The sequence below is a fragment of the Bradyrhizobium ivorense genome (assembly GCF_900696085.1).
Classification (GTDB): domain Bacteria; phylum Pseudomonadota; class Alphaproteobacteria; order Rhizobiales; family Xanthobacteraceae; genus Bradyrhizobium; species Bradyrhizobium ivorense.
The window spans coordinates 172,897-229,282 of record NZ_CAADFC020000028.1 but is presented as its reverse complement, the minus strand read 5'-3'; the positions used below and the strand labels follow the sequence as shown (position 1 = coordinate 229,282).

At 64.8% G+C, this 56,386-nt stretch carries 54 protein-coding genes (1 of these 54 cut by a window edge); 28 read left to right on the top strand and 26 right to left on the bottom strand.

What is annotated here, in order from left to right; all coding sequences use genetic code 11:
* Positions 1–144: 144 nt before the first annotated feature.
* From CI41S_RS32210 to CI41S_RS32195, 4 genes are all read left to right on the top strand, one after another.
* Entirely contained in the window at positions 145–390 is a 246-nt protein-coding gene (locus CI41S_RS32210) for a hypothetical protein (RefSeq protein ID WP_244626751.1), read from the top strand.
* 265 nt (positions 391–655) lie between these two features.
* A complete protein-coding gene (locus CI41S_RS32205) occupies positions 656–2,320 on the top strand; it encodes a methanol/ethanol family PQQ-dependent dehydrogenase (protein ID WP_139863554.1) in 1,665 nt (554 codons plus the stop codon).
* 70 nt (positions 2,321–2,390) lie between these two features.
* Complete coding sequence (locus tag CI41S_RS32200) at positions 2,391–2,684, top strand: c-type cytochrome (RefSeq protein WP_371815128.1); 294 nt, start codon at positions 2,391–2,393, stop codon at positions 2,682–2,684.
* A complete protein-coding gene (locus tag CI41S_RS32195; RefSeq protein WP_139863128.1) occupies positions 2,681–3,610 on the top strand; it encodes a substrate-binding periplasmic protein in 930 nt (309 codons plus the stop codon). Before CI41S_RS32200 ends, CI41S_RS32195 begins: the two co-directional genes overlap by 4 nt.
* Positions 3,611–3,761: 151 nt before the next feature.
* On the opposite strand, the gene CI41S_RS32190 is transcribed toward CI41S_RS32195, so the two are convergent.
* The 11 genes from CI41S_RS32190 to CI41S_RS32140 form a co-directional block, all read right to left on the bottom strand.
* A complete protein-coding gene (locus tag CI41S_RS32190; RefSeq protein WP_139863127.1) occupies positions 3,762–4,670 on the bottom strand; it encodes a flagellin in 909 nt (302 codons plus the stop codon).
* A gap of 17 nt (positions 4,671–4,687) precedes the next feature.
* Positions 4,688–6,451, bottom strand: a complete 1,764-nt coding sequence (flgK, locus tag CI41S_RS32185) for a flagellar hook-associated protein FlgK (protein ID WP_139863126.1) — start codon at positions 6,449–6,451, stop codon at positions 4,688–4,690.
* A gap of 34 nt (positions 6,452–6,485) precedes the next feature.
* Positions 6,486–6,941, bottom strand: coding sequence for a flagellar protein FlgN (locus CI41S_RS32180; RefSeq protein ID WP_139863125.1), 456 nt, complete (start codon positions 6,939–6,941; stop codon positions 6,486–6,488).
* Positions 6,942–6,960: 19 nt separating this feature from the next.
* On the bottom strand, positions 6,961–7,221 hold the full coding sequence (locus CI41S_RS32175; RefSeq protein ID WP_139863124.1) for a hypothetical protein: 261 nt from the start codon (positions 7,219–7,221) through the stop codon (positions 6,961–6,963).
* Between the two features lie 2 nt (positions 7,222–7,223).
* Positions 7,224–8,486: a flagellar hook protein FlgE gene (flgE, locus tag CI41S_RS32170; RefSeq protein ID WP_139863123.1), complete on the bottom strand. Its 1,263-nt coding sequence runs from the start codon at positions 8,484–8,486 to the stop codon at positions 7,224–7,226.
* A gap of 19 nt (positions 8,487–8,505) precedes the next feature.
* Positions 8,506–9,168 (bottom strand): flagellar hook assembly protein FlgD, encoded by a 663-nt coding sequence (locus tag CI41S_RS32165; RefSeq protein ID WP_139863122.1) that lies wholly within the window; start codon positions 9,166–9,168, stop codon positions 8,506–8,508.
* A 215-nt stretch (positions 9,169–9,383) separates the two neighbouring features.
* Positions 9,384–9,872, bottom strand: a complete 489-nt coding sequence (locus tag CI41S_RS45420) for a hypothetical protein (RefSeq protein WP_430650052.1) — start codon at positions 9,870–9,872, stop codon at positions 9,384–9,386.
* Positions 9,873–9,975: 103 nt separating this feature from the next.
* Positions 9,976–10,410 (bottom strand): flagellar export chaperone FliS, encoded by a 435-nt coding sequence (locus tag CI41S_RS32155; RefSeq protein WP_139863121.1) that lies wholly within the window; start codon positions 10,408–10,410, stop codon positions 9,976–9,978.
* A complete protein-coding gene (fliD, locus tag CI41S_RS32150; RefSeq protein ID WP_139863120.1) occupies positions 10,410–12,113 on the bottom strand; it encodes a flagellar filament capping protein FliD in 1,704 nt (567 codons plus the stop codon). Before fliD ends, CI41S_RS32155 begins: the two co-directional genes overlap by 1 nt.
* Positions 12,114–12,179: 66 nt before the next feature.
* Entirely contained in the window at positions 12,180–13,004 is an 825-nt protein-coding gene (locus CI41S_RS32145) for a flagellin (RefSeq protein WP_139863119.1), read from the bottom strand.
* 140 nt (positions 13,005–13,144) lie between these two features.
* On the bottom strand, positions 13,145–13,846 hold the full coding sequence (locus tag CI41S_RS32140) for an RNA polymerase sigma factor (protein ID WP_139863118.1): 702 nt from the start codon (positions 13,844–13,846) through the stop codon (positions 13,145–13,147).
* 669 nt (positions 13,847–14,515) lie between these two features.
* Between CI41S_RS32140 and CI41S_RS32135 the strand changes: the two genes are divergently transcribed.
* The 3 genes from CI41S_RS32135 to CI41S_RS32125 all read left to right on the top strand — a co-directional run bounded on the left by CI41S_RS32135 (position 14,516) and on the right by CI41S_RS32125 (position 19,023).
* Positions 14,516–16,840: a hypothetical protein gene (locus CI41S_RS32135; RefSeq protein WP_347339277.1), complete on the top strand. Its 2,325-nt coding sequence runs from the start codon at positions 14,516–14,518 to the stop codon at positions 16,838–16,840.
* 77 nt (positions 16,841–16,917) lie between these two features.
* Positions 16,918–18,276: a hypothetical protein gene (locus tag CI41S_RS32130; protein WP_139863116.1), complete on the top strand. Its 1,359-nt coding sequence runs from the start codon at positions 16,918–16,920 to the stop codon at positions 18,274–18,276.
* Positions 18,277–18,300: 24 nt separating this feature from the next.
* Complete coding sequence (locus CI41S_RS32125) at positions 18,301–19,023, top strand: formyltransferase family protein (protein ID WP_139863553.1); 723 nt, start codon at positions 18,301–18,303, stop codon at positions 19,021–19,023.
* A gap of 201 nt (positions 19,024–19,224) precedes the next feature.
* On the opposite strand, the gene bioB is transcribed toward CI41S_RS32125, so the two are convergent.
* The 3 genes from bioB to CI41S_RS32110 all read right to left on the bottom strand — a co-directional run bounded on the left by bioB (position 19,225) and on the right by CI41S_RS32110 (position 21,077).
* Entirely contained in the window at positions 19,225–20,274 is a 1,050-nt protein-coding gene (gene bioB, locus CI41S_RS32120; RefSeq protein WP_139863115.1) for a biotin synthase BioB, read from the bottom strand.
* Positions 20,275–20,485: 211 nt separating this feature from the next.
* A complete protein-coding gene (locus CI41S_RS32115) occupies positions 20,486–20,776 on the bottom strand; it encodes a hypothetical protein (protein ID WP_139863114.1) in 291 nt (96 codons plus the stop codon).
* Positions 20,777–20,825: 49 nt separating this feature from the next.
* Positions 20,826–21,077, bottom strand: a complete 252-nt coding sequence (locus CI41S_RS32110) for a hypothetical protein (protein ID WP_139863113.1) — start codon at positions 21,075–21,077, stop codon at positions 20,826–20,828.
* Between the two features lie 65 nt (positions 21,078–21,142).
* Between CI41S_RS32110 and CI41S_RS32105 the strand changes: the two genes are divergently transcribed.
* A complete protein-coding gene (locus CI41S_RS32105; protein ID WP_139863112.1) occupies positions 21,143–21,373 on the top strand; it encodes a hypothetical protein in 231 nt (76 codons plus the stop codon).
* Here the strand turns inward: CI41S_RS32105 and CI41S_RS32100 are convergent.
* The 3 genes from CI41S_RS32100 to rpoH all read right to left on the bottom strand — a co-directional run bounded on the left by CI41S_RS32100 (position 21,370) and on the right by rpoH (position 26,925).
* Positions 21,370–22,635: an efflux RND transporter periplasmic adaptor subunit gene (locus CI41S_RS32100; RefSeq protein WP_139863111.1), complete on the bottom strand. Its 1,266-nt coding sequence runs from the start codon at positions 22,633–22,635 to the stop codon at positions 21,370–21,372. The two genes, CI41S_RS32105 and CI41S_RS32100, sit on opposite strands and share 4 nt — an antisense overlap.
* Positions 22,632–25,814 (bottom strand): efflux RND transporter permease subunit, encoded by a 3,183-nt coding sequence (locus tag CI41S_RS32095; protein ID WP_139863110.1) that lies wholly within the window; start codon positions 25,812–25,814, stop codon positions 22,632–22,634. Before CI41S_RS32095 ends, CI41S_RS32100 begins: the two co-directional genes overlap by 4 nt.
* A 214-nt stretch (positions 25,815–26,028) precedes the next feature.
* Entirely contained in the window at positions 26,029–26,925 is an 897-nt protein-coding gene (rpoH, locus tag CI41S_RS32090; protein WP_172628271.1) for an RNA polymerase sigma factor RpoH, read from the bottom strand.
* Between the two features lie 347 nt (positions 26,926–27,272).
* Between rpoH and CI41S_RS45220 the strand changes: the two genes are divergently transcribed.
* Positions 27,273–27,902: a helix-turn-helix domain-containing protein gene (locus tag CI41S_RS45220; RefSeq protein WP_172628270.1), complete on the top strand. Its 630-nt coding sequence runs from the start codon at positions 27,273–27,275 to the stop codon at positions 27,900–27,902.
* A 30-nt stretch (positions 27,903–27,932) separates the two neighbouring features.
* Here CI41S_RS45220 and CI41S_RS32080 read toward each other — a convergent pair whose 3' ends face one another.
* Positions 27,933–30,254: an FdhF/YdeP family oxidoreductase gene (locus tag CI41S_RS32080; RefSeq protein WP_139863108.1), complete on the bottom strand. Its 2,322-nt coding sequence runs from the start codon at positions 30,252–30,254 to the stop codon at positions 27,933–27,935.
* Between the two features lie 220 nt (positions 30,255–30,474).
* Between CI41S_RS32080 and CI41S_RS32075 the strand changes: the two genes are divergently transcribed.
* Positions 30,475–31,722 carry a cupin domain-containing protein gene (locus tag CI41S_RS32075; RefSeq protein ID WP_139863107.1) on the top strand — a complete coding sequence of 416 codons (1,248 nt, stop codon included), beginning with the start codon at positions 30,475–30,477 and terminating at the stop codon, positions 31,720–31,722.
* A gap of 71 nt (positions 31,723–31,793) precedes the next feature.
* On the opposite strand, the gene CI41S_RS32070 is transcribed toward CI41S_RS32075, so the two are convergent.
* Positions 31,794–32,702, bottom strand: a complete 909-nt coding sequence (locus tag CI41S_RS32070; protein ID WP_139863106.1) for a LysR substrate-binding domain-containing protein — start codon at positions 32,700–32,702, stop codon at positions 31,794–31,796.
* Positions 32,703–33,120: 418 nt separating this feature from the next.
* On the opposite strand from CI41S_RS32070, the gene CI41S_RS32065 reads away from it, so the two are divergent.
* The 3 genes from CI41S_RS32065 to CI41S_RS45080 all read left to right on the top strand — a co-directional run bounded on the left by CI41S_RS32065 (position 33,121) and on the right by CI41S_RS45080 (position 36,823).
* A complete protein-coding gene (locus CI41S_RS32065) occupies positions 33,121–34,584 on the top strand; it encodes a catalase (protein WP_139863105.1) in 1,464 nt (487 codons plus the stop codon).
* A gap of 367 nt (positions 34,585–34,951) precedes the next feature.
* Positions 34,952–36,505, top strand: coding sequence for a winged helix-turn-helix domain-containing tetratricopeptide repeat protein (locus tag CI41S_RS32060; protein ID WP_139863104.1), 1,554 nt, complete (start codon positions 34,952–34,954; stop codon positions 36,503–36,505).
* 189 nt (positions 36,506–36,694) lie between these two features.
* Positions 36,695–36,823: a hypothetical protein gene (locus CI41S_RS45080; RefSeq protein WP_283813150.1), complete on the top strand. Its 129-nt coding sequence runs from the start codon at positions 36,695–36,697 to the stop codon at positions 36,821–36,823.
* Positions 36,824–37,052: 229 nt separating this feature from the next.
* On the opposite strand, the gene CI41S_RS32055 is transcribed toward CI41S_RS45080, so the two are convergent.
* From CI41S_RS32055 to CI41S_RS32040, 4 genes are all read right to left on the bottom strand, one after another.
* Entirely contained in the window at positions 37,053–37,550 is a 498-nt protein-coding gene (locus CI41S_RS32055) for a hypothetical protein (RefSeq protein WP_139863103.1), read from the bottom strand.
* 270 nt (positions 37,551–37,820) lie between these two features.
* Complete coding sequence (locus tag CI41S_RS32050; RefSeq protein WP_139863102.1) at positions 37,821–38,174, bottom strand: hypothetical protein; 354 nt, start codon at positions 38,172–38,174, stop codon at positions 37,821–37,823.
* A 184-nt stretch (positions 38,175–38,358) separates the two neighbouring features.
* Positions 38,359–39,726, bottom strand: a complete 1,368-nt coding sequence (locus CI41S_RS32045) for a sensor histidine kinase (RefSeq protein WP_139863101.1) — start codon at positions 39,724–39,726, stop codon at positions 38,359–38,361.
* Positions 39,727–39,782: 56 nt separating this feature from the next.
* On the bottom strand, positions 39,783–40,463 hold the full coding sequence (locus tag CI41S_RS32040) for a response regulator transcription factor (protein WP_139863100.1): 681 nt from the start codon (positions 40,461–40,463) through the stop codon (positions 39,783–39,785).
* Positions 40,464–41,145: 682 nt separating this feature from the next.
* On the opposite strand from CI41S_RS32040, the gene CI41S_RS32035 reads away from it, so the two are divergent.
* Entirely contained in the window at positions 41,146–41,394 is a 249-nt protein-coding gene (locus CI41S_RS32035) for a hypothetical protein (protein WP_139863099.1), read from the top strand.
* A gap of 202 nt (positions 41,395–41,596) precedes the next feature.
* On the opposite strand, the gene CI41S_RS43815 is transcribed toward CI41S_RS32035, so the two are convergent.
* Entirely contained in the window at positions 41,597–41,734 is a 138-nt protein-coding gene (locus CI41S_RS43815; protein WP_172628268.1) for a hypothetical protein, read from the bottom strand.
* Between the two features lies 1 nt (position 41,735).
* Here CI41S_RS43815 and CI41S_RS43810 point away from each other — a divergent pair, with 1 nt between their 5' ends.
* Together CI41S_RS43810 and CI41S_RS32020 are read left to right on the top strand one after the other, a co-directional pair.
* On the top strand, positions 41,736–42,179 hold the full coding sequence (locus CI41S_RS43810) for a hypothetical protein (protein WP_172628267.1): 444 nt from the start codon (positions 41,736–41,738) through the stop codon (positions 42,177–42,179).
* 239 nt (positions 42,180–42,418) lie between these two features.
* Positions 42,419–42,619 (top strand): hypothetical protein, encoded by a 201-nt coding sequence (locus CI41S_RS32020; protein WP_139863096.1) that lies wholly within the window; start codon positions 42,419–42,421, stop codon positions 42,617–42,619.
* A gap of 247 nt (positions 42,620–42,866) precedes the next feature.
* On the opposite strand, the gene CI41S_RS32015 is transcribed toward CI41S_RS32020, so the two are convergent.
* Positions 42,867–43,514, bottom strand: a complete 648-nt coding sequence (locus CI41S_RS32015; protein WP_139863095.1) for a hypothetical protein — start codon at positions 43,512–43,514, stop codon at positions 42,867–42,869.
* Positions 43,515–43,579: 65 nt separating this feature from the next.
* Between CI41S_RS32015 and CI41S_RS32010 the strand changes: the two genes are divergently transcribed.
* The 6 genes from CI41S_RS32010 to CI41S_RS31985 all read left to right on the top strand — a co-directional run bounded on the left by CI41S_RS32010 (position 43,580) and on the right by CI41S_RS31985 (position 50,599).
* Positions 43,580–44,758 carry an efflux RND transporter periplasmic adaptor subunit gene (locus CI41S_RS32010; protein WP_139863094.1) on the top strand — a complete coding sequence of 393 codons (1,179 nt, stop codon included), beginning with the start codon at positions 43,580–43,582 and terminating at the stop codon, positions 44,756–44,758.
* On the top strand, positions 44,755–47,862 hold the full coding sequence (locus CI41S_RS32005) for an efflux RND transporter permease subunit (protein WP_139863093.1): 3,108 nt from the start codon (positions 44,755–44,757) through the stop codon (positions 47,860–47,862). The genes CI41S_RS32010 and CI41S_RS32005 overlap by 4 nt, the downstream gene beginning before the upstream one ends.
* A 199-nt stretch (positions 47,863–48,061) precedes the next feature.
* Complete coding sequence (locus CI41S_RS32000; protein ID WP_139485511.1) at positions 48,062–48,277, top strand: hypothetical protein; 216 nt, start codon at positions 48,062–48,064, stop codon at positions 48,275–48,277.
* Positions 48,255–48,983 (top strand): ABC transporter ATP-binding protein, encoded by a 729-nt coding sequence (locus CI41S_RS31995; RefSeq protein WP_139863092.1) that lies wholly within the window; start codon positions 48,255–48,257, stop codon positions 48,981–48,983. Before CI41S_RS32000 ends, CI41S_RS31995 begins: the two co-directional genes overlap by 23 nt.
* Positions 48,973–49,797, top strand: a complete 825-nt coding sequence (locus CI41S_RS31990; RefSeq protein ID WP_139863091.1) for an ABC transporter permease — start codon at positions 48,973–48,975, stop codon at positions 49,795–49,797. Before CI41S_RS31995 ends, CI41S_RS31990 begins: the two co-directional genes overlap by 11 nt.
* A gap of 187 nt (positions 49,798–49,984) precedes the next feature.
* Positions 49,985–50,599, top strand: coding sequence for a hypothetical protein (locus CI41S_RS31985; RefSeq protein WP_139863090.1), 615 nt, complete (start codon positions 49,985–49,987; stop codon positions 50,597–50,599).
* Between the two features lie 68 nt (positions 50,600–50,667).
* On the opposite strand, the gene CI41S_RS31980 is transcribed toward CI41S_RS31985, so the two are convergent.
* Positions 50,668–51,696, bottom strand: coding sequence for a LacI family DNA-binding transcriptional regulator (locus CI41S_RS31980; protein WP_139863089.1), 1,029 nt, complete (start codon positions 51,694–51,696; stop codon positions 50,668–50,670).
* A gap of 131 nt (positions 51,697–51,827) precedes the next feature.
* Here CI41S_RS31980 and CI41S_RS31975 point away from each other — a divergent pair, with 131 nt between their 5' ends.
* The 6 genes from CI41S_RS31975 to CI41S_RS31950 form a co-directional block, all read left to right on the top strand.
* Entirely contained in the window at positions 51,828–52,730 is a 903-nt protein-coding gene (locus CI41S_RS31975; protein ID WP_139863088.1) for a dioxygenase family protein, read from the top strand.
* 8 nt (positions 52,731–52,738) lie between these two features.
* Positions 52,739–53,494: an SDR family NAD(P)-dependent oxidoreductase gene (locus CI41S_RS31970; protein ID WP_139863087.1), complete on the top strand. Its 756-nt coding sequence runs from the start codon at positions 52,739–52,741 to the stop codon at positions 53,492–53,494.
* 111 nt (positions 53,495–53,605) lie between these two features.
* A complete protein-coding gene (locus CI41S_RS31965) occupies positions 53,606–54,511 on the top strand; it encodes a beta-keto acid cleavage family enzyme (RefSeq protein WP_139863086.1) in 906 nt (301 codons plus the stop codon).
* Between the two features lie 18 nt (positions 54,512–54,529).
* Positions 54,530–55,543 (top strand): quinone oxidoreductase family protein, encoded by a 1,014-nt coding sequence (locus CI41S_RS31960; RefSeq protein WP_139863551.1) that lies wholly within the window; start codon positions 54,530–54,532, stop codon positions 55,541–55,543.
* 2 nt (positions 55,544–55,545) lie between these two features.
* On the top strand, positions 55,546–55,905 hold the full coding sequence (locus tag CI41S_RS31955) for a cupin domain-containing protein (RefSeq protein WP_139863085.1): 360 nt from the start codon (positions 55,546–55,548) through the stop codon (positions 55,903–55,905).
* Positions 55,906–55,927: 22 nt separating this feature from the next.
* Positions 55,928–56,386 carry the start of a dicarboxylate/amino acid:cation symporter gene (locus CI41S_RS31950; RefSeq protein WP_139863084.1) on the top strand. It continues 900 nt past the right edge of the window, so the window shows 459 of its 1,359 coding nt (coding positions 1–459); it begins with the start codon at positions 55,928–55,930; its stop codon lies off the right edge, out of view.

The window sequence follows — 56,386 nt, the reverse complement described above, 5'->3', positions numbered from 1 at the left end:
GGCAACCATAACAGTTTCCGCGCGACCCAGCACGGATTGTGCAGCTTTGCTGCCCTGTCGGAATTCGGGTGGAAAGCGATCGATGGCGCGGTCGTCTCTGGCGACCGTTCGACTGCATTGCACCATGAACAAGCGAGGCCAATCATGCGCGGTATCACCACGTTCGCTCTGGGCAGCCTGCTTGCGCTGTCTCTGCTCCCGCCGGCATCGGCCCAGAGCAGAGCCCCTGCCCCATCTGCCAATGCGGCCCGGCAAGACACGCTCACCGGCAAGGAGCGGCTCGGCCACAAATGGAGCGACGAGCAGCGCATCGACAATTGCAACGTGCCGTCGGACAAGCGCGGTGCAAAGCCGCGTCCGAGCGCCTGTCGACGCACGCCGTCGAGTTAACCGATTGGTTCAAGTCGCACGCGCTCGCTGCACAACACCAACAGCAACTTGCGGCGTAGCGTGTAAACGCAACCTCGCGACGGACGGCTGTTCATCGGCGTTGGCATGCCAACCGGACTCGTGCGCATGATGAAAAATCCAGCATCCGCAGCATAAGCCTTCGCGCGTGCTACTTTCGTATTGACGCGTTTTGGTTTCGGGCCGAAAGTTGCATCTGCAACGTCAGGAAATAGGCGTGCAGAAGAAGGTTCATTGGGAGGAGCTGATGAAACGCATTGCGCTGGCCGCAAGCCTCGTAATTCTTGCATCCTACGGTGCAAGCGCCCAGACCAACGAACAGTTGGTCAAGGGTGCGACTGATACATCCAATGTTCTCAATTATGGCATGGGTTACAATCTTCAGCGCTTCTCGACGCTGAATCAGATCAACAAGGACACGATCAAGAATCTGGTCCCGGTCTGGAATTACAGCCTGAACGACGACCGCAGCGAGGAATCGCAACCGCTGGTCTACCAGGGCGTCATCTACGTCACCACGCACAGCGCCACGATCGCGATCGACGCCAAGACCGGCAAGCAGATCTGGAAGACCAAGGTCGAGTATCCCGCCGAGACGGCGCGAATCGTATGCTGCGGCATCATCAACCGCGGCGCCGCGCTGTATGACGGCAAGGTGTTCCGCACCACGCTCGACGCCAATGTGATCGCGCTCGATGCCAAGACCGGCAAGGAGCTCTGGCGCCAGAAGGCCGCGGACATCAAGGAAGGCTATTCGATGACGGTGGCCCCGCTGGTCGCCGACGGTGTGGTCATCACCGGCATCTCGGGCGCCGAGTTCGGCACCCGCGGCTTTATCGACGGCTGGGACGCTGCAACCGGCAAGAAGCTGTGGCGCACCTACTCGATCCCGACCCCGGACGAGCCCGGCGGCGACACCTGGAAGGGCGACACCTGGAAGCTGGGTGGCGGCTCGACCTGGATCACCGGCTCCTACGATCCGGAGCTGAACACGGTGTATTGGGGCATCGGCAATCCCGGACCGTTCAATTCCGCGGTGCGCCCGGGCGACAACCTCTACACCTGCTCGGTGCTGGCGCTCGACCCGAAGACCGGCAAGATCAAGTGGCACTACCAGTTCTCGCCGAACAATCCGTTCGACTATGACTCGGTGGCCGAGATGGTGCTTGCCGACATGAACGTCGAGGGCAAGCCGACCAAGGTGCTGATGGATGCCAACCGCAACGGCTTCTTCTACGTGCTCGACCGCACCAACGGAAAGCTGCTCGCGGCCAATCCCTATGTGAAGGTCAACTGGGCCACCGGCATCGACATGAAGACCGGCCGCCCGATCGAGACCGACATCAGCAAGGATGCGCGCGACGGCAAGAAGGTCGTGGTCTATCCGTCGATCCTCGGCGGCAAGAACTGGCAGCCGATGGCGTTCAATCCGCAGACCAACCTTGCCTATGCGAACACGCTCGCATTCGGCGGCCGCTACAAGACCGAGCCCGTCACCTTCAAGCAGGGCGAGTGGTATCTCGGCATGGACCTGACCGATCTCTGGGAGTGGGGTGACGGCCCGCGCGGTCACCTCAAGGCGATCGATCCGATGACCGGCAAGGCGAAGTGGGAAGCGCCCTCCGACATTCCGCGCTTCTCCGGCGTGCTGTCGACTGCGGGCGGCGTCGTGTTCACCGGTGCGTTGACCGGCGAGTTCGAAGCCTTCGACGCCGACACCGGCAAGAAGCTCTGGCAGTTCCAGACCGGCTCGGGCATCGAGGGCCAGCCGGTGACCTGGCAGCAGGACGGCGTGCAATACGTCGCCATCACCTCCGGCTACGGCGGCGTGTATTCGCTGTTCTCCGGCGACGAGCGGCTGGCCACGGTCCCGCCGGGCGGCTCGCTGTGGGTCTTCGCGGTCAAGAACTGAGCGCGGAGCAGACGTGACTGAACGAGCAACTCTGTTGACGGCGGCGATCCTCGCCGCCGTCGCGGCAGCCTTGATCACCCAGATCCCGGCCGCCGCACAGCAATCCGCCGCGAACGATCCCCAGGGTACGGCCGACCAGGGCAAGGTCACCTACGCCAAGAACTGCTCGCACTGCCATGGTCCGAACATGGTGAACTCCGGCACCATCACGCCGGACTTGCGGACATTTCCCGACGACAAGACGCGCTTCGTCAGCACCGTGAAGCAGGGCAAGAACGGCAAGATGCCGCCCTGGGGCGATATCCTGAGCGAACAGGAGATCGCCGACGTGTGGGCCTTCGTGGTGAGCCGGAGGAAGCCATGAGGGCTTTGCTCGCGGGCGCGATCACCGCAATGCTTCTTGCAGCGGCGACGATGTCCGCGCGGGCCGCCGACGAGCCGCTCAAGGTCTGTCTCGACGAGGACGTGCCACCGCTGTCGGCGCATCATCGCGGCAAGCCCGATTCCGGCTTCGATGTGGTGCTGGCGCAGACCATCGCCGATCGGCTGGGACGGCCGCTCAAGATCCAGTGGTTCGAGAGCAAGCTCGACGAGGATTCGAGCCCGGCGCTCGAGGCCAACGCGCTGCTGTCGGACGGCCGCTGCGCACTGGTCGGCGGCTATGCCCTCACCAAGGACTCGCTGGTGGTGCCGGGCGTCAAGACGGCAAAACTGCCGGATTTCGACGGCGCCACCCGCGACGATCGCCGCCGGCGGATCCCGGTCGGCGTGCTGATGCCGAGTCAGCCCTACATCTATTCGCCGATGACCATCGTGCTCGGCCCCAAGGCCAAAGACCGCAAGATCACCGATATCGGCGACCTGGCCGGCCTGCGCCTCGCGATCGAAAGCGGCACGCTGGGCGATGCCATTCTCATGACCTACGAGAAGGGCAAGCTGATCGACGACATCACCCATCTGGTGCCCGGCCGCAGCGACCTGCTCGGCGAGCTCGAGCGCGATGCGTTCGACGCGACGTTGCTTGACCTGCGCCGGTTCGATGCCCATCGCGCCGCGCATCCCGACACCAAGATCACCGCATCCGGCTACTACTATCCGATCGGCGCCAATCGCGGCTACGTCGCCCTCGAGACCGACGAGGCGCTGCTCGACGCCGTCAACAAGGTGCTGTCGGATCTGCAGTCGACCGGCAAGCTCGCGGAGCTCGGCCGCGCTTCCGGCCTGACCTATCTCCCGCCGCGCGAGCCCGCCATTCTCGGCGATGTCTGGCTGAAGATCTTGAACCGGTAGGGCTTCCCCGTCATTGCGAGCCAACGGGTCGCGCGAACGCGCGCCCGATGACAGGCTCCGCGAAGCAATCCATGCCTCCGCAAGCGGAAACATGGATTGCTTCGTCGCTGTCGCTCCTCGCAATGACGGGAGAGAGCCGCGCAGCCCCTAGCTATCTCAGATAACTCGCCAGGTTCAGGCTCTGGATCTTGGAGATCGCCGAGTACGACGCCGTCAGCTGCGCCTGGTAGGTCGACAGCTGCGCCGTCACGGCGGCGACGTCGACGCTGGTGAGGTCGGTGGACAGGGTCTGCGCAAAGTTCTGGTAGTCGCTCTGGCTGGCGCTCACTGCCTCGATCTGCGACGCCGTGGTCGAGAGCTTTGCCTGCACCGTGGAGGTCGCATCCAGCGCATCGCTGGCCAGATCAAGCGCCTGCGAGACGTCGCTCGCCGACAGCGATGGCGAGTTGCCGACGAATTTCAACAGCCGCATCACCTGCTCGAACGCCGAACTGTCGGCCGTGACGCCGTACGCGACCGACTGGCTGTCCGAGACGCGCACCGAGGCGATCTCGCTGTCGCCTTGGTAGTAGCTGGTGTCCGCCGTGGTCAGCGAACCCGCGCCGCTGGCAAAGCTGGTGAGATCGACCGGCGCCGTGTCGGTGCGGGCGCCGCTGAAGACGTATTCGCCGTCATATTGCGTGTTGAGCAGTCCCTGCATCTGCGCCAGCGCCTGCTGGGCGTAGTTCACCACCGACGCCGTCGCCGTGCTGCTGCCGGTGGTGGCGGCGCTGAGCTGGGTGCGCAGCTGGGTGACGATGTCGGTCATCGAGCCGACCGCGGAATACATCACCTGCACCTTGCTGTCGGCAAGCTTGGCCGCATCGATATAGGACTGCGACCGCGTCACCGAGACCTGCAGGTTGATGACGCGCCCGGCACTGGAGCCGTAGCCGCCGAAATCCTCCGCCTTCAGCCCGGAGGATTCCTGCACCTGCTCATTGGCCATCACCGCCTGGGTGCGCAGCGCGCTCGCGATCATCTGGTCCGACTGCGCAAAGGTGGCGACACGCATCATCATGACAACGGCCTCACGGCTCAGCTCGCCTGCATCGCGGTCATCAACGACGAGAACATGGTGTTGATGACCTGGATCAGCTGCGACGCGGCGGCGTATTTGTTCTGCAGCGTGCTCAGATTCGCGGTTTCCTCGTCGATATTGACGCCGGACTGCGATGACAGCGAGTTCGCGTAGGTCGATTGCGCGGTCTGCTTGGCGGTGTAGGTCGCCGAGGCCTGGGTCGCCTTGCCGGCGACGTTGGCGACGATCGCGGCGGCATAATCGGTGAACGAGCCGGTGGTGGCGCCGAGCCCGCCGGCCATCGCAAAGCTGGTCGAGCCCGTCAGCGTGCTCAGCAGGGTGTTGACCACCGTGGACGAACCCGGCGACAGCACCTGGCTCCCGGTCGTCAACGTCGACGAGGCATCAAGCGTCGCGGTCGGCAGCCCCGTCGTGCCGCTGAGGATGTCGCTGCGCACCGCAATGTCCGATGCGCCGGTCCCCGTCACCAGGTCGTTGAGGCCGAAATAATCCGAAAAGCCTTCGCCGGCGCTGCCGACCGCGCTGGTCATCTGGTTGATCGCGACGCCGTTGCCGGAGCCGGTCGCGCTGATCGACAAATGGCCGTTGGCATCGATCGAGGCCGACAGGCCGGAGATGCCGTTGATCGCGGTGACGAGATCGCCCACCGTCGCATAGGACGACAGGTCGATATCCCCGTACGACACCAGGTTGCCGCTCTTGTCCGCCACCGCAATGCGCACCGTGCCGGTGGCCGACAGCGGCGTCGCGCTGCTCACGCTGGCGGTGCCGGTGAGGCTCGCCGGCGCGGGCACCGACGTGCCCTGGTTCGAGACGGCGTTGACGCTCGAAGCAAGCTGCCGGGCGAGCTCATCGAGCTGGGACTGCGCCGCCGGCAGCGTCTGGTCGCGCAGCGTGATCAAGGCGCTGACCTTGCCGGAGGTGATCTGCGAGGTGATGTCGACGCCGTTGACGGTGATGCCGCTGAAGCCGCCGGCGCTGTAGGTGGTCGATGCCGTGACGTTGGCCGCCGCGGTATAGCTCAGCGGATGCGCGGTGCTGTCGACCAGCGCCTGTCCCGAGCCGGTATAGACCTGCAGATCGCCGTTCGATGCGGTGAAATAGCCGACATTCATCATCGAGGCGAGGTCCTGCAGCGCGCTGTTGCGCTGATCCTCGAGATCGGCGGTCGACTGCCCGGCGGCGGCCTCCTGCTTGATCTGGGCGTTGAGGTCGGAGATCTGCTGCAGGTCCGAATTGATGTCGCCGACCGACGAGGCGATGTCCTGGTCGGCATTGGCGCGCAGCTTCTGAATGCCGTCCGAGGTCTGCTGCAATTGCGTCGTCACCGCATCGAGCGCGCTGATCGCGTTCGACTGCAGCGAGGCGCTGCTCGGCGTGCTGGCGAGCGACGACAGCGCGCTTTCCAGCGCCGCTACGGCGTTGGCCAGCGAGGTCCCGGTCGTCGATGAATCGGCGCTGGCGGTGCTGCCGTAGAGCTGCGCCAGTTCGGTCAGGTAGCCGTTAGCGGTATCGGCGGCGCCGAGATCGGAATCGGCTGCGACCAGCGACTTCAGCAGCAGCTTGTCGACCGTGCTGGTGATCCCCGAGATAGTGACCCCGGTACCGACGCCCCCGGTGACGCTGCTGGCCTGATTGGCGGTCTTCTGGGTGTAGCCCTTGGTATCGGCGTTGGCGATATTCCCCGAGGCCACGCTGATCTGGACGCTCGTGGCCGAGAGCCCGCTAAACGCAATGCTTTGCGCGACACTGAGCGACACCGCTGGCTCCCTCCAACTCCCCTGCCCGGCGCGATCAGGCGCGGACGTTGGTGCCGTAGGAGGCCGCCGAGGTAACGCGGCGGCCCGCGGCGCCATAAGGCGAGACGCTCGCGATCTGCTCGCGGATCGCCTGCATGATCGCCTCGATGCGGCGGTTGCTGGCCTCGATCGCCGCGCGCAGCCGCATCACGTTCTCGTCCATCGCCGCGCGCAGCCGCAGGATCCGCTCCATCAGCTGCTCGCGCAGCAGGCGGTCCTGGACCTGGAGATTGGCGGTCTTGCCGACCGCCTCGGCCACGCACTGCTCGAACAGATTGGCGAGCCGGTTCTTCTCGTCGACCTGCTTCAAGCGCGAGGCCGGCAAGCCCTTGGCGAGCTCGACATTCTCCTCGTTCACAATCACGATCAGATGGTCGATCAGCGCGATCAGCGACCTTGCGCGCTCGTCGTTGCCTGCGGGATTGGTCTTGATGGTGCCTGCCGGTGTCATGGTGTCGCTCCCGTTCCTGCTAGTGTCCGCGACGCAGGCCGCGCAGCGATTGTGCGCCGCGCCCATAGGCGGTGATGGCCGTGGCCCGGACCGTCGCCCGGTTGATCTCCTGGTCCAGCCGCGCGCATTCGCGCATCAGCCGGTCCCGCAATGTGCCGATATCGTCGAGCAGCGCGCAGAGCTGCGCCCGATCGCCGGCGTCGACCGCGCGGGCCCGCGCGGTCAGCCGCCGCAACTTCCGTAGCAACACGTCGCCATCGCTTGCGTTTGCGCGCGTCATGATCACCTCATCGCCGAGATCAGCGTGTCGAACATCTTGTTGACGGTGGTGATCACCTGCGAGGCCGCCGAGTAGGCCTGCTGCGCCGAGATCATGTTGGAGAATTGGCCGCTGGTATCGGTCGTGCTGGATTCCAGCTCGCTGCCGTAGATGGTGCCGGCGCCGTTGCTGCCCGAGGTCTGCAGCGTGGCGTTGCCGGAATCCACGGCCGCCGAATAGATGCCGTCGCTCGAGGCGCGCAATCCGTTCGGGTCGCTGAAGGTCGCGACCGCGATCTTGTAGATCGCAATCGTCTGGCCGTTGGAATAGGTGGCGTCGACCACGCCGTTCTTGCCGATCGAGATGCTGCTCAGCTTGCCGTAGGCCAGGCCGTCCGACGTGATGCCGGTGAGGTTGACCGACGGCGTGGTCTCGCCCGAGGCGTACTGCGTCAGCCCCTCGGTCTTGCCGGCGGTGCCGAGATTGAGCGTGATGCTGCTGTCGGCGGCGCCGTCGGTCCAGCCGGTCACCGAGAGCGTCGGCGGGCTCGGCGTGGTCGAGGCGAGCGAGCCGTCGCTGTTGAAGGTGATCGCGACGGTGCCGCTCGACGTTCCCGTCGTGGTGCTCGCATCGGAGGCGAGCGTCGGATTGGCGAAGCTCGCGCTCCAGGCATTGGCGCCGGTCTTGGTCCAGGTGACCTGGATCGAGTTCGCGGTGCCGAGCGAATCGTAGACCGTCATCGACGAGGTGAAGGTGTCGCCGGTCGCCGCATCCGACGGCAAATTGGCGGCGATCGTCGTCTTGGTGGTGGCGCTGCCGCTGGTGGCGGCGACCTGGGTGTTGATCGGCTGCAGGCTGCCGGCCGAGGCGTTGCCGACGATGTTGCCGTCCGCATCGGTGCGCCAGCCCTCGAGATAGTAGCCGTTGTTGGTGAGATAGCCGGCGTTGTCGGTGGTGAAGGCGCCGTTGCGGGTGTAATAGGTGGCGCCGCCCGCCGTCGCATCGGTCACGGTGAAGAAGCCGGAGCCCTGGATCGCGACGTCGGTCGCGTTGGTGGTGGCGGACAACAATCCTTGCTGGGTGATGTTGGCGCGACCGGCCACCGTGACGCCGCCGGAGGTGTAGGACTGCGCGCTCGAGGCGGTCACCAGATCGTTGAACATCGCCGACGTGGTCTTGTAGCCGGTGGTGTCGGCATTGGCGATGTTGTCGGAGATCATCGAGAGCGACTGGCTCTGCGCGTTGAGCGCGGAGATCGCCGAGGAAAGTGCACCGGTCAAACTCATGCTAAAACCCCGCAGGCAATCAGGACGTGACGCCGATAATGTTGGCGGCGCTGACGGACACACCGTTGACCAGCAGCGAGGGCGTCGAGCTCGAGGCATCGATCCCGGTCACCATTCCGGTGATCGTGGTGTAGTTGAGCAAGGAGTTGCCGGCGGCGTCGGTCGCGGTCACCTGGACGGTGTACTGGCCGCCGTCCTTGAGCTGGGTGCCGTCGGAGGTCTGGCCGTTCCAGGTAAAGCTGTTCGAGCCGGCGTTGCCGGTTCCGGTGCCGGTCCACACCGTGTTGCCGGAAGAATCCTGGATCGAGATCGCGACGTTGGAGGCGGCCGAGGACAGCGAATAGCCGAACGTCGCCGAGCCGTTGCTCAGCTGCGCCGTGCTGGTCTTGGCCTCGACGGTGTGGCCGATATAGTTCACCGAATTGAGCGTCACGAGGCTCGAAAACGAGCTCGCCAGCGACGTCATGCTGGAGTTGATCGACTGCTGCTCGGTGAAGTTGGCGTAGGAGGTGAGCTGGTTGATGAAGTCGGTGGTGCTGGTCGCGTTCAGCGGATCCTGGTTCTGCAACTCGCTGACCAGCAGGTTGAGGAAATCGGTCGAGCTGATCCCCATCGACGCGCTCGACGACGAGGTCGCGGCGGCGGAGGATGCAGCAGCTGATGTGGCCGAGGAAACGGTCATGACAAGGCTCTCTTCGCCGCGGCATGCGCGACGGAACGCGTTTGAACATCGGTGGTCGTGAAGCTCGTTCGCAGATGAAACGGCTGACACGCCGATTTCAGGCGCGGATTCGTGGGTGCGGAATCAATTGATTAATCGGCAGAATTTGCCGCGTCGGCGCACAACGCATGTGCGCCGGTCATCAGTGTTCGAAATGCAGCGAGAACGCTTTGCGGCTAGAGCAGCAGGCCGATCGACGAGCCCGTCCGGTCAAGCATGGATGCCGGCGGCGCCAGCGCGGGCAACAGGCAGAGCGCCAGCAGCAGCGCAGGCAGCACCTTGCCCGGCTGCACGGCTTCGTCCGGTGTTGCATCGGCCGGCTGGTCCTCGGATGCGGCTGGTTCCCTGGGCAATGTCGCGGCCGCAGTGACGATGCGGTCGACAAGACCCTTGGGCGCGCGCACCGCGGGCGCGGCGAGCGCACGGCGCACCGCGCTCGCCTCCTCATAGAGCGTGCGCACCTCGGCCGAGGATGCGAGCAATTGCTCCGCGGCCAGCCGCTGATCGTCAGGCCAGCGGGACAGGTCCTCCCCCAGCCGGTCGATCAGATCCTCGAATGTCGCAACGTCCATCGCGCGCGCAAATCCAGCCTCGTCGCCAAGGCTGTCATAAAGCATTCGCGGGACGGCGGAAATCAATTTCCGCCGCTGCGGCATCAGGCCCAAGATGTGCCTGGGGGGCGGGCGTTTTCCGTATCGGAACGACGGCCCGGCACCCTGCCCGCTCCGCTGCGCGTGCTTGATCGGTTGATTCGCGATGCCGTTCGGCTCAGCGGCCGGCGACTGATTCGGCGGCCCTCGCCTTGTCTTTGGCTTTGCCGGCGGTTGCCTCGACGAACTTCCAGGCGTCGCGCAGTTCCGTAAGGCTGGCGATGATGCGGCGAAAATTCTCCTTCGCCTGCGGCCGGCCGTAGGAGCGCAGGCACGCCATGATCAGCGCGTTGTAGGTCCGGTACAGCCGGTCCGCCACCGCGCCGCCGCGCGCAAAATCGAGATTGTGGCTCAGCCCGCGCAGGATCGCGGTCGCGCGCGTCAGATAGGAGTGGCCCTCCTCGAAGCGCTTCGCCTCATGCGCCTCATGCGCCTTCTGCAGCAGGGTGATGGCGCCGTCGCACAGCATCACCACCGCTTTCAGCGGCGGCACCGCCACCGCGGCGGATCGATAGGCGTTGTTGGCGAGATAGGCAGTCGCGTTCTGTGTCATTAGCTGCTCGATGCTGCGTCCAGGAGGGCTTTCAGATAGCCCAGCGTGTTGTTGGCGCTTTCGATCGCCGCCTGATAGTTGGCGAATTGAACCTGCAGCTGCGCCTTGAAGGTCGCTGCATTGCTCTGGATGTCGTTGACCTGGCTCTGCAGGTCGGTGTCGCGCGACTGCAGGTTGGAGATCAGCGTCTGCAGCTGGCCGCTGCTTCCGGAGCTGGTATTCGCGAGCTGGTAGAGCTGGCTCGCCAGGCCCGAGGTCGACGTCACCGTGATCGACTGCGAGGTCGAGCCGGTGTAGCTGAACGCCATTCCGGCGTAGATCGTGCCGGCGTTGCCGATGATGGTGTTGCCAACCACGGAAAAGCCGGAACTGTCGCCGCCGATCGAGGCGCCGGTCAGCGTGCCGCTGGAATCGACCGTCACGTCGAGTGTGAACGATTGCGGCGAGGTGCCGGTGTTGATGACGCTGAGCTGGCTCGTCGAGGTGGTGGTTTGCGCCGACAGCAGCTTGGTGACGCCGGCAAGGTTCTGCGTCAGCACCGTCGACAGCGTCCCGGTGTCGAGCTCGAGCTCGTTGTTCTCGTTGAAGGACAGGCCGAGGTCGGCCATCGTCATGCCGCCCACCGAGCCGCTGAGCACCTGCTGCATCTGGGTCATGATGTCGCGCATCGTGCTGTCGCCGAACAGCACCGCGCTCGACGACGCGGTGCCGTCGGAGTTCTGCGCCGACTGCGCGATCACCTGATCGCGGAACGCATTGTAGTTGGTGACGAAGGTCTGCAGCGCCGAGGTGATCTGGCTGGTGTCGGTGCCGATGGTGACGTTCAGCGTGGTGCCGCTCGGCGTCGGCTGCAGCAGGTCGAAGGTGACGCCGGACAGCACGTCGGAAATGTCGTTGGTGTTGCGGGTGAGCGCGATGCCGTCGAGGGTGAATTTTGCGGGCTGCGAGGTCTGCAGCACGTTGCTGAACGCCCCAGACGAGTCGGTGACGCCGAGCTTGTTCAGGATATCGTCGCCCGAGGTCGACGAATAGCTGATGTCGGCGGCATCCTGCGTCCCGGTCAACACCAGCTGATACGATCCGCTCGACACCTGGACGATCGATGCCTCGACATTGGTGCTCGAGGTCTGGGCGTTGATGGCATCGACGATGTCCTGCATCGACATGCCGCTGGTGACCGTGACCGCCGTGCTGCTGCCGCCGGAAAGCCCCAGCGAGAAGGTTCCGGAATAGCCGAGATCGGCGGTGGAGCTCGACTGCGCGGTGCCGATCAGCTTCTGCGCGGTCGCGAGCTGGGTGATCTGGAGCGTATGGTTTCCGGTCGCCGAGCCGTTGTTGACGCTCATGTTGAGCGCCGAGGAGGCGCTGACGTCGCCGGTCGAGGAGATCGTGGCAGCGCGGGTCGCGAACGCGTTGGTCGCCAGCGAATTGATGATCGACGACGACAGCGACGACAGCCCGCTCGCCAACGTCGAAAGCTCGGTCTGCAGGGTCTGGTAGGCCGAGATCTTGGCCTCGTTCGCGGTGATGGTCGTGCTGATCGAGGTGGCCGCCGCCAGCTTGGCGTTGACTTCGGCCTCGATCAGCGCGTCCCAGTCGATGCTGGTCGAGTTGGTGGTGCCTGTCGTGGTCACCGTGCTGGCCGAGCTCGACGATGTCGTGCTGGTGCCTGTCGTGCTCGAGGTCGCGCTGCTTACCGTCATGTCAACACGCTTGCCGCGATGGGAATCGGGCCGCCAATCATGCCGGCCCGATCGCTGTTCTACGGATTAGCCGAGCAGCTTGAGCAGGTACTGCGGCATTTGGTTCGCGGCGGTTTCCGCCGACACCGCGGCCTGGGTCTTCACCTCGGCCGAGGACAGCGTCGCCTGCTCGGCGGCGATATCGACGTCCTTGATCGCCGAGTTGGCCGACTGCAGGTTCTGGGTCTGGGTCGAGATCGAGTCGGCGCTGAAGTTGAAGCGCGATTCCTGGGCGCCGATCTCGGCGCGCGCCGACGACACCGTGTCGATCGCAGAATCGAGCGCCGTCAGCGCGGCGGTGGCGTTGGCCAGGGTGTCGACGCCAAGCGACGTCACGCCGAGCGAGGACGCGGTCAGGCTGGACAGCGTGATCGTGATGGTGTCGGCCGCGGTCGAGCCGACCAGCACCGAGACGCCGGAGGAGAACACGCTGGAGCCATCGAGCAGGCTCTGGCTGCTGTAGCGGGTGCCGCTGGCGATCGAGTCGATTTCGCCCTTGAGCTGGGTGAATTCCGAGTTGATGTAGCCGCGGCTGGAATCGCTGACGGTGCCGGACGCCGATTCAGACGCCAGCGACTTCATGCGGGCCAGGATGTCGGAGATGTTGGAGGCGCCGCCGTCGGCGGTCTGCAGGATCGAGGTCGCCTGCGCGGCGTTGGTCGCGGCCTGCTGCAGCGTGGTGATGTCGGAGGAAATCCGGGTCGAGATCGCAAGACCCGCGGCGTCGTCGGATGCCGAGGTGATGCGCGAGCCGCTCGACAGCTTCGACAGCGCGCTGGTCTCCTGCTGCGAGTTGATGTTGAGATAGCGCACCGCGGAGTTCGCGGCGGTGTTGGTGGTGATTGCGGGCATGAGTAGCTCCTGTGCTGATGGGCATGGCATGCCGCATCGAGAAGAAGTGAGATGACGCGGATCCAGCCCCCGTCCGCCCGATCAAACGGGACGGCCGGCAGAGATCAGGCGCAGAATCGTCAGAAGCCGGAATTTTATGGTTAGCAGTCGGTAAACGCGCTGCGCAGGTCGCGCTCGTGCCGCCTGAGCATCTCGCGCAATTGTTGCCGCCCACGCTTGAGCAGCGACTCCACAGCGGCCACGGTGGTGTCCATCACGTCGGCGATCTCGCCGTTGCTCATGTTCTCATGATAGGAGAGGATCACCGCGACGCGCTGCTGCTCGGGCAGTTTCTGCATCGCGCCCTCCAAAAGATTGCCGATCTCGTTGCGCTCGATCACCGCACTGGCATCGAGCTGGCTGTCGGCAACTTCGGGTACGACGTCGACATTCTCGGTGCGCGGCTTGCGGCGCAGGTCGATGCAGCGGTTGCTGACGACGCGATAGAGCCAGGTCGAGAACTTGGCGCGGCCGTGCTGCCAACGCCCGCGATGCGTCCACACCTTGAGCATCGTGTCCTGCACCACGTCTTCGGCGTCCGCGGCGTTGCCGACGATGCGCAGCGCGATGGCATAGGCGCGATCGACATGACGTTCGACCAGACAACGAAACGCGACCTCGTCGCCGGTGGCGAGGCGGTCGAGCAGCTCCTTGTCTTCATCCACGATCTCGACCGTATCGAGCGGGCCCGCGTCCGCGACGGTCGGGACCTCGCTCCACGGCGCCGTCGCGTCCGGCGGCGCGGCCGCGGCCTTCGTGGCGTCGACCTCGGCCGCGGCCCTCACATCAAGCGCGTAACTCATGCCCCGCTCTCCAACCAGCGCCGATGGCACACACTCCATGCGGCTTCTGAGCGTTGAACGGTGCGGCCCGCCAAACCAGGCGACGATTTTTTGTTATTTTTCAAATGCTTAAGCGGATGTTTTTGCCGACCGCCCGGCAAAAGCTGCCGCTTCGCTGGCGCGAGAACAAAACATCGGCGTGGTTCGGAGCAGTCGTTTGGCATCGCTTCGCATTCTCGCGGAGAAGATGATCGCGTCGGAAAAACGTTGTTGTCACCTCAACTAGCGCCACGCGAACACATGCATGCGCGCGGCATGCGTTTGATCCGTCACCGCGTGGCCGCCATCTTGCATTCGATGATTGCGACTGGGCAATTTTTTCCGAATCAGCATTTCGACGTTATCGGATTTTTTGAATCTGTCAGTCGCCAAGCGCGCGATTTCGAATCTCGCATCGACTTTTTTGAACTAGCCGCGCCTGATTTGTCGCACGCGCGCGTTCAACGCATGAGGACTGGCGGGATTTTGCGCATGACGATCATGACGGTCGACGCGACGCGTCGAGCGCAGAATGTTTCTGCATGTTCATTCGATGTTTTCGATACGTTTCTGTTGCGCGCCTGCATGACGCCGGACGGCGTATTTGAAAGGGTTTTTCAGCTTTCGCGCATTGCTGAAAAATTTCAGAACATGTCGGTCAGTTTCGTTCAGCATCGAATCCAGGCTGAAGCGCGTGCACGCAAGCTCGCGGTCGAGCGTTGCGGCGCGGCGGAAGTCCACATCGCCGAGATCTATAAGTACTTTCCGTTCAGGCTGTTCGGGCTGACGCGTGACGCGTTGCAGGATCTCGCCGCGTTCGAATTCGAAGCCGAGCTCGAGCTGTGCCGCGTCAATCCGGAAATGATTCAGCAATATAACGATATGAAGCGCGGCGGTTTTCGCGTCGGCTTCATCTCGGACACCTACTGGAATGCCGCGCAGCTCGCGCGGCTGCTGCGCGCCTGCAGCCCCGGTCTGACCTGGGATTTCCTCTACGCCTCCTGCGATCACGGCAGCAGCAAGCGCGAGGCGCTGTTCAAAACCTATCTCGCCAAGCAAGGCATCGACGCGGCAAGCTCGTTCCACATCGGCGACAATCACGATGCCGATATCAAGGGCGCGCGCCGCCACGGCATCCGCCCGCGCTACTATCCGCAGGCAAGTGCTGCATTGGCCTCGAAGCTGAACCGCGAGACGTCGCTGTTCGAGCTGCTCTCCCCTGATCAACCATCGCGGCTCGATCACGGCGGGCGTACGCTGCGGCGCGCGGTGGCGGCGCAGAGCGCCGAGCATTCGCCGGGCTTCCGTCTCGGCATCACCGTGCTCGGTCCGGTGATGGCAGCGTTCGACGCATTCATCGAAGCAAGGCGCGCGGCGCTGGCCCATGAAGGCGCGCGGGTCGCGGTCGGCTTCCTGGGCCGCGACGGCTTTCTGCCGCATCGTGCCTGGCAGGCGGCCCATGACGGCAGCGGCGCCTATCTCGAGATCAACCGTCGCATCAGCCTGGTCGGATCGGCCGACACCCTCGAGCCGCTCTGCGAGCTGCTGAGGCGTGTGGTCAGGATCGACGCCGCGACCTTTGTCGATATCGTCAAGGTGCAGCCGCCGGCGGTGATGGCCTTCTTTGCGCAATTCCCGGACGGCATTGCCAGCGGCCGCGAGCTCGCCGATGCCCTGCCCGATCTGATGGGTGCGCGCGAGATCACCGAAATCGCCGCCGGCGTCCGCGCGCGGCTGCTCGCCTATCTGCGCGCGACGATCGCGGACTTCGACCGCTGCACCGATCTGATCCTGGTCGACCTCGGCTACTCCGCCAGCGTGCAGAAGTCGCTGCGGCGCATCTTCGATCTCGAGGGCATTCGGATCCGCCTGCACGGCGCCTATCTGCTGACGCTCGACGATGCGTTCGACGACATCGCCGATGACGATACCGCGGAGGGGCTGATCTCGGATCGCGTGGTCACGCCGCACGTCAAGCGCATGCTGATCCGCAACGTCGCGCTGCTGGAGCAGCTGTGCTGTTCCGCCGAGGGCTCGGCGCGCGACTATCGCGACGGCAAGGTGTTGCGCGAGGGTGACCAGCGCCCGGCCGCGCAGCTGGCGCTGACGGCCGAAATCCAATCGGGCGCACTGGCTTATGCCGCGCGGGCCCGCGAGCTCGCACCGCGCTACGCGCTGCAGCCCTACGCGGATCTCGCCGTCGCCGCGCGCTGGACCGCCGCTGTCCTGGGGCGGCTGCTACTGCTGCCCGATGACGACGAGCTCGCGCTGCTGGGCGGTTTCAGGCATGACGTCAATCTCGGCACCCAGGCGCTGGCGCCGCTGCTCGACGCCGGCTTCGTCAACGACGGCGTGATCGCGCGCGGTCTCGCCGCTGCCTGCACGGCGCCGGCGCCGCCGATGTGGCTGGCCGGCAGCTTTGCCGCCCTGTCGCCGTCGCACGGCTATCTCTACACGCTGTTCGGCGCCAACCGCCTGCCGGCGGACGTGTTCGGCGAGGCGCCATGCGGCACGCTGCAGGTCGGCCTGTTCCGCATCGACGGCCAGGCTTCGCTGGAAACCGTCACCGTCCATCGCACCGGGCTCGGCGAGCTTCGTGTCCGCATCCCGCTGTCGCGCCGCATGGCGGTCGCGACCATTGCGCTGCCGCTGGCAAATCTCGCGCGCGAAGGATTGCTCCACGGCGTCGTGGTCCAGTCCGGCGAGAGCGCCGCAACCGCCGCGGAAAACTCCAATGTGAAAGCGATTGCGGACGGGCAGCTCATCTACGCAGGCTTCGAGCGCAGCGGGCGCCACTTCCGTGCCGCCGGCGACGACGGCATGCTGCTGATCCCGGTCGGTCGCCTCGACGACGAGGTTGCGATCTTCACCATGGCGCTGACATCGCACAGCCACGACCGCATTCTCGCGCTCCAGGACCGCGGCGCCGATGCAGCGCCGGCGGCAACGCTGAGCTGGCGCAGCGCCGCCCGCTGATGGCATCACCGGCGATCGATTTCTCCGCCTGATCTCACCGCCCCGCCCGTTGAAGGTTAACGAGGGGCAGAGCGGGCATGACATCGGCTGACATGGCGCAAGCGGACAGCTTGCGGACGGATCTCGACCATCTGCTGTCGACGAACGGCATCCGGATGAACGCGGCCCAGCGCCGGCGGCTGACGTGGCTGGCGCAGAGGCTCGGACCTGTGGGCCTTCATCAGGACGGCTCGACTCTGGTCCGGGACAACGGCGTCATCATCGTCGTCGAACCGCCGAGCGGTCCCGCCGCCGAAACACTCTATCGGTCGCTGCGCGCCGACTGCGCCGTCGTTGTCCCGTTCGGCGAGAATCCGGCCTTCGATTTCCTCAAGTCCAAGCTGACCGACTTCGGCACGATCGGGCCGAGCCTCGATGGCCCGCATGAGATGTGGTGGGGCGGGATCAACTGGCGCGCGATCGCGCCTGACGACGACTGCCAGGCCGATGCGCCGCTGCGCGTGGTATCTTGCTATCCCCGTGCCCGCGGCGACGATTTTGCGCGCCGGCTTCGCGATGGGCTGGCCGAGTTCGAAATCGCCTGCGATGTAACGCCGATCGATACCGCGGATGGCGAGCGGATGGGTGCGGCCGAGAAGACCGCATTCATTCAGAAGATGTGGCACAAGCACCGCGAGCCGCTGCTCTTCGTCGAGGCCGACGCCATGCTCAGCGAGCCGCCGCTGCTGCCACTGCGGCTCGATTGCGACGTCGCGCTCCACAAGTGGAACCGATGGGAGATGTCGGCGCGCACGCTGTATCTCGGCCGCTCCACTGCAGCGGAGGCGCTGCTGCGCAACTGGCACCACATCGCGTCAGCCTATCCGACGGTCTGGGAAGGCTATCTGCTCGATCAGGCCTGGAGCCTGACGTCGTCGCAACTGCCGCTCGACACCGTCTGGCTGCCGCGCTCCTATCATGCGCCGGCCGAGGACGTCGGCACGCCCCGGCACACCACGATCGTTCACAGCCTGCCCGCGGACGGGAGCGATCTCGGGCCCGACGGCGAATTCGCCGTCGCGATGCGCGCCGCACGGCGCGCCAGCCGCAGCGGCGGCCGCGACGCCATGATTGTGCTCAACTCGGAGATTGCATCTGACGATGCGATCACCGTGATCATGCGCGACATCGCCACCAGTGATGCGCGCGAGATGGCCGACAGCATCGAGGCGGTGACGCGCGCATTCGCCGCCGACTGCGGCGGGTTCGGCCGGCTCGAGCTTGCGCTCTGCCCCTGGCAGGACGACATCCGCGCCGCAAAGTCGGCGGCACGGAGTGCCAACAACCGGATCATCGAGATTGCGCCATGGCAGGCGCTGCCGGCCGATCTGTTCCGCACCGTGGGACAATCCGGCGATGCTGGAAGCGTCGTCGTCATGGCCGGCCAGCGCGGCTGATTGTCGAACAGGAGAAGGACATCCATCATGAAGACCATTATCCTTCTCACTGGTGTCGCCAGCCAGCAATTCGCGCTCACCGAATTGCTGAAGGCGCACAATCCGGCGCTGGCGTTCCGCAGCGCGGTGACCGCCGAGGACCTCGCTGCGATCGAGCCCGAGCTGCTGCGCGAGGCCCGCCTGCTGGCGTTCACCACCAGCGTGATCGTGCCGGGCCGCATCCTCGCCGCGCTCGGCCACGGCGCCTACAATTTCCATCCCGGCCCGCCGCAATATCCCGGCTGGGCGCCGGCGCATTTCGCACTCTATGACGGCGCCCGGACGTTTGGCGCGATTGCTCATCTGATGGCGGAACGGGTCGATTCCGGCCCGATCGTCGGGGTCGAGTCGTTCATCATCCCCGACAAGATCGGCGTGCGCGGGCTCGAGCAGATCGCCTATGTGCGGCTGGCGCATCTGTTCTGGCGGATGTCGCGCGAGCTCGCCTGCGATGGCGCGCCGCTGGCCGAGCTGCCGATCGCCTGGTGCGGGATCAAGAGCACCCGGCAGATGTACCGCGACATGTGCGACCTCCCCGCCGGGATCGGCGCCGCCGAGCTGGCGCGCCGCGTTCGCGCCTTCCATGACGATTTTCGCGGGATTCCGCTGACCGTGTCCCTGCACGGCATCCGTTTCGAGCTGGCGACGCCGGCCAGGCAAGCGGAGGCGCCGCAGGTGGTCTCACCGCCGCTGGCTGCGGCGTCCTGATAGAAACCGCGATGGGACTGCGCCCCCTCTCCCCGTTCTTCACGGGGAGAGGGTTGGGGTGAGGGGCTGCCTCCGCATCAATGGCGGCAGTCGGATTCGCGGAGACTCCCCCTCACCCGGAACGCATCTGGCGATGCGTTCCGGCCTCTCCCCGCAGGCGGGGAGAGGCGAAAGGAGACCAGCTCTCGCTTCAACACAAGGCTATCCAGCGCGAGCAACGCGTTCCGTTTCGCTCACCGGAGCGTCTCGCTCCGTCCGCTCCAGGCTCGACTTGATCCCGAGCCGATCGAGCAGGTCGGCGTCGCGGTCGCGCTGCGGGTTGCGGGTGGTGAGCAGCACGTCGCCGATGAAGATCGAATTGGCGCCGGCGAGGAAGCAGAGCGCCTGCAATTCGTCGGTCATGTATTGCCGCCCGGCGGACAGCCGCACCACGCTCTGCGGCATCATGATGCGGGCGACCGCGACCAGGCGCGCGACCGCGATCGGATCCGGCCGCTTCGCCGTCTCGTTCACGGGCACGCCCTCGACCCGGTTCCAGAGGTTGATCGGCACGCTCTCCGGATGGACCGGCATATTGGCCAAGAGCACCAGCATGCCGAGCCGGTCGGTGACCTGCTCACCCATGCCGATGATGCCGCCGCAGCAGACCTTGATGCCGGCCGCGCGCACATGGCTCAGCGTATCGATGCGATCCTGCAGCGTGCGCGTGGTGATGATCTGGTCGTAATACTCCGGCGAGGTATCGACGTTGTGATTGTAGAAATCGAGCCCAGCGTCGCGCAGCCGGCCGGCCTGGGCCGGCGTCAGCATGCCGAGCGTCACGCAGGTCTCCATGCCCAGACCCTTGACCGCGCTGACCATCTCGCAGACCTGGTCGAGATCGCGATCCCTGGGATTGCGCCACGCTGCGGCCATGCAGAAGCGCTCGGCGCCGGCGTCCCTGGCGCGCCGGGCGGTCGCGATCACGTCCGCCTGGTCCATCAGGCGCGTCGCCTTCAGGCCGGTGTCGTAATGGGCGCTCTGCGAGCAATAGCCGCAATCCTCCGGGCAGCCGCCGGTCTTGATGCTGAGCAGGCTCGCGGTCTCGACACGATTGGGATCGAAGTTGGCGCGATGGATGGTCTGGGCACGAAACACCAGGTCGGAGAACGGCAGCTCGTAAAGGCGCTCCGCCTCGGCGCGGCTCCAGTCGTTGCGAACGGAAACGCTGCCGCCCTGTTTTGCGCCGTCATTGTCGATCATCACGCTCATTCTCCGATTTCAGCATTCACGCCCTCGGCACTGACCGCCGGGGCGAATGCATCTGATCGGGAGATATGCGTCCATTCCATGGCGCGAGTCCATCAGCGCCGTGGGACAGCTGGCATGCGGCCATCATCACGCAGGCTCGTGATGCGGTATTATCTGACGGCCGGATGCCAGGACCGGATGTCAAGACCGCATGCCGGGCTTGCCGGGTTGCTCAGCAACCGCGGCAGATCGATCCCTCGAGCATCTTTTGCAGCCGCGCGTCGTCCCGATCGATCGCGGGGTTGGTGCCGAGCGGCGGCCCTTTCATCGGATGGCCGTTGCCGAAATCGGATCCTGGCAGCGCCGTGCCCAGAGAATTCGTTCCCGGCCTCGCCGCGCTGGTCCCCAGCGCACCGCCCATCGACATATGTGATCCCATGCCGCCCATGCCCCCTCGGGCAAACGCGGCCGTGCCCGACAGGGCGAGGCTGGCGACGACGCAGAGAACAGAGAGACCTTTCATGCTTCACACTCCACATGTTGAGTTGTCTTGAAGCGGGATGCCGGAGCTCTCAGCAAATCTGAGCGTCATCGCCATGGTCGCAGACTCCGCCCGGCTGATCGGTCGGCGCTTCGGAATGCGCGCTCACGGACGGTGCGGGAATCCAGAGACGTCCGCCGAAGCAGCGCTCCACCGCGGAGAGGCCGTTAGCGGTCCGCGCCGCAATGCCGCGCGCGGCTGCACAGTTTTCGCGGGCGCTGACCGGCGCCGCAAAAGCGGCGGCAACGATCAGCCCTGCAGACAACAGCTTGAATGTCGTCATCACACTTCTCCCTTGCAGATGACAGGCCAAGAACACTTGGCTCTGCAGGAGAGGTGCGCACTGGCATGACGGATCCAAATGCAACCCTGGTCACGGCCGCTCAATGCGCGGTGATCGTGATGGCCGGCGAGGCATTCACCGCGCGGCCACGCATCGGCCGCGGCCTAAAGCGCGATGAGATTAGGTTGAATCACCATCGCGCCTTAGCTCTTTGTTCGAGCATGATCTCCGCGCAAACGCGTTCCGCGTTTGTCGCGAGGGAAAACCGCTTCACATTTTTCCGGATCATGCTCTAGGTCGTCTGCGGCTTGCCGACAGCAACCCTGCTGTTCTCAGCCAGATTCAGCATCGGGTTGAGAATCACCTGGTCGCCCGGCTTGACGCCATCATGCACCTCGACCTCGGTGCCGAAATCACGCGCGATCGAAATCTTCTGCAGATGAACATGGCCGTCGCGAACCACCGCCACATGCAGTCCGTTCGCATCGAACACGACGGCGTCGGCCGGCACGATCATCGACGGCGTCCTCTGCGGGATGAACAGCTCGACGGTGCAATAGATGCCCGGCTGCAGCGCGCCGTCCGGATTGGGCACGTCGATCTCGGTCAGCAAGGTCCGGCTGCCGGGCTGCAGCGCGGTCGCGATGCGCGTCACCTTGCCCGGAAACGTCCGGTCGGGGATTTCGGGCACACGCACGACGGCGTCGACGCCCGGCGCCACGCCGAACGCCTCGTCCTGCGGCACGAACACCTGGGTGCGGATCACGTTGGCACGCATCAGCGTGAACATGAAGGTCGATCCGGACTGCACCAGGCTGCCATTATCGACATTGCGCTGGGTGATCACGCCGTCGAACGGCGCCACCACGCGCTGGTAGGCCTTCTGCTGCTCGAGCACCTTGATCTGGGCCTCCTGGACCGCAATGTTGGACAGCGCCGCGCCCTCCGCGGCCTGCTGTGCCCGCAGCGTCAAGCGATCGTTGTCGCCCTGCTGTGCGGTTAACCATCCCTGCTTGACCAGCTTGCTGTCGCGCGCATTGGTCACTTCGGCGAGCTCGCGGCTGGCCTGCGTCTGGTGCAGGGTCCCCTGGCTCTGCGCCAGCGCGGCCTGCGCCTCGGCGATCTGATGATCGACCTCGGGTGCAACGATTTCGGCGAGCAGTTGCCCCGCCTTGACGTGATCGCCGATGTCGACGTAGCGCTTCTCGATATAGCCGCTGGTCCGGGCAAAAATGTTGGCGGCCTCGAACGCCGCCGTGGTGGCCGGCAGGCTGACCTGCATCTTGCTGGCGCTGGCGCGGACGGTGGCGACCCGCACCTCCGGCACCATGTCACGCGCCTCCCGGGCCGTGGCGGCGACCGCGCGTCCGGCCTCGTAGTGACGCCAGCCGCCGGCACCCAGGCCGGCGGCGAGCAGCAACAGCACGGTCGCGCCGAGCACCGGTCCGCCATATCGGCGTGGCGGCTCTCCTTCCGTCCGCAACAACGGCGCGCCGGAGTCGGACTCCCGATCAGGCACCTGCGTGATGTCGTCAGGTCGTAGCTCGATCTCGGTCATTGCTGCTCTTCCTCGAATACACCATGGTGCGGCTTGCCGTCATTGCCCTTGCGCAGCATGGCAAACAAATAGGGCACGACGAGCAATGTCGTCGGCGTTGCGAACAGCAATCCGCCGATCACGGCCCGTGCCAGCGCCGCGTTCTGCTCCTCGCCAGCGCCGCCGATCGCCATCGGGATCATGCCAACGATCATCGCCGCGGCCGTCATCAGCACCGGACGAATCCGGGTGTGGCCGGCGCTCAGTGCCGCCTCGAAGGCCGAGTGTCCCTTCAGCTGCTGCTCGCGCGCGAACGTCACCAGCAGGATCGAATTGGCGGAGGCGACACCGACCGACATGATCGCCCCCATCAGCGACGGCACGTTCAGCGTCGTGCCGGTGATGAACAGCATGGTGACGATGCCGCAGAGCGTCGCCGGCAGCGCCAGGATCACCACGAAGGGATCGCCAAAACTCTGATAGTTCACGACCATCAGGAGATAGACAAACACCGCCGCGAACACGAGGCCGATGCCGAGATCGCGGAAGGACTCGTTCATGCTCTGGATCTGGCCGACGACCTGGATCGAATTGCCCGGCTTCAGGCTCTTCTGCAGCTCGGTCGTGACCTTCTGGATGTCGGCGGCGACGCCGCCGAGGTCGCGGCCCTGCACGCTGGCGTAGACGTCGAACACCGGCTGGATGTTGCTCTGGTTGGCGTTGGTCGGCACCGTGTCGCGCTTGAAGGTCGCGACATTGCTGAGCATGCCGGGGACGGTCTGACCGCTGGCCGCGAGCGAGGTGGATACCGGCGTATTGGCCAGCGCGTTCAGCGAGTTGACCTTGTACTCGGGCGTCTGCACCGCGAGGTAGTACGGGATTCCAGAGGCAGGGTCGGTCCAGAAGTTCGGCGACACCTGCACCGACGAGCTGAGGCTGACATTGACATTGGTCGCCACCGTGCTTGCGTTGAGGCCGAGCTGGGCCGCGCGGGTCCGGTCGATGTCGGCAAAGAAATCCGGGCCGTCGACCTCCTGCTGGAGATGGGCATCGACGATTCCGGGAATGGCGCTGAGCCGCTTCCGGAGCTGCTGCGCCACCGACAAATTGTTGGTCCCGTAGCCGACGGTGCGGACGTCGATCTGCGCCGGCAGGCCGAAGTTGAGGATTTGCGTGACGATATCCGCCGCCTGGAAGTAGAAGGTGTCCTCGGGAAAGGTCTGCGGCAGCACCTGACGCAGCGTCTTGATGTAGTCGGCGGTCGGCTTGTGGCCGTCCTTGAGCGAGACCAGGATGACACCGTCATTGACCCCGATCGTCGAGCCGTCCGCGAAGGCCAGATTGTAGGCCCGCGCCGGCAGCCCGATATTGTCGACGATGAGCGCACGATCCTTTTCCGGAATTACCTCGCGGATCTTGTCTTCGACCTTCTGAAAGATCGCCTCCGTGCTCTCGATCCGAGTCCCCGCCGGCGCACGGACGTGAAGCTGGATCTGCCCGCCGTCGATCAGCGGGAAGAAGTCCCGCCCCACCAGGCTCAGCATCGTCACACCGAGGCCAAGGATCAGCGATGCAGCGATCGGCACGATCGCCTTGCGTCGCAGCAGCAGGGCCAGCAGCGTGGCGTAGCCGCCGCGCAGCCGGTCGAAACCGCGCTCGAACGCCGCGGAGATTCGCCCGAACAGGCCAACCGGGACCTCGCCGTGGGCGTGAGGGCGTTCGCTTTTGAGGAGCAGTCCGATGGTGATCGGCGTCAGGGTTCTGGACAGGCCGTAGGAGGCGAGCATCGCGAACACCACGGCGAACCCGAGCGGTGTGAACAGGTACTTGGCGGGTCCCTCGAGAAACACCACGGATGTAAACACGCAGCTGATGGCAAGCGTCGACACCAGGGTCGGCACCGCGATCTCGGCCGCGCCGTGCAACGTGGCGTCCGCCAGCGACATCCCCTCCTCGGTCCACAGCCGATGGGTATTCTCGATCGTCACGGTCGAGTCGTCGACCAGGATGCCGACCGCCAGAGCGAGGCCGCCCAGCGTCATCGTGTTCAGCGTCTCGCCGAGGAAGTAGAGCACGACGAGCGAGGACAGGATGGCCAGCGGGATCGAGATCATGACCACCAGCGTCGACCGCCACGATCCCAGGAACAGCAGGATCATCATAGCGGTCAGTCCGGCGGCGATGGCGCCCTCGCGGAGCACGCCGTTCACCGAGTTGGTCACGAACACCGACTGATCGAACAACTCGGTGATCTTGAGCCCCGCCGGGGCGGCGGCGCGCACCGCGGTCAGCGCCTTCTTGACCCCGTTGACCACGGCCAGCGTCGACGCGTTGCCGTTCTTGATGATGCTGAGCAGGACCGAACGCCGGCCGTCCTCGCGGACGATGTTCTGCTGCACCATCGATCCGTCCCGCACCTGTGCCACGTCCTTGAGCAGAACGGTCGCGCCATTGGCGAACTTGACCGGGATATTGTTGAGATCGTCGATCGATGACGGCGTCGCATTGGTGCGGACGGTATACTGCAGATCGCCCATCTTCGCGGTGCCGGAAGGGAGCGTCAGGTTCTGCGTGTTGACCGCGTTGACGATGTCGAGCGGCGTCAGCCCGCGAGCCAAGAGCTTGTCGGGATCGATGTCGACCATGATCTGGCGATACTTGCCGCCGGCCGGCGTCGGCAGCGTGACGCCGGGCACCGGTGCGAGCTGCTGGCGAACACGATAGATGCCGAAATCATAGAGCTGCTGCTCGTTCAGTTTGTCGGACTTCAGGCTGAGCTGCAGCACCGGAACGCTGGACGCGTTGAACTGCACGACGATCGGCGGCTGAATGCCCGGCGGCAATAAAGATCGGATCGAGTTCGTGGCCGAGACGATCTGGGCAATGGCGAGGTCGAGGTTGACGTCGGGCTGGAAGTAGATCTTCTGCACCGACAGACCGTTAAGGGTCTGCACCTCCATATTCTTGATGCCGCTGACATTGGAGCTGATCGAATATTGGCTGTAGGTGCTGACGCGCTGTTCCATCTCCGGCGTAGAGAGGCCGGTGTATTGCCAGATCACGGTCACGACCGGGATACGAATTTCGGGAAAGACATCCGTCGGCATCGACCAGAGCGCGGCGCCGCCGAGGAACAGGATCAGCGCCGCAACGACATAGAACGTGTGCGGAAATCGTAGCGCGAAACGGACAATTCCCATTCCTCAATTCCTGACGGCACGCGGTTGAGCGGAGCTCCCTTGACATGCTGCCGGGGGCCGTCCTGCTCAAGTAAAAACGAATTCAGAGCTTGCGACCTGGCATGACGAAGCTGTTATTCGTCCTGCCGTCATTTCGGCGTCGAGCGGCCGTGATCGACGCTGCTCACTTGCTCAAGCACGGGTGAGCATCATGCTCGAGCCCCGCGTCTTGCCGTCAGCACAGCTCCGGCCGCGCCTGGAAACGCTCCGTTGCAGCGGAAATCGTGGCGCGTTTCACCTTGGCGAATGCACTGGTCTCGATCTGGCGCACCCGCTCGCTCGAAAGCGACAACTCGCTCCCCAGCTCTTCGAGCGTCAATGGCTGCTCCACGAGCCGCCGCGCCTCGAACACGCGCCGCTCACGCGCGGTCAACACATCGAGAGCGGCATGAAGCGCCTTCGATCGCTGCGCCGCTTCGTCATACTCGGCAACGACCGTCTCGGAGTCCGGCGACCCGTCGGGGAGCATCGCTTCCCATTCCATGGACTGATCCTCGTCGCCGAACCTGACATTCAGCGACAGGTCGCCGTGCAGTCGGGTATCCATTTCGACCACATCGCGCGCGGTGACATCGAGCCGCTCTGCGATGGTCTGGGCTGCTTCCGGCGTGAGCGCGGCTCCCCGACCCGTGAGGGCTCTCATCTCGCTGCGAAGCCGGAAGAACAGCTTCTTCTGGGCCGCGGTTGTGCCGATCTTCACCAGCGACCAGGACCGCAGGATGTAATCATGGATGGTGGCCTTGATCCACCACATAGCATAGCTCGAGAAGCGCGAGCCGCGCCCGGGTTCGAAACGTCCCGCGGCGATCACCAGACCGAGGTTCGCTTCGGCGATCAGGTCGGCGATCGGAAGGCCGTACCCCTTGTATTGCCGCGCTATCTTTGCAGCGAGGCGAAGATGGCTCGTGATCAGTTCGTCCGTTGCGCGCCTGTCGCGACGTTCCTGCCAATTGCGCGCGAGCTGCTGCTCGCGACCGGCTTCCAGCAGGTCGAAGCGCCTGATGGCCGCGGAATAGCTGTTGAAGAAATCCGCCGATTGAGGCCCTGTCGCACCAACGACGCTGGCAGTCATGACTACGCTCTGGCTCTGCATCTGCTGCTCCCACATTTGAGGTCCGGCCCCAAGACTGTAGGTCTGCGCGTTGCGGTGAGCCCACTAAATAGAAATTAAGAAATCTGAATTCGCGTTTAGACGGCGGCAGCCTTCCATTCCACCGAAGGCAGCCTTCCATTTCACCGAATTCGTGCCGCGCCGAACCCTAAATCCCTATTTAATTGAGCCTATCCCGCCTGTTTGCCATGTTGGAAACGGCAGTGATTTGGCGATCTCGCGGCAAGCGGCATGGTGGGATCGCAGGGGCGGATGACCTGGATCGGCCTTGAGCAACGAAACAGTATTGTCCAGTGGGAGCAACTCTGATGTCGGGCGAGACGTGCACACAATCCTCTTCATGCGGCAACCAGGCCGCAGCCGGCGCCATTATCGCCGATAGCTCGCCGATGCAGCCGCGCGGCGATGTCATCCGGCCGTTGTTTCAGGCGTTCCGGCTTGCCGTTCATGATGATCAGCAGCGAGCCGAAGCCCGTCAGCCGGCGCCCGCGATCATACAGTTCAACCCGCGCGCCTGGCGCGCCCCTGCATCAGGCGCAGCCGAGACCAGCGACCGGCGAGTCCAGGCCTTGCAGAAATGGCGGCTCAAGCGGGTCGTCGACTATGTCGATCGTCACATCGCGTCGCGGATTACGCTGCTCGATCTGGCTGCGGTCGCAGGGTTGAGCCGGATGCACTTCGCCTCGCAATTCCGGGCCGCAACGGGCCTACGGCCGCATGAGTTTCTGCTGCGCGCGCGGGTGCGGCGGGCGGAGGAGTTGATGCAGGATCCCGCGATGACCTTGCTGGAAATCGCGCTCGCGGTCGGCTTCCAGACCCAGGCCCATTTCACCACCGTCTTCAAGCGGTTCACGGGATGCACGCCGCGGCATCGGCGCATGATGGGCCCGGCGCCGGCGCAGATCCGGATTGAACCGCAACTTGCGGATCATCTCTGAGGATCGAATTCTTGCTGGCTTGCATCCGTTTCATTCCCCGGATTGCCGGCGGTCGCCGGATGCGTCGTTCGCGGTAGCGCGCTCGATTCGGACCGGGATGCCCTTGGACGACGGGGTGAAGCTGACGGGATCGTGGGCGTAGAGCGGCACCAGCGGATTGGCCTCCGGATAGTAGGCGGCACAGCAACCGTCCGGGAACGAATAGCTGACCACGCGGAAATTGCGCACGCGCCGTTCGAGGCCGTCGGTCGATGCCGTCACCAGATCCACCCTGTCGCCGTCCGCAAGGCCGCGCTTCTCCAATTCGTGCTGGTTCAGAAACACGATGTCGCGCTGGCCATAGACGCCGCGATAACGGTCGGACAGCGAGTAGAGCGTCGTGTTGTACTGATCGTGGCTGCGGATGGTGCTCAGCCGGAGCGTCTCGGGATGCGTGTCGCTCCGATCCTCGCCGAGACCGTCGAACACCAGGAAGTTGGCCTTGCCGCTAGCCGTGGCCCAGATCCGTTCGCGCGCGGTCGAGACAAGGTGGAAGCCGCCGGGCGCGCGAACGCGCGCGTTGTACGCCTGGAATATCGGGAACACGTCCTCGATGGCGTCGCGAATGCGATCGTAATCCGCGACGAGTTCGTCCCAATCGACCACCGAGCGCTGCCCGAGCGTCGCCCGCGCCATGCCGGCGACGATCGCCGGTTCGCTCAGCAAATGTTCGGAAGCCGGCGGATTGCGGCCGGCCGATGCATGGACCATCGACATGGAATCTTCCACGGTGATGGATTGCGGCCCACTCGCCTGCACATCCACCTCGGTGCGGCCGAGGCAGGGCAGGATCAGGGCATCGCGGCCGTGGATCAGGTGACTGCGATTCAGCTTGGTCGAGACGTGGACGGTGAGATCGAGATTCCTGAGCGCCTGCCGCGTCCGCTGCCAGTCGGGAATGGCGGCGGCGAAGTTGCCGCCCATCGCAACGAACACCCTCACCTCGCCGCGGATCATCGCCTCGAGGGCGGTGACGACGTTATGACCATGCGCGCGCGGCGGCTTGAAGCCGAAGCGGCGCTCGAGGCGGTCGAGAAAGTCGGCCGCGGGCGTTTCGGTGATGCCGACGGTGCGGTCGCCCTGAACGTTGGAATGGCCGCGGACCGGACAGATGCCGGCGCCCTCGCGCCCGATGTGGCCGCGCAGCAGAGCGAGGTTCGCCAGTTGCTGGACGTTCTGCGCGCCACGCCGGTGCTGGGTGATGCCCATGCCGTAGACGATGATGGCGCGCTCGGCGCGCATGTAGATATGCGCGGCATGCTCGATGTCCTCACGGCTGAGGCCCGAGCACTGTTCGATATCGCGCCACTGCGTCGCCTTCAGGTCCTCCGCGAGGGCCTCCAGGCCGACCGTGTGGCCGCGAATGAAATCCCAGTCCAGCACCGCCGGCTCCTCGAGCGCGCGCGCCGCAGCGTCACGCTCGACCAGAACCTTCATGATGCCCTTGATGACGGCGACATCGCCGCCGACCCGCACCTGATAGAGCTGCGAGCTGATCTGCGTCGAGCCGAAGGTGGCCATTTCGACCGGGCTCTGCGGCGCCTGAAACCGCTCCAGCGCACGTTCGCGAAACGGGTTGAACGAGATGATCGGCGCGCCGCGCCGCGCGGCATCGCGCAGATTGGTCATCATGCGCGGGCTGTTGGTGCCCGGGTTCTGGCCGAAGATGAAGATGCAATCGGCCTTGTCGAAATCCTCCAGCAGCACCGTTCCCTTGCCGACGCCGATCGATTGCGGCAGGCCGACGCTGGTGGCCTCGTGGCACATGTTGGAGCAATCGGGAAAGTTGTTGGTGCCGTATTCGCGCACAAACAGCTGGTAGAGGAAGGCAGCCTCGTTCGAGGTTCTGCCGGAGGTATAGAACTCCGCCATGTTCGGATCCGGCAGCACCTTGAGATGGCGGCCGACGATCGAGAACGCCTTGCTCCAGCTGACCGGAAGGTAGCGGTCGGTGGCCGCGTCATAGACCATCGGATGCGTGAGGCGGCCGACCATTTCGAGCTGGTAGTCGGACCAGCCAGACAATTCGGTCACGGTGTGCGCGGCGAAGAACTCGGGCGTGCAGCGCTTGGCGGTCGCCTCCCAGGCCACCGCCTTGGCGCCGTTCTCGCAGAACTCGAATGACGAGGTATGTTTCGGATCCGGCCAGGCGCAACCCGGGCAGTCAAACCCTTCGGGCTGGTTCATGCAGCCGAGCGTCGCGGCTCCCTTCACGGGGATGCCCTGCTCGATCAGGTGCGTGCTGAGGGCCTTGAGCGCGCCCCATCCCCCCGCCGGGTGATGATAGGGACGAATTGCTTTGCGTTCTGACATCGCGTGCGCCTCCGCGGATACCGATGTCTGATCAGCTAGGTCCCTGTTCGGACGATTCTTTTCGAAAACGCCTGATGGCCGCGCGTCGATATCCGCGCAAACGCCGCAGTGCATTCTGGAAAGCCAAACGCCGTTTCAGGGTTGGGCCTGTCCGATGCTAGCCTAGCTTGTAGGGAAGCCGCAGTCGGCAACCCCTGCACCTTTGCTTTGGAGCATGATCATGATTTCGAGACGGAACCTGCTGGCCGCATCGGCGGTCGGTGCTGCGATGACGGTGTCCGCTGCCAAGGCCAACTCATTCGGCAATCCCGACCAGCCGGCCGAGGGCGCGATCAATGCGAAGGGCCCCGGAAATCTCCGCGATCCGGGTCCGCAGAACCCGGCGCTCGGCAACCAGTTTCCGTCGGCGCAATCGCCGCCCGCCACCGACGTCGGCGGCATGCCGACGACATGGGCCTCGTTCAACAACGCGCCGAAGCGAATCCAGAACGGCGGATGGGCGCGTCAGGTCACCGTCGAAGACTTCGCGATCGCGAAGGAGATCTCCGGCGTCAACATGCGGCTGACGGCCGGCGGCATCCGCGAGCTGCACTGGCACCAGGCCGCCGAGTGGGCGATCATGACCTATGGCAGCTGCCGCGTCACGGTTCTCGACGCCGAGGGCCACCCCTACGTCGCCGACGTCAAGCAGGGCGATCTCTGGTACTTCCCCGCCGGCGCGCCGCATTCGTTGCAGGGCCTCGGCCCGGATGGCTGCGAATTCGTGATCTGCTTCGACGACGGCCATGCCGACGAGTTCAACACCCTGCTCGTCACCGACTGGTTCGCCCACACCCCGCCGGAAGTGCTGGCCAAGAATTTCGGCGTCCCGGCGGAGAGTTTCGCCAAGATCCCGCTGCACGATCTGTGGATCTTCCAGGGCACCGTGCCCGGCGATCTCGCCGCCGATCGCGCAGCCGTCCAGCAGGACGCGCCGGTCGCGACGCATCCCTTCATCTTCCCGCTCGGCTCATCGCGTCCGGTCAAGTCGTCGGAGACCGGGACCATCCAGGTCGCCGACAGCACCAGCTTCATGGCGTCCACCAACGTCGCGGCCGCACTGGTCACGGTGCGGCCCGGCGGCGTGCGCGAGATGCACTGGCACCCCAATGCCGACGAGTGGCAATACTACATCAAGGGCAAGGCGCGCATGACCGTGTTCGATACCGGCCCCAAGGCGCTGACGACCGATTTCAACGCCGGTGACATCGGCTATGTCAGGCGCAATCTCGGCCACTACGTCGAAAACGTCGGCGATACCGATCTGCAATTCATCGGCGTATTCCGCACCGCGCATTACCAGGAGGTCTCGCTGTCCAACTGGCTCACGCACACGCCGCCGAAGCTCGTGGCCCAGCATCTCAATGTCGACGAGGCCACGATCGCCAAATGGCCGCATAACGCGCCTGGCTTGATGCCTAAGTCCTGAGCCCGCCCTGCGCGACGATGAACCGGACGGCCGCGAACAACCCGTTCGCGGCCCGGTGACCGCAAGCGCCGTCAGGTCACGTCGACGTCGATGTCGAACGCGCTCGCGATCTGCCTCAGCCGCTCCGCTAGCGTCGAAAATTCCGATCCGCGCGGATCGCTGCGGCGCCAGGCGAGCCCGACCTTGCGTGAGTAGTTCGTGCCGCGCAGCCGTGAATAGACCACCGCATCGCGCTCGGAGACGGCAAGCGCCGGGACCAGCGTGCAGCCCTCTCCGGCGGCAACCATGTATTTCAGCGTTTCCAGACTGGTAGCGAGGCGATTGCTGCGGTCCGGGGCGGAGCAGCCGGCCAGCGCCTGCTCGCGGAGGCAGTGCCCCTCCTCCAGCAGCAGGCGGTCCTGGGCGTCGAGCCCTTCCCAGGTCGGCCCACTCTTCCTCGACGCAGGATGGCCCTTGGGACAGGCGAGCAGGAACGGCTCCGAGAACAATGCGACCGTTGCCAGCGCAGGATCATTCAGCGGCAAGGACAGTAGCACGGCGTCGAGATCGCCATCGATCAGCTTCGACACGAGTTCACTCGTCAGCCCCTCACTCAGAATGAGGCCGAGCTTGGGATAGCGCCGCCGCAGCCCCTGCAGGATTCGCGGGAAGAGGTACGGGCCGAGCGTTGAGATCGCCGCCAGGCGCAACGAGCCGCCGAATGGCTCATCGGCGTGCTGGGCCATCGTCAGCAGACGCCGTGCTTCGGCGAGGACCCGGCGGGCTTGTTCGACGAAGGCACGTCCCTCCGTCGTCACGATCACGCGCCGCGTCGTGCGCTCGAAGATCGCGATCCCGAGCCAGGCCTCGAGCTTGCGGACCTGCGCTGACAGCGATGGCTGGGCGACACGGCAATGCTCGGCAGCCCGGACAAAACTGCCGTGGTCCGCGATGGCGACCACGTATTCCAAGTCGCGGAGAGACATCCCGCTCAGGTTCATGCCGCAAGGTCCTCGATTGATAGGCATCATTGATGAAAGCAGATAGGACCTCGGACCTGATCCATCAATCGGCATTGTCCGGTTTGACGGAGCCTGGACGTGGCGGTGGCCGGGATCGACGGACCTTTGGCCAGGATCGACGGACCTCTCGCGTTGTTGCCCGGCGCCAAGCTCTTTAGTTGTCACCTCGAACAGCGCGGAGGAAGCCCATGCACCAACCACCGAGATTAAGAGGCACTGCCTCTCAATCGCATAGTACCTTTGTCATTCTCCGATCGAAGCCGAAGTGACAAGGTCGTCTCTGCCAGCGCGACCGTAAGTCGTAACCCAGACAACAAGGCCAGAGGTTTTACCGGCATCGCCCTGCGGCGCCGGACAGCGAAGTGCTGCCCATCAACAAGCAAACCAGGAGTCTCGAATGACTGCCAAGACCAAACCGCCGTTTATGACGCACGCCTCCGGCGCGCCGGTGACCGACAACGTCAACATCCTGACCGCGGGGCCGCGCGGGCCGGCGCTGCTGCAGGATGTCTGGCTGATCGAGAAGCTGGCGCACTTCCACCGCGAAGTGATTCCGGAGCGACGCATGCACGCCAAGGGCGCCGGCGCCCACGGCACCTTCACCGTCACCCACGACATCACGCGTTACACCAAGGCCAGCATCTTTTCGAAGATCGGCAAGCAGACGCCGATGTTCGCGCGGTTCTCGACGGTCGCCGGCGAGCGCGGCGCGGCCGATGCGGAGCGCGACATCCGCGGCTACGCGCTCAAATTCTACACCGATGAAGGTAATTGGGACGTCGTCGGCAACAACACCCCGGTGTTCTTCTTCCGCGATCCCTTGCGCTTCATCGACCTCAACCACGCCATCAAGCGGCACCCGCGCACCGGGATGCGCGATGCCGACATGAACTGGGATTTCTGGACGCTGCTGCCGGAGGCGCTGCACCAGGTCACCATCGTCATGAGCGAGCGCGGCATCCCGAAGAGCTTCCGTCACCAGCACGGCTTCGGCAGCCACACCTACAGCCTGATCAACGCCAGCAACGAGCGCGTTTGGGTGAAATTCCATTTCCGCACCCAGCAGGGCGTCGAGAACCTGACCGACGCCGAGGCCGAGGCGCTGGTCGGCAAGGACCGCGAGAGCCACCAGCGCGACCTGTTTGAGAGCATCGAACGCGGTGACTTCCCGCGCTGGACGCTGTTCATCCAAGTGATGACGGACCAACAGGCGACGGCTTTTCCGTTCAACCCGTTCGATCTAACGAAGGTCTGGCCGAAGGCGGATTATCCCCTGATCGAGGTCGGCACCTTCGAGCTCAACCGCAATCCCGAGAACTTCTTCGCCGAGACCGAGCAGGCGGCGTTCACGCCGGCCAATGTCGTGCCCGGCATCGGCTATTCGCCCGACAAGATGCTGCAGGCCCGGCTGTTCTCCTATGGCGACGCGCAGCGCTACCGGCTCGGTGTCAACCATCACCAGATCCCGATCAACGCGCCGAAATGCCCGTTCCACAGCTTTCACCGCGACGGCGCGATGCGCACCGACGGCAATCTGGGCGCCACCTTGAGCTACTGGCCGAACAGCCACGGCGAATGGACCGACCAGCCGCAGATGAACGAGCCGCCGCTCGAGATCACCGGCGCCGCTGCGCATTGGGATCATCGTGTGGACGACGATCATTGGCAGCAGCCGGGCGACCTGTTCCGCAAGATGAATGCCGCGCAGAAGCAGGCGTTGTTCGACAACACCGCGCGCCAGGTCGGCAAGGCGGCCCGGCACATCCAGGAGCGCCATGTGGCCAACTGCAGCAAGGCCGATCCGGCCTACGGCAAGGGCGTTGCCGACGCCCTCGACCGGTTCGCCGCCGGCAAGCTCTAGGCGGCCAACTCCCTCGAAGCACAAGACCCGCGCCGGATCGGCGCGGGTGACGTCGCAGAACTCCCGCCGCAGCTGGCGCTGCCCCCAAATGCCGAAAAACAACCCCATGCAAAGTAGCCGGCGGCCGCCGGCGCTCGACAAGGCGCTTGACACGTCGGGCAAGTCAGGGGTAATTTTCCAAAATTCCGAAATCGTGCATCTCCTCGCCCGCAGCACAGCGGGAGGAATTCAGGCCGGCCGGGCGGATGCAATTCAGGCCAGGCGCCAGCGGCTTACATTTCCCTCACCCGCAGCTTATGCTTGCGATTTCCAGCCAGCCCAAAGCGTTACCCGGTGATCGGGGCTCTCATCCAACGGGATTCGCAGCTTGCGCTATCTCTTCGAGGATTATGCATTCGACCCTGACCGGCGCGAGTTGTATCGCGGGGCGAACGTCGTCCGCATCGCACCGCAGGTGTTCGATCTGCTCGATTATCTGATCCGCAACAGGGAGCGCGTCGTCAGCAAAGACGACCTCATCGATGCCGTTTGGAACGGGCGCAGCGTTTCGGATGCCGCACTGACGACCCGGCTGAATACCGCCCGAAGCGCAATCGGCGATTCCGGCGAGGAACAGCGACTGATCAAGACGTTACGACGCAAGGGATTCCGTTTCGTCGGACAGGTGCAGGAGGCGCCGGAGGCTGCAGGTCCAAATCCGGGCGATCCGCCCGAGAGCGCCCCTGCGGTACCCGACAGGCCCTCCATCGCCGTACTGCCGTTCGCGAACATGTCCGGCGATCCCGAGCAGGAGTACTTTGCGGACGGGATGGTTGAGGAGATCACGACCGCGCTTTCGCGGTTCAAATCGTTGTTCGTGATCGCGCGCAATTCGAGTTTCACCTTCAAGGGCAAAGCGGTCGACATCAAGGAAGTCGGGCGCAGGCTCGGCGTGCGCTATGTCCTCGAGGGGGAGGTGCGCAAGGCGTCGGGGAAAGTTCGCATCACCGGCCGGTTGATCGAAGCCGCTACGGGCACACACATCTGGGCGGACAGATTCGAGCGCGACATGACCGACATTTTCGCGCTGCAGGACGACGTCACGCTCGCCATTGTCTCGGCGATTCAGCCCAGGTTGGTTCAAGCCGAAATTGCACTGGCGTCGCGGCGGCGACCGGAAGACCTCACCGCGTATGATCTTTATCTCCGGGCAATACAGCAAGCCGTCCGATCGACCCGCGAAAGTTTGGCCGAGGCACTCCGACTGGTCCAGCGCGCCTTGGAGCTTGACCCTGGATTTGCTGCTGCGGCAGCTTTGGCAGGTGCCTGTCATTTGGAAAACGTGCTGAGGAGCTATGCGATCGACCCACAATTCGAACGCAAGGAAGCCGTTCGGCTTATGCGCCAGGCATTGAGCCTCGACGATCATGATCCGGGCACGTTGGCAACTGCCGCATTAATCTCGGCTCTTCTGCTCGGCGATTGTGAGGCCGAGATCGAGATGGCCGATCGAGCGGTCGCGCTCAACCCAAATTCATACAACACATGGAACCGCAGAGGCTGGGTCTACAACATTGTGGGGCAGCCGGAGGAAGCGATCCGGAGCCTTGAACGCGCGATGCGAATGAGCCCGGTGGACCCGCTACAATTCACAGCGCTGACCGGGATGGGATTTGCCTTGATCGAGCTTCGTCGCTTTGACGAGGCCATTGTTGCCGGGAAGAAAGCCCTGCGTCAGAACCCTTCCTATCCAGGAGCATACCGCTGCCTCGCGTCCGCGTTCGCCCATCTCGGACGGGACGCTGAAGCCCGTGAAGCGGCAGCCGGTGTGCTCGAGCTCGACCCTGCTTTCACGATATCGGCGTGGATCGCTCGGAGCCGGCTATCAATCAATGCGAAGCTGATGATCGAGGGTTTTCGCAAAGCCGGGTTGCCCGAATGAGCCGTGCTCGTCCGCATCGACCGGCTGATTGTTAGGGCGCGACTTGCCGCGCGGCACGGGTACGCCGCTGGCCCGCGACCGAAGGTTCCCTTCGCCATCGCAATGTCGGCTGTAGCGGCAGGGAACCCCATCGGTTGGAACGTCGTTCGAACCTGTCCGTTGATCAAATGGCTTATTGGAGAGCCATCTATGCAAGGCGGTTACGGTACTTTTCGCGACGCGGAGTTCTGGTTGGCTGCTGCAGTCAGTTGCGCGCCCGCGTTGCTGATTGCCGCGATGATGATTGCATCGCTTATTCATCCCCAGTTCCCGGGCTGATTCGTGAACCAATTCGCAAAGCTGCGAGCAACGGGCAAAGTGCTACAGATGATGGCGGGAGCAGCCGTTCTGCTGGCGCTGTTGCTCATGGGTTTCGTATTTGGCGCAATATAACTTCGAGACACGAGTATTGCTTTCGTATCGGCGGACGGCGAGATTCGAGGGATTGCTATCTGCGCCATTCTCGCCGAGATCGAAGGCCCCTCGGATTGGCGCCTAACCGTCGTGTTCAAGACCGCCGAAACGCCACCGCAGCGGATTTTTTCATCTCACTCACATACTGGCGGGCGGCCTTGCTTATTGCACGAATGGCTTGCCAAGCCTCGGTGGCTTCCAGCCATGCCTTGGCTTCGCGGAATTTTGTGTACGCCCAGAGAAACGCTGGAATCTTCATAAGCTTGTCCCGGGTGAGGCTGAATAGACGCTCGACCAGCACAAGCTTGAGAAGTTCACCGACGATCAATGTCACAACGCTACTGACCATCTGACCAGTGGCAGCCAGATAAGCCGCCACGGGTTTGACCGGTTCCAGAATGATCACGGGTACCGAAAACAGCGCCAGCGACGGGTAGGGCCGCAACGACCTGATCCACACGCGCAATCGCCTCAACACGACGTGCCTTGCAAGCCAGCCCGAGATCGGCTTGGCGATGGCCATGAAAGCCGCATCCACCAAAAAATACAGAGTGGCCAGAACATAAGTGACCGGTTTCAGGATCCGCTTCACTGGCAATTCTCCTAGCCGATGCAACCCGTAAGAGTTCGAAATGGTTTCGCTTTTCCTCCAGGCATTTTTTGACCTTAGCGATGGATCTCCGGTCCTCCGCTCGCTAGCTGTCCTTTCTCCAGCCATGCAGCATGGTCGCGGCCAGTCGACCCGAGTTTACGACCGCAGAACCTACGGATTCGAGGGTGCTCCAACCGAGCACGATGGTTGTTCGCTCGGCTCTCAGTGATTGATCACAACGCCAATCGGGCGTGAGCCGTCGGCCGGCCGCTAATAGCAGGCGGCCTCCTGCTGACTGGCTGTTGCGACGCAGTAGCCGTAACTGGCGCGGTACGGGTAGCCGTAGGCATAGGGGTAACCGTAGTCGTAACCGTATGCGTACGGGTAGCCGTATTCGTAGGGGTAACCGTAGGAGGCGTAGGCACCTGCCAGGCCGAGACCTATCCCAACCCCAACAGCGGCCGCTCCAAACCCGCCTCCGCGCCAGCCGCCGCCACCAAATCCGCCGTGGAAACCACCGCGATGAAAGCCACCGCCGCCGAAGCCTCCCCGCGCGGAAGCCGCCGTCGGTGCAAACGCCACGGCCGTAATTGCCGCTAATGTGATCAGGATTTTCCTACGCATCGGACTCTCCCAGTTCTAGAAAGTAGCCCGATTTGGAGAACGTCTCACGTCCATTTTAGTTGCTGATGAGTTCCCGGCCTTCAGCCAGGTCTCGATCGGCCGGCGGACTGGTTCGTCCAGGGTCTTGCCCGATGGATGGTGGATGGATCGCGGCCCGCCAGGTACGGCCTGATCTCGCCATGCCTCAGCTGCTCTGCCGATCAGCGCACACGATATCGAAGCGGCCGCCGGGACCGGGTTGAACCACGAGGCGGAAACCATGCAGCTTGACGATCGCGGCGACCAGGCTCAGCCCGAGCCCGACGCCGGGCGTGTGGCGCATCTTGTCGGAGCGGTAGAAGCGCCGCAGCACCGCCTCGCGCTCCTGCTCGCCGATCCCGGGTCCGGTGTCGGTCACGTGCACGATCGATGCGTTCTCGCCGCGCAACAGAGCGAGGTTCACCTTGCCGCCGGGCGGGGTGAACTTGATGGCATTGTCGACGAGATTGGCGACAGCCTCGAACAGCAGATCGCGGTCGCCCCAAACGTGGAGCTTGCGGTCGATATCGACGCCGAGCGCGATCTGCTTGTCCTCGGCGATCGGCTCGTAAACGTCGCAGATCTCGCGCAGGATCTCATGCAGGGCGACGTTGCCGAAGCCCGCGGAACGCCGGCTGTTCTCGATCTCGGTCAGCCGCAGCAGCGCGGTGACGATGGCAAGCGACTGGTCGATGCCGGCGACGGCCTTGTCCGTGACCTCCTGGAGCTGCTCCAGCGTGGTTGCGTGGGTGCGGCCCCGCTCCAGCGCCAGGCGGGCCCGCGTCAGCGGGGTCCGGAGGTCGTGGGCGATGTCGTTGCCGACGCCCGCCAACGCGGTGATCATCGACTCCATTTCATCGAGCATGCCGTTCACGATCACGGCCAGCCGAGAGAACGGATCGTCGACGCCATCATGCGGAAGGCGCTCCTGCAGGTCACCGGCGACGATCCGCTGGACCCGCTGGTTGACGTTCTCGACGCGCCGCTGCGCACGCAAGCTCAGCCAGGCTCCCGCCACCAGGCAGAGGCAGAGCGCCGGCACGAGACCGAGCGCAAGCGCCTCCCCGACCACGCTCGATATTTCCCGGGTCTCGTCGACGTTTCGTCCGATGAACAGAACGTCACCATGATCGAGGCGCCTGCCCACCGCCCGGATCGTCGGGCCGCTGTCATTCGCAGCGCCCATGCGCACCACTTTGGCGGCTTGCACCGATCCGTCAAGGGCGAACCCGGCGGGCACGCTTTCGACATTTCCGGCAAGCCGTCCGCCGCTCGGGTCGAACAACCCGGCGAACTGCACCCGCCTGGAGTCTTGCGCAAGATGACTTTCAATGGCGTGGATACGGCGATCGTGCGGCAGCTCCGCCATGTAGTTCATCTGCACGCTGATCATGCGGTCCGATCGCGCGATCAGGTAAGTATCGATCTTCCAGTAGATGAATCCGAACAGCACGATCACGAACAGCGCAAACAGCGCCGATACCGCCGCGGTCCAGCGGAACGTGTTGGAGCGCATGAACTGCAATTGGCGCATCGGTCCCGCCGGACCCCTCTTGATGTCTGCCGTGAGCACGTCGAGCACCGGAAGGATTATGACTGAGCTCTGAGGATGAACCCGGAGCCGCGCACATTATGAATCATCTGCGGTTCGCCGGGACCGTCGACCTTGTGCCGCAAGCGGCCCATATGCACATCGACCAGATTGGTCGTGGCCGGCACGAATTTGTAGTTCCAGACCTCCTCGAGCAGCATCGCCCGCGTCAGCAATTGATCGCTCCGCCGCATCATGTATTCGAGCAGCCGAAATTCGCGCGGCAGGAGATCCATGCTGCGGTCGCCTCGCCGTGCCGTGCGCTTGATCAGATCGAGCTCGAGCGTCCCCACCCGCAGCGTCGTCTCGCGGCTGTCGACCGGACGGCGGAGCAGCGCCTCGACGCGCGCGATCAGTTCGACGACCGCGAACGGCTTGGTCAGATAATCGTCTCCGCCGCTGCGCAAGCCGCGCACCCGGTCGTCGACGGCGCTGAGCGCGCTCAGCACCAGGACCGGCGTCGCCACCTGATCCTTTCGCAGCGTCTCGATGACGCTGAGGCCATCCATCCCAGGCAACATGCGGTCCACGATCATGACGTCGGGGTCGTTCGCACGCGCCTTGGCGAGACCATCAATACCGTTCGCCGCCCGCTCGACGTCGAACCCGAGCCCGCTCAGCTCAGCGACAACCTCCTCGGCCGTTCCGTCGTCGTCTTCTATCAGAAGAACCTTTGTCATTCGCTCGATCTCAAATACTCCAGAGCATGTCGGTCCCGGGGAGGACAGCATATGCGCGCTGCTTGGCAAAGTCATAGTCCGGTAGGCCCCGAGGACGCCGCGAGAGACGTGAGCCGGATCGCGCCGCCCGCCGACCTGGCGAGAGCGCGTCCGCTTCGGGGGTCGCCGCCTCAGTCAGGCGCGGCGGGATCCCGGCGGCACAACTAGCCCGCTTTCGGGCGACCGGCCATTAAATAGCAGTTTAGAGAGCTTGGCGGACGTTCGCGGACCGCCCGGACCCAGCCTGAAAATCGATTTTAGACGACACCTCCCGGATACCGGCCTAAGGCTTGGCCAGACATCCGGGGAGGCCGGGATCGAAGCGCCCGACCATCGGCGATCCGCTTGACGCATCCCGCGCGTCTGCCCCTGCGATGGGCAGAGCCGCCTTCGGCATTGCCCGGCGCGAGCAGCGCGATCCTCGCTTGCCGGATTCGCCCACGGGACTGCCGCAGCAACTTGCCGGGCAACGCGGCGTTTCACGCACGGCATGTCGTGATCGCCATCCCGCTCATGCAGCACGAACTCACACGGCATTGAAGAGACGTGAGGCGCTCGTGCGTTGGGCTGCGCAGCCATCGCCCCTACGTGCTGCTACGGGCCTCGCCTTGATGCGGGCTGCTGTCTTCAACGGAGAAATTCAATGACCACACTCAAACTGCTGTCCACCGGAATGATTGCGGTAGCGATGCTGGCGACGCCGGTCATGGCTCGCGAGGTCCACGTCGCTCACCGCCACCACGCCGTGATGGCGGCCGATGTCGATGCGTCGGATGCGCCCATCGTGGTCGATGGCCGTGCCTGCGTTCCGGCGCCGCGCGTCGGCGCGTTTGCGACCGCGCCGTGGACCGGCGACAACGTGCCCTGCGAGCCCTATGCGGGCGCCTACTGACCGCAGACTCAGCGCGCCCGTTCCGCATTCTGCTCGCATGCGAGCAACTGAAGGTCCGGGCGCCGATCGCTCAGCGGAATTGTCCGACGAGCGGGCCCGGAATCATGTTCCGGCCCGCTCGTTGTTTTTGAACCGACGGTGAGGCGCATCAAAATCCGACTGCACAGGTGCACTGCCTCAACTTGTCGGGATGCCGCCTGCTTCATGCATTCTTGATGGCGAATTTAATGGCGTGGCTGTTCGCCGCTCCTACCTTCTTGATCATCACGAGGCGCGGCGGCACTGCGACACGCAAGTCGGCATCGATCGCCGGACGCTTCGACACGGAAAGGAGTGTCATGATGAAACGAGTGCTGATGATCCTGGCAACCGCTGCGGTTGCGACAGTCGTGGCGGTGGGTGCGGCCGATGCACGCGGCGGCGGAGGTGGCGGTGGCGGCCATGGCGGCGGCTTCGGTGGCGGCTTTGGCGGCGGCGGCCACGTGGGTGGTTTCGGCGGCGGTGGTGCGCATGTCGGCGGCTTCGGCGGCGGCGCGCGTCTCGGCGGTGGCACTGCTGTCACACATCTCGGCGGCTTCGGCAGCGGCATGCATGTCGGCAGCGCCGCCGGGCTCGGCGGGGATCACATCGGCCGCGGCGAGCATGCCTACGGCACGGGCGTCCACCATGCCATTCACCATTTCGGTCGCTACTCGCCTGGCTATTACGGCTTCTACGGCGATTCAGATTGCTACGACTGGTACGACCTGCACCCCGATACGCCGCTGCCGCTGAGCTGCAGCTAGTCTCATTGCTGTTCGCTGCCTGCTGTTCGCTGCCTCGGTCCGGATTTCATCAAGCCGATCCGGACCGGCGGCGGATCCAATCACCGGCGTCAATTCAAAGTGACATCTCTGAACTCCAATTCATTGGGATTGCATCCGGGGCAGCCCTATCTGCAGCTGCAGAGCCCGCCGGATCGCCGCGTTTCATGTCGCGGCTGGACGATCAGATCATCCGTCGGGGCTCACAACAGGAGACGACCATGAGAAAGACTTCGATCACCATCGCAGCGGCCGCCATGCTCGCGGCACTCGCCGTGCCAGCCGTCGCGAGCGCCGCGTCCTATCGGCCTCACGTGGCGATGACCCACGCGGGCAGCTATTCGGCTGACCAGCAAGGCGCGGAACGGTCGGCAGCGCCTGATCCCTACGCCTATCACGGCGGTCCGAAAGGCAACGAGTGATATCGCCGGCCGAACGGCCCGCGGGCGTCCGGCAAAGGCAACCAACCAGAAGCAGACCCGCTCCGGCGGGTCGTTCTGTATCTGCGCCACTGATCGCCGCACGCGGCGAAGTTCGTGCGAAGACGCAACAACGGCGGGCGCGGCCTGCCTAGATTTGAAGTGTCCAACCGGTTCAACGGAGCATGCACATGAGGTGTTGGCTGATCGCTGTCTGTCTTGCGCTCTCGGCGGGCGGGGCCGCATCGGCTCAGGTCAGCGGAATGGCTGTTCCGACGCCCATGATCGACGCCACGTCACCGCTCACCAGCGCGACGGGCTCGGCCGTATCACCGGTTGGCATTGGCCTCGGCGCAACCGAGCTGCCCTCTCCCGGTATCAGTCCGGCGCCAACCGTCACCGGCAGCATCGCCGTGCCGATCACCGGCACCGCATGCGCGACGCTTGGAACGTCACCGTCCGCCATGTTCGGCGCGACGTCGACGTTTGATGGCGGTGGAATGACGACGAGTCCGGGAGCGACCTTGGACAGCTCGTCCGGAATTTCGCCGACATCGGGGCTGACACAGGGCTCCGGAATGACGACCTCGTCCGGCGTGCTGGACACCGCCGGAATGTCGGGCATGTGCGGCTCGGGCGCGAGCAGCATCGCCGCTTCATCCACCCCCAATGCGACCACGCCGATCACGCCGGGCGGCGCCGCGCGAACCGGCATTCCGCTTGGCTCGACCGAGATCGGCAATCTCGGCGTCAGCTCCGCCGCCCTCGTTCCGACGCCGGGCGTGCTGCCCATCACCGGCAGCCAGACCCCTGTCGCGACGGCGGCGACGGCGCTGCCGGCGCTCGGCAACCTATCCACGACCTCGACTGCGCCGACGACATTTGGATGTTCCGCCATCGGGACATCGACAGCCACGACCATCGCAGGCAGCTGCTAGACCATCTCCGGTCGGAGTAACGTTCATGAAGAAAGCCATCATCGCCTCCGTCGCCGTGACGATCGCCGCGAGCGCCGGGCTGTTGTACGCGGCGCATGTGCTGCCGCTGCGGCAAGCCGCAGCGAAGGCTGCGCCGCCGGCTCCGGTGCCGATCGTCGCGGGCACCGTGACGCAGCACGACGTGCCGATCTATCTGACCGGCGTCGGAACCGCGATCGCCTACAACACCGACGTGGTTCGCGCCCAGATCCAGGGGCAGATCATCAGCATCAACTTCACCGAAGGGCAGAAGGTTCACGTGGGCGACCTGCTGGCGCAGATCGACCCGCGGCCGTACCAGGCCCAGATCGATCAATTCACGGCAAATCTCGAGCGCGACGAGGCGCAGCTCATGAACGCCAAGGCCAACCAGCTTCGCTACACCCAGCTCGGCGACAAGGGCTGGGCCACGCCGCAACTGATTGAAACGCAGAATGCGCAGGTCGGGGAGCTGACCGCGGCGGTCAAGGCGGACCAGGCGTTGATCGATGCCGCAAGGGTGCAGCTCAGCTTCACCCGCCTGACATCGCCGATCGACGGCGTGGTCGGCATCCGTCAGATCGACGTCGGCAACATCATCAGCCCCTCCAGCACCAACGGGCTCTGCGTCGTCACGCAGCTCGATCCGATCTCGCTGATCTTCACTTTGCCCGAGACCGTGCTGCCGCAGATCCAGCAGCAACAGCAGAAGACGAATTCACCGATGACGGTGCTCGCCTATAATCAGGACAACACGATCCGGCTCGGCCAGGGTCAGCTCGGTCTCGTCAACAACGAGATCCTGCAGACCACCGGCTCGATCCAGCTCAAGGCGAATTTTCCGAACCCGACCAGAAGCCTGTGGCCCGGCGAGCTCGTCAACGCCCGCCTGCTGCTCGACACGCGGCACAACGGCCTCACGGTGCCCGCCGCGGTGATCCAACAAGGGCCGACCGGTGCCTACGCCTACGTGGTCAATGCCGACGACACCGTCTCGATCCGGCAGGTCAAGGTGGCGCAGATCAGCGACGGCCAGGCCCTGATCGACTCCGGCCTGTCGGCCAATGAGCAGGTCGTGGTCGACGGACAGTACAAGCTGCAGCCGGGAACGCATGTCACGCTGCTGCACGGCAAAGCGGCGCAGGAAGCCGCCGCACAGGACGCAATGCAGGCACCGATCCCATGAACATCTCCGCGCCTTTCATCAAACGGCCGATCGCGACCGCCCTGCTGATGGTGGGATTGCTGGCGGCCGGCCTCATCGCCTATCCGCTGATGCCGGTGGCGGCGCTGCCGAACGTCAACTATCCGACGCTGACCGTGACGGCGCAGTTGCCGGGCGCCGACCCGCAAACCATGGCGTCGTCCGTCGCCTCGCCGCTCGAGCTGCAGTTCGGCCAGATTCCGGGCCTCAGCCAGATGACGTCGTCGAGCGCGCTCGGCTACACCCAGGTCACGCTGCAATTCGACCTGAACCGCCAGATCGACGGCGCCGTCAGCGATACGCTGTCGGCGATCAATGCGGCGAGCCCCTATCTGCCGACCGGGCTGCCGTATCCGCCGACCATCCACAAGGTCAATCCCGCCGATACGCCGATCCTCGTGCTCGGCCTCACCTCGGACAGCCTGCCGCTCACCACGGTGGACGCCTATGCCGAGAACATCCTGTTGCAGAAGATCTCGCAGATCCAGGGCGTCGGCCTGGTCGGCATCGGCGGTCAGCAGAAGCCGTCGGTCCGCATCCAGGTCGATCCCGAAGCGCTGGCGGCGCGCGGCATCAACCTCGAGGACGTGCGCACCGTTCTCGGTCAGGCCAATGTCGATCTGGCCAAGGGAACGCTCAACAGCCCGCGTCAGACCTACACACTGAACACCAACGACCAGCTGTTCAAGCCCGATCAATATGCCGACCTGGTGATCGCCTATCGCAACGGCTCGCCGGTCCGCATCAAGGACATCGGACGCGCCGTCAGCGCCGGCGAGAACGATTTGATCGCCGGCTGGTACAACCACCAGCGTGCGATCATCCTCGCGGTGCAGCGCCAGCCCGGCGCCAACGTCATCCAGACCGTGCAGCGGATCAAGGACCTGATGCCGACTTTGCAGGCTTCGATCCCCGCCGCCATCACGATCAACGTCATCTCGGACCGCACCCAGACGATCCGCGCCTCGATCACCGACGTGCAGTTCACCCTGTTCTTGACCGTCGCGCTGGTCGTGATGGTGATCTTCATCTTCCTGCGCAGCTTCTGGGCGACCATCATCCCGGCGGTCACCGTGCCGCTGTCGCTGATCGGCACGTTCGCGGTGCTCTATGAGATGGGCTACAGCCTCGACAATCTTTCCCTGATGGCGCTGTCGATCGCGGTCGGCTTCGTGGTCGACGACGCCGTCGTCGAGATCGAGAACATCACGCGGCATATCGAGGAAGGCCTGTCGCCATATGATGCCGCGATGAAGGGATCGGGCGAGATCGGCTTCACCGTGATGGCGATCACCTTTTCGCTGATCGCGGTGTTCATTCCGCTGTTCTTCATGGGCGGCTATGTCGGACTATTGTTCCGGGAATTCGCCATCACGGTGAGCGTCGCGCTGCTGCTCTCGCTGGTGATCTCGCGGACCCTGACGCCGATGATGTGCGCCTATCTGCTGAAGCCGGAAAGCCAGCAGCATGGCCGGCTCTATCGCTGGTCGGAACGCGGTTTCGACGCGCTGCTCGGCCTCTACGAGGCCGGGCTGAAGGTCGTGCTGCGGCATCGCTTCATCACCTTGATGGTGATGCTCGGCACCATCGTGGTGACCGGCTATCTCTATGTGATCATCCCGAAGGGCTTCTTCCCGCAGCAGGACACCGGCTTGATCCTGGGCCAGTCGGAAGCGGCCCAGGACATCTCGTTCCAGGCCATGGCGCAGCGCCAGCAGGCCATGCTCGACGCGATCCTGCGCGATCCCGCCGTCGCTACCGTCGGCTCGGCGGTCGGCGCCGGCGGCGGCACCTACACCGTCAACAATGGCCGCGTCTTCATTCAGCTCAAGCCGGCCGACCAGCGCGATCCCATCGGCAAGGTCATCGCGCGCCTGCGCAGCAATCTCGCCAAGATCCAGGGCATCACGCTCTACATGCAGCCGGCGCAGGACATCACCATCGGCGCCCGGCTGAACAAGACCCAGTTCCAGTACACCATGAGCGACGCCGATGCCGGCGAGCTGAGCCATTGGGCGGACCAGTTCCTCGAAAAGATCAGGACGCTGCCCAGCGTCGCCGACGTCACGACCGATCAGCTCAACTCCGGACCGCTGCTCGACATCAAGATCAAGCGCGAGGTGGCATCGTCCTACGGCATCCTGCCCTTCACTATCGACAATACGCTGGACGACGCATTCGGACAGCGCATCGTCTCGACCATCTACACGACGCTGCAGCAGTATCATGTCATCCTGGAGGTCAATCCGAAATTCCAGTACGGGCCGGAGGCGCTCAACGGCATCTACGTCAAGTCCTCGAGCGGCCAGCAGGTGCCGCTGTCGACTCTGGTCGATTCCGTTGTGAAGGTTTCGCCGCTGGTCGTCAACCATCAGGGCCAATTCCCCTCGGTGACGATCTCGTTCAACCTGGCGCCGGGTGCGGCGATCGGCGACGCGGTGAGCGGTATTCAGGGCATCGAGAAGGCGCTGCATCCGCCGCTGTCGCTGCAGACCAGCTTCCAGGGCAATGCGCAGGCGTTCGGCGCCTCGCTGCAGAGCACCCCGATCCTGATCGGCGCCTCGCTGTTCGTGATCTACCTGATCCTCGGTGTGCTCTATGAGAGCATGATCCATCCGATCACCATCATCTCGACGCTGCCATCGGCCGGCGTCGGCGCCTTGCTGCTCTTGATGGCTGTTCATTTCGACCTCAGCGTGATTGCGATCGTCGGCATCATCCTCTTGATCGGCATCGTCAAGAAGAACGGCATCATGCTGGTCGACTTCGCGATCCAGGCCGAGCAGACCGAGGGGCTGCCGACCGAACAGGCGATCTACCAGGCCTGCATCAAGCGCTTCCGGCCGATCCTGATGACGACGATGGCGGCGCTGCTCGGCGCGGTGCCGATGATGATCGGCACCGGTGTCGGATCGGAGATCCGCCAGCCGCTGGGCTATGCCATCGTCGGCGGCCTCGCGCTGTCGCAGCTGCTGACGCTGTACACCACGCCCGTGGTCTATCTCTATCTGGACCGCCTGCAGATCTGGCTGTTCAGGCGCCATGAAGCGGCGCCGCAAGGTGCCTATCCGACGCCTGCGGAATGAGCTTGCGGGTGGCGCCGGGCTGCAGACGGCCTGTCGCCACCTGCCCGGCAGGCCGTCGATGCAGACCAGACCGGCGTCTCCCTGTCATCGAATGCATTGGGATTCCCGCAGCACGACCTATCTGATGCTAAGGCACGGGGAGCTTGGCGGCCGCCGCGTCGCAGACTTCCGATCGATATCCCGCCATCCTGGTGATAACATGCTCATCACACTCGTCGCAGTTCTATGCCATGGACCGCTCTGTCTGGAGAAGGTGGTCACGAATAGCGAGCAATCCGGCATCACCATGCGTGACTGTCAGGCCAGATCGCAGGTCGCAATCGCGGACTGGATGGCGCAGAATCCGTACGGGGAATGGAAGCTGCAGCGCTACAAATGTGTGGTGGGGCCATATGTTGCCAAGGGAGACGCCTGACCGCGCGGCAGCCTCGATCGCGGGCCGCGCGACGGCCGCGCTCGAGACCAGGCAGCTGTCGCGCAAGTCGGGCGATCGCATTCTTGTTCACGACGTCAGCGTCGCGGTGACGGCCGGCGAGATTCTTGCCGTCGTCGGACCGAGCGGCGCGGGAAAGTCGTCGTTCCTTCGGCTGCTCAACCGGCTGGACGAGCCGACCTCCGGCACCGTGCTGCTCAAGTCCACCGACTACCGCTCGATCGCCCCGCAGGATCTGCGGCGGCGCGTCGGCATGGTCATGCAGACCGCCTACCTGTTCCCGGGCACGGTCGCCGACAACATCGCCTTCGGACCACGCCAACGCGGCGAAGCGCCGGCGCCGGATCGGATTGCCGCCTTGCTGGAGCGCGTCGGCCTGCCCGGGTTTTCCGATCGTCACGTCAGCAATCTCTCCGGCGGGGAAGCGCAGCGCGTTGCATTGGCGCGGACGCTGGCCAACGAGCCCGACGCCCTGCTGCTCGACGAGCCGACCTCCGCACTCGACGAGGCCTCGGTTCGCGGCATCGAGGAGCTGATCCTCGGCATCGTCGGAGAGCGGCGAATGACCTGCGTGATCGTGACGCATAATCGCACCCAGGCGATGCGGCTCGCCGGACGAACGATGGTCATGGAGGCGGGCCGGCTGGCTGCGATCGGCCCAACGCGGGAGGTGTTGCATGCTGGCTGAGCTTCAAGGCAGCATCGGCAACGACGTGCTGGTCGGCCTGATGCAGGCCGCCGCCGCGATTGCGCTGTGCGCCGTGGTCGTGGCGCTGTGCGCGTGGCAAACCGTCCATGTCGAGCGCGAGGCGGCGATCTCGATGCTCCGCGGCCTCGTGCAGATGATTCTGGTCGGCGTGGTGCTGGCGGTGCTGCTGCACGGCAGCCTGCTGATCGGGTCAGTCATCCTGTTCATGATGACGATCGCCGCCGCGGTCACGGCCTCGCGCCGCCTCAAGGGCATGAACGGCGCGCTGCTGATGTGCTTCTGGTCGATCGTCGCAGGCGCCGGAACCATCATCGCCGTGATGCTTGCAACGCGCAGTCTGCAGCCGGAGATTTCGATCCTGGTGCCGGTCGGCAGCATGATCATCGCCAACGCCATGAATGCGTGCGCTCAGGCGATCGAGCGCTTCCGGGCCGAGATCGTCGCCCACACCGGTCACATCGAAGCGGCCTTGTCGCTCGGCGCCGAGCCCGCGGTGACCGTGGCGCCGTATCTGCAGAGCGCGGTCTATGCCAGCCTGTTGCCCCGGCTCGACATGATGAAGTCGCTCGGGCTGGTGTGGATCCCCGGCGTGATGGCGGGCATGGTGGTATCAGGCGCGAGCCCGGTCTACGCCGGCATCTACCAGTTCATCATCGTCGCGATGATCCTGGCAGCATCGGGGATCACGAGTCTTGTCGCGACTGCCTTGATGCGATCGCGCGCCTTCTCGCCGGCAGCGCAGCTGCTGCTGCGACCGGCGGACCCGGCGACCTCGGGCCGCCCGACCGCTTGAGCGTGCCTAGCATCCGGACGGCAGTGCCGCACCCGGCGTCGCCGTGCCGTAGGGACCCATGGCGGCGGGGTTGGCGAGGTTCATCGAGACGCTCTCGCTGCATGCGGCGGTGTTCGGCGTCGGCATTGTGGCCGGCGCCGCGCTGATGCTGGTGTCGGTCGTGTCGAGGTCGGCCGTTGGCGACTGAATGGTTCCCGGCGACGGGTTTGCCGGGACGTCGGGCGTCGAGACCGGCAAGGCCGCGGCATCGGTCACCGTATTGCCGGGCGCCGAGGTGCACGAGCTCCCGGGCGTGGCGCTGCCGAGCGCCGGCGCCGGCGCGATCGTCCCGGTCGTGCTGCCGGTGACCGAGCCCAGGATGGTGACCGGCATGGCCGGTGGCAAGGCCGGCGTGGAGCTCGTGCTCGTCGTCGGCGCGCTCATGCTCACCGATACGCCGGGGCTTACGGGAGTTACGGTCATGACCGATGGCGAAAGCTCGGCGGTCGCCGGCGAGCAGTTCAGGCTGGTGCCGGGAATCGTCGGATCGTCAGCCAGAGGAGGCGATGCCAGCGTGGTGACCGGCGCGCCGGGCACGGTCGCGGCGGAAAACACGCTGCTGAACGGGCTCGGTCCCGTCAGCTGCGACGACACGATCGCGCCCGGTGTCGTTGGCAGCCCCATGGCCGTCGTGCCCATGGTCGACACTTGCGCCAGGCAGCTGCTGGCCGACAGCAGCAGCACCGTCACGCCCAGCAGCGTCCGCATTCCAATCTCCGGCGTTCGACTGTTACGGTCGGAGGTAGGCAGCCGGCCGACCTAACCCAACTCACGTTTGGCTTACCGCGGTCACCATCGACGCCGGGATACGGTCGCCGTCGTGGCGCGATGTCAGGCGTCAGCTTCGACTGCTCTGAATGCGGTCGATCCGCGAACGACAAGCTCCGGCCGAAGCACGACGTGCCGGATTTCCGGCGATCCGCTCTTGATCCGCTCGGCGAGCATCTTGGCGGCGATCCGTCCCATCTCCCGGTGCTCGATCCGCACGGTCGTGAGCGGCGGCGAGACGACGTCCATCAACGGCATGTCGTTGTGACCGACCAGTGAGATGTCCTCCGGACACCGCAATCCCCGCTGCTTCAGCACATCGAGGACACCGAGAGCCAAAAGATCATTCGCGGCGACGATCGCCGTGACGTCGTGCGTCGCGGCGAGCAGGTGTTGCGCTGCTTGCGCGCCCGCCTCGCGGGTGTAGCCCGTCGCCTCGCGCACGACGCCACGCAGGTCATGATGCAACATCGCGCGTTCGAAGCCGTCGCGTCGCAGCGCGCCGGTCGATGTGGATAATGGGCCGGCGACATGCGCGATACGCCGGTGTCCAAGGCCGACGAGATGATCGACCGCGAGGCGCATTCCCATGTCGTCGTCGGAGACAACCGAGGAGACCCGATCGCGCGCTTCGGACCGGTTGACCAGGATCACCGGCAGACCGCGCTGGATGCAGAAGCCGACCAGTTCATCGTCCTGCGAAACGGTCGCGAGGATCAGGCCGTCGACCCGTTGGCTGAGCAGTCGCTCGACGAAGCAGATCTGTTGCGATGATGCATTGCCGGCATCGGCGACGATCGGTGCGTAGCCTTGCGCGGAAAGCACCTCGGCGATGCCGCCGAGGATCGGCGCGAACACCGGGTTGGCGATGTCAGGCAGCAGCACGCCGATGAGATCGGATCGGCCGAGGCGCAGATTGGCGGCCAAGCGGTTGGGCTGATAGTCGAGCGCCTCGGCCTGGGCCACGATCCTCTTGGCGACGTCGTCGGCAACCAGGTGCCGCTTCTTCGGGTCGAGCGCGCGCGACACCGTGGACGGATGGACCCCGGTCGCGTCAGCGATCTGCTTGATCGTGGTGATGGGCCGATTCACGCAGCAATTCCCGTCGGTTAGCCGATTCACGCGATCATGATACGAGAAGGATTGACTTTTTGCAATCGATTGCAATATCAATTGCAAACGATTGCAGTTAGTTCAGCAATCGATTGCAGAGGCAGAAATCCATGGGCAACGGCATCATCGAGAAACTAGAGGATGTAACCCCGACCGTGTTGCGGGCTATGGGCGCGACCGACAACGCCCGGCTCCGAACGGTCATGGAAGCGTTCGTCAGGCACCTGCACGCGTTCGCCCGCGAGGTGAAGCTCACCGAGGCCGAGTACGATCTCGGCATCGACTTCCTGAACCGGATCGGACAGGCCACCCACGCCAGCCACAACGAGGGAATTCTCTTCGCCGACGCGGTCGGCTTCTCGACGCTCGTCTGCCTGTTGAACAACGGAAACGCCGGCGCGACCGAGACCGCTGCGGCGCTGCTCGGTCCATTCTGGCGGGCCAACTCCCCCAAAACGGAGAACGGCGGCACCATCGTTCGCTCCCCGACCCCGGGCCCCGAGCTGTTCGTGACCTGCGAGGTCGTGGACGCCGCGGGGAAACCGCTCGCCGGCGTCGAGGTCGACGTCTGGCAATCCTCACCGGTCGGTCTCTACGAAAACCAGGACGATACGCAGGCGGACATGAATCTGCGCGGCAAGTTCACCACCGACGCCGCCGGACGCTTCGCCTTCCGATCGGTCAAGCCGGCCGGTTATCCCGTCCCCACCGACGGCCCCGTCGGCGACATGTTGCGAGCGCAGAACCGGCATCCCTATCGGCCAGCGCATATCCATTTTCTCGGCTTCAAGCCCGGCCACAAGACCCTGATCACGCAAGTCTTCGTCGACGACGACGAGCACCTGGAAAGCGATGTCGTGTTCGGCGTGACGCGAGCGCTGATTGGCGACTATCGCCAGCACGACGCCGGAGAGCCGCCCGCGCCCGGCGTTCGCGCCCCCTGGTACACGCTGAACTACCGTTTCGCGATGGAAGCCGGCGAAGCGATCCTCCCCAAACCTCCGATCCAGTGAGCAAAACCATGAAGCAGTCCATGGACGGCAAGGTCGTCCTCGTCGTCGGCGGCGCCGGCAGCATCGGCGCCGTATCCGCCCAAAAATTTGCCGAGCTTGGCGCCCGCATCGCGATCAGTCATCGCGATGTTCCGGAGGAAGCCGCGGCGGCCGCGAAGGTGGTGCAATTCCTGCCCGGAGAAGGCCACGCGGCGCTCGTCGCCGACGTGTCGCGGACCGAGACGTTGACGGCGTTGCGCAGCGAGATCGAACGGCGCTTTGGACGCCTCGATGTTCTGGTCAACGCGGCCGGCTTCACCAAGCCGGTGCCCCACGCCGATCTCGACGCCCTGGACGACGACCTGATCGACCGGATGTTTGCAGTCAACTGGCGCGGACAGTTCGCGACCATCCGCAGCTTCGCGCCGCTGCTGAAAGCGTCGGGCGACGGCCTGATCGTCTCGATCTCCTCGATCGCGGGCAGCAACGGCATCGGCTCGTCAATCGCCTATTGCGCGGCCAAGGCCGGCATCGATGTCATGACCAAGTCGCTGGCGCGCGTGCTTGCGCCCGAAGTGCGGGTGCTCGCGGTCGCGCCCGGCGTGGTCGACACCAACTTCGTTCCCGGGCGCGGGGCCGACTTCAATACCAGGACCGCGGCGACGACGCCGCTGAAGCGGATCGCAACGGCGGACGACATCGCCTCGGCGATCCTCGCCTGCGCCACGCAACTTGGCTTCGCCACCGGCACGACCTTCGTGGTCGACGGCGGCCGCTCGCTCTAGAGCTTCGGTTCTGATTGAATCAGAACCGAAGCTCTGGATTCTTGTTTTGACGCGTTTTGTTGACGCGAACCGGTATCCACTTCGCTCGAAAACGCTCTGGAAGGACAGTCCATGCGATCTCCACGCGACAAGGTCATCATCACCTGTGCCGTGACCGGCAATCTGACGACGCCCGAACAGACCCCCCATCTGCCGATCACCCCGCAGCAAATCGCCGAGGCCTGCCTCGGCGCCGCGGATGCGGGCGCCGCCATCGTCCATATCCACGTCCGCGATCCCCTGACCGGGCGCCCCTCGATGCTGCTCGATCACTATGTCGACGTCGTGCAGCGCATCCGGGCCCGCAATCCTGCGCTGATCCTCAACATCACGACGGGGCCCGGCGGACGCTTCGTGCCATCCAAGGACGACCCGAAGGTCGCGGCCGAAGGCACCACCCTGATGGTGCCGGAGAAGCGGGTCGAGCACATCGCCGTGCTGCGGCCGGATATTTGCACCCTGGACCTCAACACCATGAATTCGGGCCGCGAGGTGGTGATCAACACCCCACCCAATGTGCGGCGAATGGCCAAGGTAATCGCTGAGGCCGGCGTCAAGCCGGAGATCGAATTGTTCGATTCCGGCGACATCGCGCTGATGCGCGATCTGCTCGCCGACGGCACATTGACGGGGCCGGTCCTGTGCTCCTTCGTGATGGGCGTGCGCTACGGCTTTCAGCCGGCGCCCGAAACCGTGCTCTACGCGCGCGATCTGCTGCCGCACGATGCGGAGTTCACCGCCATTGGCATCGGCAAGGCGGCGTTCACATCGGTGGCGCAATCCTATCTCGCCGGCGGTCACGTGCGCGTCGGGCTCGAGGACGCCGTCTATCTTTCCCGCGGACGGTTCGCGACATCCAACGCCGAGATGGTCAGCAAGGCGCGCCGCATCGTCGAAGACCTCGGAGGGGAGATCGCGACGATCGAAGAGGCACGCCGCATCGTCGGTCTGCCGTATCCATCCAAGAGTGCGGCCTAAGAGCGGCCGATGAACATCATGACCGGATCGAACACAAACGTGACCATCGAAGCGACCAGCGTGCGGCTCAATGCCAAGGCGAGCGATACCGCATCGATTGAACCCGTCATCGAGCGGCAGCTGTTGTCGCGAGGACCGGACGAGGTCGTAGTCGCCATCGAGGCCGCCGGCGTCAACCCGTCCGACGTGAAGGCCGCCACCGGCCTGATGCCCTATACGGTATTCCCCCGAACCCCGGGCCGCGATTTCGCCGGGCGGGTGGTCGACGGCCCGCAGCAATGGATCGGCAAATCCGTATTCGGCTCCTCCGGCGACCTCGGCATCCGCCGCGACGGCACGCACGCCTCGCATCTGGTTGTCGAAGCGGCGGCGCTGGTGGAGAAGCCGGACGGCATGTCGATGAATGAGGCCGCCGGCATCGGCGTGCCGTTCGTCACCGCCATCGAGGGCTTCCGCAGATCCGGCATGCCGAAGCCGGGCGAGCATGTTCTCGTCATGGGCGTCAACGGCAAGGTTGGGCAGGCGGCGGTGCAACTTGCGACCTGGCAGGGCGCCAAGGTGATCGGCGTGGTGCGCAAGGACGAAGGCTACGAGGGTCACGCCAACGCGCCGATCGAGATCGTCAACTCCGCCGCAACCGACGTTGCAAAGCGCGTCCGCGAGCTGACCGACGGCAAGGGCGCCGACATCGTCTTCAACACGGTCGGCGATCCCTATTTCGACGATGCCCACCACTCGCTGGCGAAAGGCGGGCGCCAGATCCTGATCGCGGCCGTGCACAAGATCGTGCAGTTCAACATCCTCGAGTTCTACCGGGGACGGCACACTTACCTCGGCATCGACACCCTCGCCTTCTCCTCGGTCGAGAGCGCCGACGTGCTGCGCAGCGTGCTGCCCGGCTTCGCCGCCGGATTGCTGCGTCCTTACCCGATCGCAGATCGCTCGATCTATGCTCTCGCCGACGCCAAGGCGGCCTATGACGCCGTGATCGGATCGTCGCGCGACCGCATCGTGCTGCGCCCGGGAGCCTGATCATGCACGTCGTCCGCTTCGCCGAGGCGCCGGCGTACACCGCGCCGGGGCATCACGACATGGCGATGGTGCGCGTGCAGGGACGCGAGGCCGGCCCCTCCTCCGACCTGTGGATCGGCGTTTTCGTGATCGCGCCGGGCGGCGGCACGACCCAGTCCGCGTCGCCGCAAGAGAAGATGTACGTGGTGCTTGACGGCAGGCTCAGCATCTCGAACGGCGAGACCGAAGTCGAGCTCGGACAATGGGATTCCTGCCGTATCGCGGGCGGCGAGGACCGCCGCCTGACCAACCGAACGAATTCGCCCGTGACCGTTCTTCTGGTGATGCCGCTCTCCGAACAAGAGCGCCAGCGCGACCAGTAACTCAATAGCCAGGGAGGCATCAATGCGCACGATCGCAAGCCAGGGATCGCCGAGGAAGAAGCCCTTCTACGCAATTCTTTACGTGCAGGTGCTGGCGGCGATCGCGGTTGCGATCGCGCTCGGCCACTGCTGGCCGGGCCTTGCGGTCGACATGAAGCCGTTCGGCGACGGCTTCATCAAGCTGATCAAGATGGTGATCGCGCTCGCGATCTTCTGCACCGTGGTCACCGGCATCGCCGGCATGTCGGACATGAAGAAGGTGAGCCGCGTCGGCGGCAAGGCGCTGCTCTACTTCGAGGTCCTCTCGACCCTGGCGCTGCTGATCGGATTCGTTGCCGCCCATGCGGCGACACCCGGCGCCGGCTTCAACGTCGATCCGGCAACGCTCGATGCCAAGGCGGTCGCGCAATATGCCGGCAAGGCGAAAGAGCAGACCGTCGTCGAGTTCCTGCTCAACATCATCCCGAATACCGTCATCGAC

Excerpts from the sequence above, each read along its gene's own strand:
- CI41S_RS32210 (WP_244626751.1), top strand. The coding sequence starts at position 145 with ATGCGCGGTATCACCACGTTCGCTCTGGGCAGCCTGCTTGCGCTGTCT.
- CI41S_RS32205 (WP_139863554.1), top strand. The coding sequence starts at position 656 with ATGAAACGCATTGCGCTGGCCGCAAGCCTCGTAATTCTTGCATCCTAC.
- CI41S_RS32195 (WP_139863128.1), top strand. The coding sequence starts at position 2,681 with ATGAGGGCTTTGCTCGCGGGCGCGATCACCGCAATGCTTCTTGCAGCG.
- CI41S_RS32190 (WP_139863127.1), bottom strand. The coding sequence starts at position 4,670 with ATGATGATGCGTGTCGCCACCTTTGCGCAGTCGGACCAGATGATCGCG.
- CI41S_RS32180 (WP_139863125.1), bottom strand. The coding sequence starts at position 6,941 with ATGACACCGGCAGGCACCATCAAGACCAATCCCGCAGGCAACGACGAG.
- CI41S_RS32175 (WP_139863124.1), bottom strand. The coding sequence starts at position 7,221 with ATGACGCGCGCAAACGCAAGCGATGGCGACGTGTTGCTACGGAAGTTG.
- flgE (WP_139863123.1), bottom strand. The coding sequence starts at position 8,486 with ATGAGTTTGACCGGTGCACTTTCCTCGGCGATCTCCGCGCTCAACGCG.
- CI41S_RS32165 (WP_139863122.1), bottom strand. The coding sequence starts at position 9,168 with ATGACCGTTTCCTCGGCCACATCAGCTGCTGCATCCTCCGCCGCCGCG.
- CI41S_RS32155 (WP_139863121.1), bottom strand. The coding sequence starts at position 10,410 with ATGACACAGAACGCGACTGCCTATCTCGCCAACAACGCCTATCGATCC.
- fliD (WP_139863120.1), bottom strand. The coding sequence starts at position 12,113 with ATGACGGTAAGCAGCGCGACCTCGAGCACGACAGGCACCAGCACGACA.
- CI41S_RS32145 (WP_139863119.1), bottom strand. The coding sequence starts at position 13,004 with ATGCCCGCAATCACCACCAACACCGCCGCGAACTCCGCGGTGCGCTAT.
- CI41S_RS32140 (WP_139863118.1), bottom strand. The coding sequence starts at position 13,846 with ATGAGTTACGCGCTTGATGTGAGGGCCGCGGCCGAGGTCGACGCCACG.
- CI41S_RS32135 (WP_347339277.1), top strand. The coding sequence starts at position 14,516 with ATGTCGGTCAGTTTCGTTCAGCATCGAATCCAGGCTGAAGCGCGTGCA.
- CI41S_RS32130 (WP_139863116.1), top strand. The coding sequence starts at position 16,918 with ATGACATCGGCTGACATGGCGCAAGCGGACAGCTTGCGGACGGATCTC.
- bioB (WP_139863115.1), bottom strand. The coding sequence starts at position 20,274 with ATGAGCGTGATGATCGACAATGACGGCGCAAAACAGGGCGGCAGCGTT.
- CI41S_RS32115 (WP_139863114.1), bottom strand. The coding sequence starts at position 20,776 with ATGAAAGGTCTCTCTGTTCTCTGCGTCGTCGCCAGCCTCGCCCTGTCG.
- CI41S_RS32110 (WP_139863113.1), bottom strand. The coding sequence starts at position 21,077 with ATGACGACATTCAAGCTGTTGTCTGCAGGGCTGATCGTTGCCGCCGCT.
- CI41S_RS32105 (WP_139863112.1), top strand. The coding sequence starts at position 21,143 with ATGACGGATCCAAATGCAACCCTGGTCACGGCCGCTCAATGCGCGGTG.
- CI41S_RS32100 (WP_139863111.1), bottom strand. The coding sequence starts at position 22,635 with ATGACCGAGATCGAGCTACGACCTGACGACATCACGCAGGTGCCTGAT.
- CI41S_RS32095 (WP_139863110.1), bottom strand. The coding sequence starts at position 25,814 with ATGGGAATTGTCCGTTTCGCGCTACGATTTCCGCACACGTTCTATGTC.
- rpoH (WP_172628271.1), bottom strand. The coding sequence starts at position 26,925 with ATGACTGCCAGCGTCGTTGGTGCGACAGGGCCTCAATCGGCGGATTTC.
- CI41S_RS45220 (WP_172628270.1), top strand. The coding sequence starts at position 27,273 with ATGTCGGGCGAGACGTGCACACAATCCTCTTCATGCGGCAACCAGGCC.
- CI41S_RS32080 (WP_139863108.1), bottom strand. The coding sequence starts at position 30,254 with ATGTCAGAACGCAAAGCAATTCGTCCCTATCATCACCCGGCGGGGGGA.
- CI41S_RS32075 (WP_139863107.1), top strand. The coding sequence starts at position 30,475 with ATGATTTCGAGACGGAACCTGCTGGCCGCATCGGCGGTCGGTGCTGCG.
- CI41S_RS32070 (WP_139863106.1), bottom strand. The coding sequence starts at position 32,702 with ATGAACCTGAGCGGGATGTCTCTCCGCGACTTGGAATACGTGGTCGCC.
- CI41S_RS32065 (WP_139863105.1), top strand. The coding sequence starts at position 33,121 with ATGACTGCCAAGACCAAACCGCCGTTTATGACGCACGCCTCCGGCGCG.
- CI41S_RS45080 (WP_283813150.1), top strand. The coding sequence starts at position 36,695 with ATGCAAGGCGGTTACGGTACTTTTCGCGACGCGGAGTTCTGGTTGGCT.
- CI41S_RS32050 (WP_139863102.1), bottom strand. The coding sequence starts at position 38,174 with ATGCGTAGGAAAATCCTGATCACATTAGCGGCAATTACGGCCGTGGCG.
- CI41S_RS32045 (WP_139863101.1), bottom strand. The coding sequence starts at position 39,726 with ATGCGCCAATTGCAGTTCATGCGCTCCAACACGTTCCGCTGGACCGCG.
- CI41S_RS32040 (WP_139863100.1), bottom strand. The coding sequence starts at position 40,463 with ATGACAAAGGTTCTTCTGATAGAAGACGACGACGGAACGGCCGAGGAG.
- CI41S_RS32035 (WP_139863099.1), top strand. The coding sequence starts at position 41,146 with ATGACCACACTCAAACTGCTGTCCACCGGAATGATTGCGGTAGCGATG.
- CI41S_RS43815 (WP_172628268.1), bottom strand. The coding sequence starts at position 41,734 with ATGACACTCCTTTCCGTGTCGAAGCGTCCGGCGATCGATGCCGACTTG.
- CI41S_RS43810 (WP_172628267.1), top strand. The coding sequence starts at position 41,736 with ATGAAACGAGTGCTGATGATCCTGGCAACCGCTGCGGTTGCGACAGTC.
- CI41S_RS32020 (WP_139863096.1), top strand. The coding sequence starts at position 42,419 with ATGAGAAAGACTTCGATCACCATCGCAGCGGCCGCCATGCTCGCGGCA.
- CI41S_RS32015 (WP_139863095.1), bottom strand. The coding sequence starts at position 43,514 with ATGGCGGAACATCCAAATGTCGTCGGCGCAGTCGAGGTCGTGGATAGG.
- CI41S_RS32010 (WP_139863094.1), top strand. The coding sequence starts at position 43,580 with ATGAAGAAAGCCATCATCGCCTCCGTCGCCGTGACGATCGCCGCGAGC.
- CI41S_RS32005 (WP_139863093.1), top strand. The coding sequence starts at position 44,755 with ATGAACATCTCCGCGCCTTTCATCAAACGGCCGATCGCGACCGCCCTG.
- CI41S_RS32000 (WP_139485511.1), top strand. The coding sequence starts at position 48,062 with ATGCTCATCACACTCGTCGCAGTTCTATGCCATGGACCGCTCTGTCTG.
- CI41S_RS31995 (WP_139863092.1), top strand. The coding sequence starts at position 48,255 with ATGTTGCCAAGGGAGACGCCTGACCGCGCGGCAGCCTCGATCGCGGGC.
- CI41S_RS31990 (WP_139863091.1), top strand. The coding sequence starts at position 48,973 with ATGCTGGCTGAGCTTCAAGGCAGCATCGGCAACGACGTGCTGGTCGGC.
- CI41S_RS31985 (WP_139863090.1), top strand. The coding sequence starts at position 49,985 with ATGGTTCCCGGCGACGGGTTTGCCGGGACGTCGGGCGTCGAGACCGGC.
- CI41S_RS31975 (WP_139863088.1), top strand. The coding sequence starts at position 51,828 with ATGGGCAACGGCATCATCGAGAAACTAGAGGATGTAACCCCGACCGTG.
- CI41S_RS31970 (WP_139863087.1), top strand. The coding sequence starts at position 52,739 with ATGAAGCAGTCCATGGACGGCAAGGTCGTCCTCGTCGTCGGCGGCGCC.
- CI41S_RS31965 (WP_139863086.1), top strand. The coding sequence starts at position 53,606 with ATGCGATCTCCACGCGACAAGGTCATCATCACCTGTGCCGTGACCGGC.
- CI41S_RS31960 (WP_139863551.1), top strand. The coding sequence starts at position 54,530 with ATGACCGGATCGAACACAAACGTGACCATCGAAGCGACCAGCGTGCGG.
- CI41S_RS31955 (WP_139863085.1), top strand. The coding sequence starts at position 55,546 with ATGCACGTCGTCCGCTTCGCCGAGGCGCCGGCGTACACCGCGCCGGGG.